Consider the following 54,842-nt stretch of genomic DNA (forward strand, 5'->3'; position numbering starts at 1 on the left):
ACGATACTTGCGAATGACCATTCGCCATATTTCGCCGGGATCGTAGTGTGCGGTTCCCCGCAACCAACGATACTTGCGATACGAACGCATCAAGAACGCCACTGTCCGGATGGACCGTGGCGTTTTTCTTGTGCGCCGCAAACGACAGGATCGCCGCTAGGTCGCCGCGCAGGATGATCGTCAGTTCGCCGTCGGTCGGCTGGAGCGTGATCTGCGAGACCAGTGTGCGCAGGCGCTCGGCAGCCTCGGTCTTCGTCTCTTCGGCCTGAAGGCTCTCATAAAGAGACGTGATCCGCTGCTGGTAGATCTCCGCCATGTTCGGATGGAGAAGGGGAGGCGGCTCCTCGGTATTGGCGACTTTCTGTTCCAGTTCCTCCTTGCGGGCTTCGAGCGTCGTCATTTTTTTCATGACCCGCTTGGATGCCTCAATGTCATCTGAGGCAAGGATAAGATTCAGAAGCTTATCCAGTTCTCTGTCGATGCGGGGAATTTCATTCCGCATTGCTGCGAGATCGGCACCCAGTTCCATGCGCAGTCGGTTCACCTCGCGGGTGAACTCGTTGCAGAACTCCTTGAACAGGTCCGGTTCCATCAGATGCGTGCGCAGCCCGCTCAGCACTGATGCTTCGAGGGCGTCGCGACGGATGTTGAGCCGATTGTCGCAGGTGCCCTTGTTGCGTGCTGTCGAGCAGCCGAGCAGATCTTTTGAGATCATGCTGTAACCACCACCACAGCAGCCGCAGCGGATCAGCCCGGCAAAGAGATGGCGGGGACGCCGTTGCGCGCTGAGGGCCTCGTTTCCCCGTGCCGGCTGGCTGAACGTCGTTTCGGCCTGGCGGGCCTTTACGGCATCCCACAGATCCTGTTCGACGATCCGTAATTCCGGCACCTCCTGGATCACCCATTCGGATTCAGGATTGAGGCGTGAGACGCGCTTGCCGCTATCCGGATCCTTCAGATAACGCAGCCGGTTCCAGACCAGGCGCCCGACATACATCTCGTTGTTGAGGATACCGGTGCCGCGTTCCCGATTGCCGTGAATGGTGGACGGTCCCCAATCACGTCCCTGCGGACCCGGAACGCCGTCCCGGTTCAATTCCATGGCGATCGTGCGGGACGACTTTCCCCGTGTGTAATCGGTGAAGATCCGTCTGACTGTGCGGGCCTCCTCCTCGTTGATGGTCCGGTCGCCCCGGATGCGCTCGCCTTTCGCATCGAACTGGCGCACGACATCATAGCCATAGGAATTGCCGCCGCCGGACTTGCCGTCCTCAATACGCCCGCGCAGCCCCCGCCGAACCTTCTCGGCCAGATCCTTGAGGAACAGGGCATTCATGGTGCCCTTGAGGCCGATATGCAGGTGGGTAACGTCGCCCTCGGAGAGGGTGATGATCCGCACGCCAGCGAACGTCATCCGTTTGAACAGGCCGGCGATATCTTCCTGGTCGCGCGACAGCCGGTCCATGGCTTCGGCCACGATGATCGTGAAGCGGCCGCGCGTAGCGTCCTGGATCAGTTCCTGAATACCTGGGCGGAGCAGGGAAGCACCGGAGATGGCACGGTCGGTGTAGCTGTCGATGATCGTCCAGCCCTGTTTCTCCGCATGAAGCCGGCAGAGGCGCAACTGATCCTCGATCGACGCATCGCGCTGGTTGTCGGATGAGTAGCGGGCGTAGAGCGCGACTTTCACAATCCCATCTCCTTAATCCTGGAGATCGCGTCGCCTCGCGGCCTCCACTTCAGCGTTGACGAAATCCCGTGCGGCCTGACGGGCCAGAAGCCGGACCAGACTGACCAGCCGAGGATCGGCTCCATTGCGCAATGGGGTCATGTTGGCGTCCGGGGCGTCGAGAACGAGCCGCACCTTGCCCACTATCGTATCGCGTTGGCGTGCCATCTTCCCGTCCTTTCTGCATGGACCATCGGTCAGCTCTGACGGCACTGTGGATGTCGGACGGGATGTCAGCGAACAGAAAAATACATGGAAACAAAGAGATGTTTCGTGCGGAGAGGGCTTGAGGATAGGCGCGAACATTCACGGCTATCGCTGTCGGCACTATCACAAATTGGTGATCATGCGACTATAATAGTCGCGATTTATCGTGGTGAGGATCGACTCGCGGGTTGGTTGATACGGACCTGCATTCCGTGAAGCCGTATCTACGCGGTTCCGTGGATACGATCTGGCGCCTGGTGGGGCCGGGAGAGAGGAAGAGGGACGTGGGGTTTTTCGTGACGGATTCAGGGGTGGGAGAGAGGCTTCCGCCCGTCCGTCACGGAGTGTTTCGCCATGGCGAGCGCCATCCAGAAAATCGCCCTCAATGCGTCCCGTGATATCCCTTTCAACAAGCTGGTGCTGTCGCAGTCTAACGTGCGGCGTGTAAAGGCTGGCCTGTCGATCGAGGAACTGGCCCGCGATATCGAACGTCGTGGGCTGCTCCAGAGCCTGAACGTCCGTCCCGTTCTTGACGGCGAAGGGGCCGAGACCGGTACCTACGAAGTGCCTGCTGGAGGGCGCCGGTTCCGCGCCCTCGAACTGCTGGTGAAGCAGAAGAAACTGGCGAAAACCGCCCCGGTGCCTTGTGTCGTGCGTGAGGCAGGATCGGCCATTCTCGCCGAGGATGATTCCCTGGCCGAAAACGTCCAGCGCGTGGCCCTGCATCCGCTGGACCAGTTTCGGGCTTTCCGTGACATGCTGGAGAAGGGCATGTCCGAGGAAGAAATCGCGGCCGCGTTCTTCGTCGTGCCCACCGTGGTCAAACAGCGTCTGCGCCTGATGACCGTGTCCGACAAACTGCGCGAGATCTACGAGCAGGATGGCATGAAGCTCGACCAGCTCATGGCCTTTTCGATCAGCGATGACCACACCCGTCAGGAACAGGTCTGGGAGATTATTGCCCAGAGCCACAATCGCGAACCCTATCTGATCCGCCGCATGCTGACGGAGAAAACCGTGCGGGCGTCAGATCGCCGGGTGCGCTTTGTCGGGCTGGACGTCTATCTTGCCGCCGGCGGTCCCGTCATGCGTGACCTGTTCGAGGCAGACGACGGCGGCTGGCTGCAGGATCCGACCCTGCTCGATCAGTTGGTGATGGAAAAGCTGCAGGAGGCGGCCGAACAGGTCCGTGCCGAAGGCTGGAAATGGGTCGAGACGGCGCTATCCTTCCCCTGGGGGCACACACGGCACTTAGCGGAGATCGACGGTGTGCCAGTGGTGCTCTTGGAAGAAGAAGCCGCCCGCCTGACCGCGCTGCACAGCGAGCAGGAAACGATCGAGGCGGAATACGCGCAGGCCGATGAATTCCCCGAAGACGTTGATATCCGCCTGGGCGAGATCGAGCAGGCCATTGAGGCGCTGGAAGAACGCCCTGTGTCCTTCGATCCGGTGGACATGCAGCGAGCCGGCGTCTTTGTCAGTCTCGATACCGACGGCACGTTGCTGGTCGAACGGGGCTTCGTTCTGCCCGAGGATATGCCGGTGGAGCCCGAGGATGGTCACGATGAGTCCGAGGGATATGATGACACGGTCGTTCATCACGGCACGGGTGACGATGTCGAAGGAATTGGGATGGAAGATACCTTCGATACCGAGCCCGAAGAAGAAGACGGACTCAAGCCGCTTTCCGACCGCCTGCTGACCGAACTGACGGCCTGGCGCACGCTGGCCCTGCGCGATGCGTTTGCCGGCAATCCGCATATCGCGCTGACGGAACTGCTCCACACGCTGATGCGCGACCTGTACTGGCAGGTCTCGGGCGCGGACTGCCTGGAAGCCTATGTTCGGGAAATCTCCCTGCCGGTGCATTCCCCCGACATGCCGGGCAGCCTGCCGGCTCATGCGCTGCGCCAGCGCAACGAGGGTTGGAAGCACGATCTGCCGGAGGATGAGGACGCGTTGTGGCGCTGGATCGACGGACTGGATGACACCAGCCGTCTGGCCCTGCTGGCGCATTGCCTGTCTTTCGGGATCAACGCGTTGCATGAATCGTCCCATGGCCCGTCTCTGGCACGCAGCGTCAGGGAACGGCTGGCGCGAGCCGACCGCCTCGCCACTGCGCTTACGCTTGATCTGGTCGAAGCGGGCTGGCAGCCGACGGTGGAGAACTATCTGGGCCGCGTCACCAAGGCGCGTATTCTCGAAGCCGTGCGCGAGGCGCGGGGAAGTGAGGCAGCCGAGCGTATTGCACATCTGAAAAAGAACGACATGGCGCAGGCGGCCGAAAGGCTGCTTGAGGGCGCCGGCTGGCTGCCCGAGGCTCTGCGGACGGCGAACGTGCCGGAGCGAACTGAAAGGGAAGAAGGGGCGGCGCGTATGACCGATAGTCATGATGCGGTCGCAGCCGAGTGAGATCTGTCGATGAATATCATGGGCGGCTTCCGGTCTCCGGGAGCCGCCTTTTGTATTGGAGCGATATCGCGCCGGAGTGGAAGCCGGCAGTCGTTAGTGATGGGTCACCGGTTGCAGGTGACGGTCCGTTTCAAGGCTGAGGGCTACTGGCCATAAAGGCGTTTTGGTATAGAAATCCGGTCTGCTGAAGCCGGAGCCTGTTCGGTGCTCGTTGAGCAGTCCTGCCCAGCACAGCGGTCGCAGGACATGGACGTAAAGACTGGCGGTCAGCTTGAAATCCCGGCGACGGATATCATCTTCCTCGCCCCCGTAGAGAACCGAACACAGCCGCTCTTCGGTGACGGCAACCTGAGCTTCGATATTAATGACGTTGAGAAAGATGTCCCAGTTGCCGAGCAGTGGCTCTTCGCTTCGGGTGTATGGACTGTGGTCGATGACAAAGAGAAGATGAGTCGTCAACAGCATCCAGAGCCGGGCTGGCTCCGATTTGAGCTTTCTCGCCAGGTCGGTCAGCCGCAGGGTTCCCTTGAAATGCCTTGCGAGCTTCGCACTGAGCAGAACCTCATGCAGGATCACCAGCGGCGGGAAATCATGTTCATTGAGGACTTTATTGACGGCATAGAGGTCTTCAACCGTATAGCCGGGCCAGTCAAATGCCTCGGCGGCCCATGCGACAAAATAGCGTTTCAGCGTCTTGCTGGGCGTGAGGCCGATCGGGCCGTGTTCCTCGATATAGCCGATCGTCAGCAGCGCGGCCTTCAGTATGAGGGCATGCGACAGGGGGAGGTCGCCGTCGTTGGGTGAATGGAATGGCCGCATCGGGTAAACAATGAACCAGACTGGTGCGAGTTGCCAATCTGGATTTGTGACGTGGAGCCCATCTCAGCTCAGTCTCCGTCGTCGTAATGTCGGCTTACGCCTCTTTTTGGACATCGGACCGCAGTCCTTTGTTTCGCTGGAGCGGACGTGCAGATTCGACGCGAAAGGATTTAACCATCGCGGTTCAATCTTCCATAATTACGGCATCGGCACGGGCTTTTAGTTCCCTCGTAATCCTTCGATCTCGGCTCTCCAAATACTCTCGGAGACGTGAGCGAACGAAGGGTAGCATCCTTAGCTCCTGAGAAGATTGGTCAAGGATTGACCCCTCACTTTCGAACCAATCGCGAACTTCTTTTGCTTCTTGTTTACCCGAAAAAACCTGCTCAAGCGCCTCGATGCGAACAACATCCATGTAAAGAATTTGATGCAACCAAGACACCTCACGCGGGCTCATCCACATCACAACACGCTCGTAAAGTTCCTTTAAACTGGTAGAGCTTCGTCCACCACTGTCGATCTCGTCGATTAATAGGGAGAGATGGTATGGGAGACCGGATGATTCGGTCCACGCCCGTTCATGCTCGCTCAATTCGTCAATTCCCAACTCGGTAAGAAGTTCTTTCACCTCAGATTTTTCCAAGGGCTTGAGAACTAGTGCCCGTTTGAGTTGGGCGTCATAATCTTTCCATAAGGGATTTGTGGCCTTAAGTCTGAACCTAGTGAGCACGATCAACGTGGTATCGATGTCGCTGCTCTTGAGCTTGTTGAGGAGCTTAGGTATTAGGAAACCACCAAGCTGCTTATGAAGTGCTTCATAGTCTTCTATTACAAAAAGCAACCTTTTGAGGTGTTTGATCTTTCCATGCCCTGGCTCAAGATTCCCCTCGTAATTACCGAGTAAAATTGCTTTGAGATCAGCAACCAAGGCGCTCGCAAGAACATCTTCTGGGTCTTGCTTAGCGGCTTCCCGTCGAGACGAAGCTGAGCCGAGCCCAAGCTTTTCCCATATACGAATAGAGCCCGTTGACAGAGCGTTGATTTGTTCGGCAGCTCGTGGGACATCATCTGCAAGGCCTTTAATAGCCTCCGCGTCTACGTACTCTCGAACTTTAGGCATAAACATACCGACACGCTGAAGAATCGTTCCACCTAACTCGACGAGATTGGCAACGCCCTCAATATGTCCCGTGTTTATGCCTCGCTCCGAAAGCTCTTTCGTGATCTCGCCTCGAATTTGGAAAACAGTCTCAATCGCTTCACGCGTCTGCGGGAAGTAGTAACCGGGCGGCTTAAGTCCGACACCGCGCCCCACTGCGGAACGCACAAGCGAACCGATCAATTGGTCAATGGCGGCTGGAGAAAAATCCCCACTTGAGCCGTCTATCCCCCGATTGACTCCAGCCAATTCGATTCGAAGGTAGCCAAGGCTGTCTAGATCGATTGATTGTATTGCCTTGGCAAAAACTCTACTCTTTCCAATGCCGCTAGGACCTTCAATGCTTTGTATTTTTAATCCTTTACTCGATGGACCCATAAGTAATTCTTTAAGAACCTGAGACTCACGCTGACGTCCAACAAACCCCTCCATGTGTAACCCTCTTCAAATCTATTCTACCGTAAACGCGTCTTCACAATGGCATGCTAACTTAAGAACGTCATCGTTTCCCGCCAAGAAAAACAGCACATGCGTTATGGTTGTATTTCTGCATCCCACTGAACTGCAGACTAACCGGGCGAAGACAGGTATTAATTGTCTTGGGCTTCACGGAGATGTCTGCTTTTGAAAGCTCTTGCTGGAAAGCAGACCGTTCGCCTTCCCCCCCATTCCCGACAAAATCATTAGAAACTGAAAATTCGGTATCAGGCCGGTCCGCCGACCCTGCCTCCCCTTAACCGATACCATCATGACACGAGACGCTCTGCCAACCAGCCATTGAGATCGGCGATCTCCGCACCGACGATCTCATGCGCCATCGGATACACATGCCAGGCAACATCATGCCCCTCGGCACGCAGCCAGTCCCGTGCGAGGCGTGCCGCTGCCAGCGGCACGACCGTGTCGCCCTCACCGTGTCCCAGAAAGACCGGCGTCGCGCGGTTCGACTCCGTCGCCTCCCTTCCCGTCTGCCCGGCCAGCGGCAGATAGCCGGACAGACCGGCGATCCCAGCCAAGGGCAACGAATAGCGTAGCCCGGTCATCAGCGACATCGCACAGCCCTGGGAAAACCCGCCGAGCACGATGCGCCGGGATGGAATGCCGCGTGCGACTTCTTGGTCGATCAGGCTGGCTAGATAGGCTTGGGCGTCACGCAACCCTGACTCATCCTCCCGCAAAAGCAAATCAGACGCGAGAAGATCATACCACGCCGGCATGCGCTCACCACGGCAGACCGAAACCGACCGGACGGGCGCGTTGGGAAAAATGAACCGGACCGCGCCGATGGAGCGCAGGTCGAGCGCCTGAGCAATGGGCACCAGATCCCGGCCACTCGCCCCCAGGCCGTGAACAAGGATGATCGACGCGACGGGATTTGGCCCTGTTTCGACCTCCAGCGCTTTCAGCGGCTTCATTCCCTGCTCCCTTCACCATTGGCGTTCGTAATGCTTGATGAAACCATGGTACGGGTATAATCGTACATTATCAAGCATGCGGAGGCTGTCATGAAACTCGAAATCTGGTCCGACTATGCCTGCCCCTACTGTTATATCGGCAAGCGGTTTCTCGAAGCCGCCCTGACCGAATTCGAACATGCCCGCGAAGTCGAGATCATCTTCCGGGCCTTCGAACTCGATCCGACATCGGGTCCGGCAGTGACCACCACAACACTCGACCGCATCATGCGGAAATACGGCAAAAGCCAGAGCGACGCCCAGGCCATGATCGACCACATCACATCCATGGGCGAGAGATGTGGTCTCGACATGCGCTATGCTTCGGTCCGCTACACCAACACCTTCGACGCACACCGGCTGACCAAATTCGCCGAACAGCACGGTCACGGCGCGGACATGACGGAGCGGCTGTTCCGGGCCTATTTCACCGACAATTTCCCCCTCGCCGACCATGACGTACTTGTCGGCCTTGCGCAGGATGTCGGTCTTGATGGCGACGCCGTGCGCGCCATGCTGACGAACACCGACTTCGCCGAAGATGTCAGGCGCGATGAAACCCATGCGTCGCAGACCGGCATTCATGGCGTGCCCTTCTTTGTCTTCGACGGTGCCTACGGTCTTTCAGGTGCGCAGCCGAAAGCACAATTGTTGGCCGCCCTGCGCCAGTCATGGAACGAGGCACGCAAAACGGCATCCGAAAACCCTACCGCCGGCATGACCTGTGACAGCACGGGATGCGTCATCCCGCCTTCCGGTTCCGGCACTCCCTGAGCAAAGCCGTCCCGCCAGTGCTTCCGTCAGGCAGGCGCCCCCTGGCGGGAGCGATCGTATTCGGCAATCGTCTCCTGCGTGAGCGGGTCGGTGGTGAGCGGACCGAGGATGGAGTCCAGCAGACCGGGAAAGCGACTGTCCAGGTCCTCGCGCCGCAACTCAAGACGGTATTCCCGACCGATATGGCGCTGCCAGACCACACCGCTGTCACGCAAGGCGCGCCAATGATGCGTCATGGTGGATTTCGGAATCTGCGGCAGCACATCACAGCAAGGATGTTCGCCCCCCACGGCGATCGTCCGCACCGCAGCCAAGCGGATAGGATTACCCAATGCCGTCAGCACGGCGTCGAGCCGGATATCCTCGCGTTTCGGATGGCGTGCGATCATGCGTGGATTGGTACGCGTATCATGGGAGCCGGTCAAGAAAACGCTGCTTCTGAGCCCCCGCCGTAAGCCTGTGTCTCAATAAGACTGGCCTTTAGTTCGTATGTACGTCTATGTTCGTATCGTTGAGACTCGTTCATGACGACCGGAGGCCGCCTTGCCACCCAATTTCCTGCCCCCTAGCCAGAGGCCAAAACGAGTCGCCGCCGCGTCACGCGCGGCTGGGCTGGCTTTCGTTGCCCTGATGCCGGGCCTCACAGGCTGTACAGTCGGCCCGACCTACAAGGCTCCCCAGCCACCGGACGCCGCAACATTCGGCGAAACCCGGCCGGAAACAGCAACCGTTGCTTCGGTCAACTCCTCGCACCAAGCCTCCGGAAAACCTGGCTCCGACTGGTGGCATCTCTTTCGCTCGCCCCGGCTGGATGACCTCGTCACCGAGGCATTCCGGAACAACTGGTCGATCCAGGCGGCCCAGGCCAACCTGCGCAAGGCGGCTGAGGGACTCCATGCCGCACAGGGCAGCCTGATGCCCCAGATCGACGCCACCGGTAGCGAGGGGCGACAGGAATACGGCGCCGCCCTGTTCGGTCCCTGGGCCTGGACCTTCCCGGCCTTCTCCGCCTACTCGGCGGGTCTCGACGTTTCCTATGACCCCGATATTTTCGGTGGCAATCACCGGCTGATCCAGATGGCCGGCGCACAAAAGGATGCCGAACGGGAGCGCCGTGATGTCACGATGCTGCTGGTGATTGGCGACACGGTTCTGACCGCCTTCGAAGCCGCCTCTACAGCAGACCAGATCGCCGTGGTCCACGGTGTGATCGACACCGACCGGGAAACGCTCCGGCTGGCGACAGTCGCCTGGCAGTCGGGCAAGAAGCCCCGACTGGATGTCGTGACCGCCGAAGCACAACTGGCGCACGACCAGTCTCTCCTGCCACCACTGGTCAATGCCCATGAGGCGGCGCGAACGACGCTGGCCGTCCTGACCGGGCATTCGCCCGCCAATTGGACCGCACCGACCTTGACCCTGGCAGATTTCAGGCTTCCGTCGGACATCCCTGTGGTGGTGCCATCCGAACTCGTTCATGCCCGCCCGGACATCATCGGCGCCGAAGCCATGATGCGCGCGGCGAATGCCGAAATCGGCGTCCGGACCGCCGACCTCTATCCCCGACTGACCCTCAGCGCGGCCGTCGCCGCCGAGGGGTTGATGGGCGGACCCGCCGGCGCGGCATGGCGTCTGATCGGTGGCGCAGCTCTGCCGCTGTTCCATGGCGGCACCCTGATGGCCCGGAAAAAGCAGGCGGAAGAGGATTACCGGATCGCTTTCGATCACTACCAGTCAGTAGTCATCAATGGCTTCCGCGAAGTCGCCGATGGCCTGAACGGCCTGATGAACGCCACGACGGAGCTGGACAACCAGCGGCAGGCCCTGACCTCGGCCGATGACGCGCTGACCCTGAGCCAGGCCGGTTATCAGGCGGGCCGGGAGACCATCCTCCAGCCGATCAACGCCCGACGGCTCGTTCTGCTCGCGCGCCAGAACACAGTGCGGGCACAGACCGAGATGTTCCGTCAGACGGTACGGATCATGGTGGCGACGGGCGGTGGACTGGCCGACGCCCATGTCACACCCGATCAGTGGCAATCTGTCCGGCTCGCGGCGCAATGACCGGCATCTAATGCACGTTCGGCCTCCAATGTCCGGACTTTCCAATCCTCTAGGTACGTATATCCGCGTATAACAATAACTTCGGGAGATATCTGTGCGACGCTTCTTCGTCCCCTGGCACCATGCCACCGCTCTCGCGGTGCTGATGTCCCTGCCCGCCGCCGGCAGGGCTGCGGACACTCCGGCAACGGCGGTATCCGTCTGGCCGGTCAGACCCGTTCCTTTCGCCGCCCATATCGAGACGATCGGTCAGGTCGAACCGTTCCAGGGGGTAACGCTCTCCCCCGAGATCGCCGGTCGGATCACCGAACTGGATTTCGATTCCGGGGCGACCGTCCGGAAAGGCCAGCTGCTCCTGGTCCTCAATGACGCGCCGGAACAGGGCGAGCTGATCCGCCAGAGCGGTGAACTGCGGGCGGCCGAGGCCGATCTCGCCCGTGCCCGCTCTCTCATCCGCACCGGCGTGGAGAGCCACGAGGATCTGGAGACAGCCACGGCGCGCTTCGAAGCCGCGAAAGGCAATGTCGCCAGAGTGCAGGCGGTCATCGACCAGAAGCATATCCGCGCGCCCTTCGACGGCGCCATTGGGATCAGACGGGTCAATCTCGGCCAGTATCTGAATCCGGGTGATGCCATCGCCACGCTGACGTCCTACGCCCGGATGCGGGTGAACTTCATCCTCGCCGAAGAGAACGCCGCCAGCGTGCAGCTCGGACACACCGTCCACCTGGCGTTCGACACGACACCGGGGCAGGATTTCACCGCCACGGTCACCACCATCGACCCGCGCATCGACGGTTCGCATACGCTCTCCATTCAGGCCCTGCTCGACGCGCCGCCGGCGGATCTCCATCCTGGCACCTACGCCCATGTCTCCATTGCCGCGAAGGTGGCGCCACACCTCGTGGTCCCGGAAACCGCCGTCACCTATACCGCCTACGGAGAGACGCTTTTCGTCGAGCAGCCATCCACCGATGGCCCCACCGTCACCGCGACGGCTGTACGCGCGGGCGACCGCCGCAACGGATGGGTGGTCATCGACGACGGGGTGAAGCCCGATGACCGCGTCGTCACCAGCGGCCAGAACCGCCTCGTCACCGGCATGAAGGTGCGCGAGATCCCGGAAGCCCTGCCTCTGGCCGGCCTGCGGGAGCTGGCACAATGAGTTTCACTGATCGCTTCCTTCGGCGGCCTGTCCTCGCGATCGTCGTGACGATCCTGATTATTCTCTTCGGGATCAATGGCCTCAATTCCATCGCAACACGTCAATATCCGACCCTCGAAACCTCCACGATCCTGATCTCGACCCGCTATCCGGGCGCGTCCTCCGATCTCATGCAGGGTTTCGTGACCCAGCCGATCAGCGAGGCCGTCGCTTCTGTTGAGGGCATTGATTATCTTTCCTCCACCACTACGCAGGGCCTCAGCGTGGTGACGGTGCGCATGATGCTGAATTATGATTCCATGCGCGCTCTGACCGACGTGATGTCCAAGGTGAACGCGGTCAAATACCGGTTGCCGGAAGGCGCGTATGACCCGGTCATCAAACGCACCTCGGGCGGCTTCACCGCCGTCGCCTATATTGGTTTTGCCAGCACGACGCGGCCTCTTTACGAAATCTCGGATTATATCCACCGGGTCGCAGCACCGATGCTCTCGGGCATAGAGGGTGTATCCGAGATCAGCTATTTCGGAGAGCAGCGCCTTTCGATGCGCCTCTGGCTCGACCCAGAGAAGCTGGCCGTCAACGACATGACTGGCGAGGATGTCGCGCAGGCAATCCGGGAGAACAATTTCCAGGCAGCACCTGGCCGGATCCGCGGCGTTTATACGATCAGCAATATCAACCTCAACACGGATCTGAAAACGGTCGAGGAATTCCGTGATATGGTGCTGCGCTCGACCGGTGGCCGGGTTATCCGGGTGCGTGACATCGGGCAGGCGGAACTGGGGCCGGACAATACGGACACCAGTTCGCAGACCAGCACGCTTCGGCCGCCGAATGGCAAGCCGACACCCCGACCTTCGATCTTTGTGGGTCTGGAGCCGTCGCCAACGGGCAACCCGCTGACGATCATCTCGCGTCTCAACGAGATCATGCCGAAACTCAAGGCGACGCTTCCGCCGGGAATTGATGTCCGCGTCCCTTACGAGACCGCGCATTTCATTCAGGCATCGATCGATGAAGTGACCGAGACCTTCATTGAGGCGCTGCTCATCGTCATCCTTGTGATTTACCTCTCGCTCGGTACCGTGCGGGCGGTGATCGTGCCGATTGCCACCATTCCCCTCTCGATGCTTGGCGCCGTCGGGCTGATGTACACCTTCGGGTTCAGCCTGAATTTGCTCACCTTGCTGGCGATGGTGCTGTCGATCGGACTCGTGGTCGATGACGCCATCGTCGTGATCGAGAACGTCCATCGCCATATCGAAGAGGGCAAATCCCCCTTCGACGCCGCGTTACTCGGGGCGCGTGAGGTGGCAGGCCCTGTTGTCGCGATGACCCTTACGCTCACAGCGGTTTACGCCCCGATCGCCTTCATGGGTGGGCTGACGGGCACGCTGTTCCGGGAATTTGCCCTCACGCTGGCCGGGTCCGTCATTATCTCCGGTGTCGTCGCACTCACTCTGTCGCCGCTCATGAGCGCCAAACTGCTGAAAGCGAAGGAGAAGGAAGGCTTCATGGAACGGATGGCGGAGCATGCCTTCGGTTTCATGACTGCGCGCTATGAAACCGTTCTCGATTTTTCGCTTCGGCATCGCTGGGTTCCGCTCGGCACGGCGGCGGTAATCTTCCTTCTTATTCCGGTCATGCTGCACGTGTCCCAGAGCGAGTTGGCACCCAATGAGGACCAGGACATCGTCTATACGGCGGTCAAGGCCCCGCAATACGCCAATCTTCATTATGTCGAGACCTACGCCCAGGCGCTTTACGAGAAGATGTCTGAAATCCCGGAAGGCCATAGCCACTGGCAGATGAACGGAATTGACGGGATCGCCAACAGCGTTGGCGGTGTCAATCTCGATGATTGGGGCAAGCGTAGGCGTAACGCCGATCAGATCCAGATGGACCTGCAACAACGTGTTGCTTCCATCCAGGGGACCAGCGTTTTCGTGTTCCAGATGGGGGCACTACCGGGTTCAACGGGCGGCCTGCCAGTTCAGATGGTCGTCCGCAGTGATGACAGCTATCGCAACGTCTTCGGCGTCATGTCACACCTGCGGGACGAAGCCTCTAAAAGCGGTCTGTTTGCCGTGGTCGATAGCGACCTCGCCTTCGATAACCCGGTTGTTCGGGTCACGGTCGATCGGACCAAAGCCAATGCGCTCGGGATCCGTATGGAGCGGATCGGCAACGCGCTGAATACGCTCATCGGGGAAAATTACGTCAATCGCTTTGGCTATTATGGCCGGTCCTATGACGTGATCCCGCAAGCCGTTCCGCTGTCCCGCCTGACCCCTGACGCCCTGAAGACCTATTATATGCGCGACCAGAACGGCCATCAGGTACCGCTGTCGGCCCTGGCCAGCGTGCGGGTCGATGTCGAACCCAACCGTCTACCCCAGTTCGGCCAGCAGAACTCGGCCACGTTTCAGGCCATTCTCGCCAAAGGCGTGACGATGGGTGACGCCGTGAGCTTCCTGAAGGCAAAGGCAGCGGAGTTCCCGCCCGGCTACAGCTATGACTGGCAGTCTGATTCACGCCAGTATGTACAGGAAGGGAGCGCTCTGATTTTTGCATTCCTCTTCGCACTGATTGCGATCTATCTCGTCCTGTCGGTTCAGTACAACAGCTTCACCGATCCAGTCATCATCCTCGTCAGTGTGCCGTTATCCGTGTTCGGCGCCCTTATTCCACTCGCCCTCGGTGTGACGACCTTAAATATCTATACCGAAATCGGACTCATTACGCTGATCGGGCTGGTCAGTAAGCATGGCATCCTCATGGTCGAGTTCGCAAACGAGATCCTTCATCGTGACAATGTAGACCGCAGGACAGCAATCGAGACAGCGGCCGCGATCCGTTTCCGACCGATTATCATGACCACAGCAGCAATGGTCGTGGGGCTTGCGCCCCTGGTCATCGCTACCGGTGCGGGCGCGAACAGCCGCTTCGGACTGGGAACGGTGATCGTCGTCGGCATGATCGTCGGTACGAGCATGACGCTGTTCGTGCTGCCTTCGGTCTATACGGTCATCAGGCCGCGCCGTGGCAAGACGGTGTGACGGGTCATGCGCCGTCCGCCATTCGATTTGTGGCAACTGCTGTGCGTGCGGGCAATCGCCGAGCACGGCAGTATCCACGGCGCGGCGCGTTTCCTGAACATCCGACAATCGGCCGTCAGCCGATCCCTGCATAACCTTGAGGAGCGGCTTGATGTCAGGCTGTTCATCCGTTCCCCGGTCGGTGCCGCACCAACTGCGTTCGGTCAGGAATTCATCCGCTGGAGCCAGACGATCCTGGACAATGTGGCAGGCATGAACACCCGCGCTCGGCGGACGGGCAAGGGCGAGAATGGCCAGATCTCTATCGGTATCCAGACCTGCGTCCTGCCCGGAAGACTCTCGACCTTCACGGCAGACTTCCGCGCCACTCACCCCGATATCGTCTTTCGCTATTCCGAGGGTACAGGCAAGAGGCTGCTGCGCCGGCTCCAGCGCGGGCAGATCGATTTCGCGGTCGTCACCCGCCGCAACCTGGCGCCCGCCTTGCGGGTCACGCCTCTGTGGAGCGACCGCATCGTGGCCGCACTCCTCCCCGTTGCCGTCGTGATTTCGGCGAGGCTGCGGCCTCGCCGTGTTGCGGAACGAGGGGCAGGGTGTCTCCGTGGTCGGATGGGGTCCCGCGCGGGAAGTAGTCATAGGAGGAAGAGGGTGGTTTCGCCTCTGGTGCCGAATAACCGGTATCAGAGGAGAGTTTTCCATGACCACAACCACCATCCTGCCCCCTGCGTTCCGTGGTGCGGCGTCCGGCGGCTTCCGGATCGATCCTTCGCGCGGGGAGCGTAGTGCCCGCGTCTCGTCCGAATGGTTCTCGCGCCCCGATGACGAGCGGTATCTGTCCCTATCTGATTTGCACGCGGCCACTCTTGGCCGTGCCGAGCGCGCCACGGCCCGCACGGTAGAAAGCCGCGCCATCCGAGTGGAGGCGAGCCGCGACAATGCCGAGCGCCTGACCCTGACCGTGCCGGGGCAGAATGACCCGATTGCTCCCACACACTGGTCCTTTGGCCAGATGTGCAGCCTGGTTGGTGCCCCCTCGTCGTACCTGCGCAATCTTCCGGCTCCGCTGGCGGCAATCAACCTGCAGCACGGGTTGCTGTCGCACCGGGCCGAACTGGTCAAGACGCTGGAAACCGAGGACGGGCGTGTGGAACTGCGCGCCGTCACGGGGCCGGATTACGGCCGCATCTGGGACCATGAGCTGGTCGGGGCGGTGCGCAAGATCGCCGGCGATGGCACAGGTGATACCAACTGGAAGGTGCCGGGTGTGATCGACTGGGCGACCATGACCCATAATCCGTACGTGGACATCACGAAGGAAACCACGACGCTCTACGCGTCAGACAGGGACGTTTTTTTATTCCTCGTGGATGATACGCATCCGATCGAGGCGGGACGTCTGCCCAACGGTGATCCCGATCTCTATTTCCGGGGTTTCTACGCCTGGAATTCCGAAGTCGGCAGCAAGAGCCTCGGCATCGCCTCCTTTTACCTGCGCGGAGTGTGTCAAAACCGCATGCTCTGGGGTGTGGAAAATTTCGAACAGATCACGATCCGGCATAGCAAGTTTGCAGCATCCCGTTTCGTGCATCAGGCGACACCAGCACTACGGAATTTCGCCACGGCCAGCCCAGCCTCGTTCGTCTCCGGCATTCAGGCTTCGCGCATGGCGCTGGTGGCCAGAACCGATGAGGACCGCGAAAGTTTCCTGCGTCGTCGCGGGTTCTCGAAACCGGAAACCGCAAAGATCATCGAAACCGTGTTGCACGAGGAAGGGCGCAAGCCCGAGAGCGTGTTCGATTTCGTGCAGGGGATCACGGCACTGGCCCGCACCAGGGCCAATCAGGATACGCGGTTGGATCTGGAAGAGAAGGCCCGCAGGCTGATGGAGCGTGCTTCCTGAAAAGCCGCTTCTCTGTCTTTCCGTAAGGACGTTTTTACGAGCCCGGCCATCGCGCCGGGCTTTTTCGTTTCGGGAGTTTTTCCGATGGCCGATTTCTTCACGCATTTTTCCTGCGTGCTCGATGTGGGCACGGTGGCCAATGCTGCCAAGGCGCTCGACCTCTACAATGGATTCATGGATGAACTGGCGGCGGAAGATCCGCCCTCTGACGGTTTTGTCCTGTCGATCGTGCCTGAATATGGCGGCACGAAACTCTGGATGCACGATGAGATAACCGGCGATCCGCATCAGGTCGTGGAATTCGTGCTACGCTGCGCACGGGCATTCCGGTTACGGGGCCGATGGGGATTCCAGTGGGCCAATAGCTGTTCACGTCCCCGGATCGACGCCTTCAGTGGCGGTGCGCATCTGCTTGACCTTGGCCGGCACAAGACGATTTCATGGATGACCACCGATCGCTGGCTGGCGATCGCTTTGGAAGGAAGCAATCCCGACATAGGAGGGCAGGGCGATGACCTTGCATGACGCGGGCGATCTCGTCCGTCGTCTGGCGGAGAACGCGGAGGCGGTGTGCCGGCGGTATCTGTCTGCCGGTCGCCGCCACGGCAATTACTGGCTGGTCGGTGACGTGCGGAATGCGCCCGGCCGGTCGCTGTTCGTCCGGCTGCACGACACCGCCAACGGCAGGGCGGGAAAATGGACGGATGCACAGTCAGGCGAGCATGGCGACCTGCTGGACGTGATCCGCGAAAGCCTCGGCCTGGTGGATTTCCGCGACGTGGCCGACGAGGCGCGTGCCTTCCTCAGTCTGTCTCGCCCTGATCCGGTGCCGCCGTCACAGGACCGGCCTGCCCGTGAGCGTGGTTCCGCCAGTTCTTCCGAAGCGGCACGACGGCTCTGGGCCTTGTCCGGGCCGATCGCGGGCACACCCGTAGAAGCGTATCTCCGTAGACGCGACATCACGCTTTTGCACGGAGCCGGCGCGCTGCGCTTCCATCCGCGGTGCTTTTACCGCCCGGACGAGGACAGCCCCACCCAGACTTGGCCAGCCATGATCGCCGCTGTCACTGACCTCGACGGCACTCTGACCGGTGTGCATCGCACCTGGCTGGCGGTGGATGGGCGAGGCAAAGCGCCGGTCGATCATCCGCGTCGTGCCCTGGGGGGCCTGCTCGGCCATGCCGTGCGCTTCGGGGTGGCATCCGACGTGCTCGCCGCCGGGGAAGGCATCGAGACGGTGCTGTCGCTACGGCAGGTTCTGCCCGATCTGCCGCTGGCCGCCTGCCTGTCCTCGGCGCACCTCGCCGCCCTGACCTTTCCGCCGCTGCTGCGCCGTCTCTACGTGCTGCGCGACGATGATCCGGCCGGGGATCAGGCACTGGCGACGCTGCACGCCCGCGCGGATGACGCCGGGATCGAGTTGATCGGCCTGTCGCCCCGGCTGGGCGATTTCAACGATGATCTCCGTGCCTTGGGACGCGGTGCGCTGCGGGCGATCCTGCACCCGCAGCTCGCTCCATCGGACGTGGCACGCTTTCTGGAAGCCGCCGGCACCTGAGTGGGCCGGAAAGGGGGGCGGGCGGTTCCGTTCTTCTTTCGGCGGGTCTGTTCTGCCTCCCGTCCGGCAGGTCCGCGCCCCGGCCTTTCAGGTGGGGAGCGGGCGTCAGCCGGGCCGGGTCTTCAATGGCGTGAGCCGGCTATTTTCCGTCGCGCCCCTGTGGGGGCGCTTTACATCGCGAAGCAAAATAGCCGGCCCCCTGCCATCCTCCGCTGCGCTGCGGCCGCGCGCGAGCGCGCGGTTCCGGCCTGTCCCTGGTCTGCCGCTATCCGCCCCCGGAAAGGCCGCGAAGGGCGCGGCCGGAGACCTGGGAGGACCGCATCATGACCCGCACCGATGATTTTGAACCGCCGCACGCCGCTTCATCCACCGCCCATGTGCTGGCTGAACTTCAGATGTATGGCTACCGTCCCTTCGAGGACGAGCCTGATCCAAGGCCGCTGCCCGAAGCTCCGCGCATCGGGGGTGCTGTGGCCGACATCTTCGACGCCGTCGCCGCGACGCTGACTGACACACGGCTGGAACCGGACCTCGAAGCGCTGCTCTGGTCCACCGTGAACATCTTCCACCGCATGGTCGGCCAGGTCGAGCGTGAGCTTGACCGCAACGAGCAGGCGCAGAAACGCAGCCAGCAGGATCAGGATGGCAGCGAGATCCGCTCGGTGGAACTGGAGCGACTGATCGCCGAAGGGCTGACACTGATCGAACGCCGCAACGCCTACGAGATCTTCCGCGACGAGGCGCAGGAGCAGTTCGAGCGGCTGACCCTGAGCGCGTGGCGGCCGAAGACCGGCTCGCTGGTATCGCGGCGGACCATGACGGCCTCTATGATCGACAGCCGTGACTTTCTCAACGCCCGACGTCGCGCCGAGAGCGAATTGCTGGTCCCGCCCGGCCCCAAGGTCGTCGTGACTGGGGGGCTGGACTTCGACGACCATATCCTGATCTGGGACCGGCTGGACAAGGTCCGTGCCAAGCATCCCGACATGGTGCTGCTGCACGGTGGTTCGCCCAGGGGCGCGGAGTTCGTCGCGTCTCGCTGGGCTGATCACCGCGAGATCGTGCAGATCGCTTTCAAGCCGGACTGGACGAAGCATGCCAAGGCCGCGCCCTTCCGCCGCAACGACGCCATGCTCGATACCTTGCCGATTGGCGTCATCGTCTTTCCCGGAACCGGTATCCAGGAGAATTTGGCCGACAAGGCGAAGCGCCTCGGTATCCCGGTCCTGCGGTTCGGAGGCGGCGCGTGAGCGCCGTCTTCAGTCCGGATTACCCGTGACGGCGATCCGCGCGGAACGGGCATAGAAGGCGAGTTCGGTATCGCCGGGCGCCAGAAGGTCGAGCAGGCCCTTCATGTCCTGCATGTCCGAATAGGACTGAAACGGCCCTGGTTGCTGTTCAATGGCCAGCACTGCAATGGCGAGCGCCTTTTTGACCAGATGCAGTTCGCGTCCCGTGATGTCCGCCATGACGTTGTCTCCCTGAGCAGCCCCACGATGCACGTCCGCGTGCCGGACGCCAGTATGATTCTCGTTCCGTCGACACATCGTTTTTGCTATGGTGCGGCTTGCGCCGTGGTGGTGGTGGCAGGCGTGACCGTCAGATCATGTCATCTCTACGGGAGCCGCCATCATGGTGATCTTCGCACCTTTCCTGATCGTCGCCGGCATCGGATTTTTCTGCTGGCTCATGTTCACGCTCGCGGTCTTCGCATTGCCGTTTGCCGGCGGGCTGTATGCCGGGCTCTGGGCGTTCCATACCGGCGCCGGAGTGATCGGCGCGCTTATCGTCGGCGTCATGGCGGGGATAGCGACTTTCGTCGCCGGTCAGATCGCACTCGCCTGCGCGCCGTGGATCTGGCTGAGAGGGCTGATCGTCCTGCTTTATACCGTGCCCGCCGTCATTGCCGGTTATAGCGCCACGCACGGCCTCACCCAGATGATGATGCCCTCCGCCGTCTGGCAGCTCTTTTTCTCCGTCATTGGCGCCATCGCGGTCGGGATCACCGCTTTCGTCCGCTTTACCGGCATGGCCCCGTCCGAACCGGCCGGCGGGAGCATCGCGCAGGTCTGACGGCCCGCACGGTAGCCGATGGGGCAGGCATGGATCAGGCATTTCGTGGAGATGCGGGTCCTGTCGTCACGAGAAAGGCGGGGTGAGGCGATAAAGGCTGCCGCAACGTGCATCCGCCCCTGCTGGTCCCTCTCGCGGGGTTGCCGGCTCTGGACCATCCTCCTGTCCCGCGCAGGTTGACAGAAACAGTGGCCAACGCGGTGTGCCTGCAGGGCGGGTTCATGGGAATGGGTCACGGCCAGAACGGCCAGGTGATGATGCCTGTTTTCTTCCCTGCCGGATCATGTACGGCGCGGGGGCATCATGTCCTCCGTGATGGTCGCTCTGTCTGGCCGCGCACGCATACGGCCTCTGAAAATGGCTGATCTAGCCGAGGTCGGCTGCGCCTCGATCGTCCATGGCGCAACGGCGAGCCATAATTTTCTTCCCCTGCCGGCTGCGCCGTCATTCCTCGCGAAACAAGAAAATTCCGCCCCGCCGTCCTCCGCTGCGCTGCGGCCCCAGGGGGTGCGCCGCCGATCGCCCCCGGCTCGTCGATCGCCATCGAGGCCGCAATGGTGCGGGCTCGGTAACAGAGATCACGGAGCAGTATCATGGCGACCATCGGCACCTTCAAAAAGACCGGCAACGAATATGTCGGCGAAATCGTCACCCTCTCGGTTCAGGTCCGCAATGTCCGCATCGTTCCCGAGACCGGACGCCAGAGCGACAACGCCCCAAGCCACAGGGTGTTCGTCAACAGGGCGGAGATCGGGGCGGCCTGGTCCAAGCAGTCCAACGAGGGACGCAGCTATCTGGGCCTCAAGCTGGACGATCCGAGCTTCAACGCCCCGATCTTCGCCAATCTCTTCAATGACGAGGACGGCGAGACCTACAGCCTGATCTGGTCTCGCCCCAACGGTCGCCGCAACGGCGACTGAGGCACCCGCGGTCCCCCGCCCGGCTGATCCGGGCGGGGCCTTCGCATTACCGGAAGGGAAGCGCGGGGGGGGGGGCGTGGCTTATCGCCCTCGATCCGATCGGCCTGTCTCCGGGCATGGCCGGGGGAACAGGGCTTCCCTCAGTCTTCCCATTGTACCATGCCCGGCGTGAACCGCCTCAAGGACGCGCGGTCCCCCCAATTTTGCCCGAGCCGTCCTATCGGCCGTCCCGAACAAAATCGGCTCCCCCGCGCGCCGCTGGCGCGGTCGCCTACGGCGATCCCTGACCCGGTTCACGCGTGCATGAGGCGACGGCCTGTCTTCCACAAACGAAAGGAGCAGGACGATGACCACGCTACACGACCAGATCCAGATGCTGCGCGCCGAACTGACCAGCTTTTACCTGAGCCGGGGCGAGCGGACGCAGATCGAGCGTGAGCTGAAGCGGGCGACCGCGGAACTGGCCCGCAAGGGTGCCACGGACAGGGAGGCTCCCGCGTAAGGCGGGGGTTTTCTTGCATGGTCGCCCGCGCCATTGGAAATCCAGACGCCGATTCCTCTTTGCCATCATCCTGAAAGAACGATATTGAATCGCTCTAACGCGACTATTATAGTCGTATTTCTGGTGTGTAATCCGAGCATGTCGGATGTGATCATGGATGATCACTGGCCGACAGGTAAGGGCGGCACGGGCACTCCTGAACTGGACACAGGAGATGCTTGCTGAAAAGGCCCTCGTAGCACTGACCGCGCTCAAGCGCCTTGAATCCGAACGCGGTCTCGGCGTTCATGAGGGCACAACCGACCAGGTTCGCCGCGCGCTGGAGGCGGCGGGCATCCTGTTCATCGAGTCCGGACAAGGACGCGGCGTCATGTTTCTTAACGAGACTTCCGGCACCGAAACGCGGCAGGCTAGGGCGCGTCGCGTTCGTTCTCCGACCTGATCGGCCCCATCATGCAGAAGCCCCCGCTCGATCCGTCCGTCGCCGACAACGCCCCGGAAGCGTCCTGTCTCACCGGCTACGACGAACAGCATCTGATTACCTATCTGCGTCTGCTGGACGCCGAGGCCGACGGCGCCGACTGGCGCGAGGTCGCCCGCATCGTGCTCCATCGCGACCCGGCAGCCGATCCCGAGGGCGTCCACCGCTGCTGGCGCAGCCATCTGGCGCGGGCGCACTGGATGACCGAACATGGCTACCAGCATCTCCTGCGGGGCGGTGCTCCCCACTGACACCCTCAATCGTTGCGTTATCAGCAAGACCTGTTGCAGGACCGGGACGTAGCGGGCAACAGGACGGTCTGGCATACTCTCGCAAGCAAGTGCTTGCCCTGTTCCCACCCGTTACGCATCGGAGACGACGCCATGAGCCGCGCCAACTGGCGGTCGGCGGGCGCGTACGAGGGCCTGCGGTCGCTCGACGCCCCCGCCTTTGCCTTGCAATTTGTCAGCCGTAACCGCGACTTTATCCGCGAGCGGGCTGCCCTTCAGCGCGCCGCGCGCCGGGCCGCGCTATCCGCAACAGACGCCGAAGCCTTCGCCCGGCGCTGGGGGTTGCGATTTCGAGAGTGTCCGCACGGCCCTCAATCCGCGTACCGCCCGCTGGACTGTTGCGGTATCGCCGGCCGTGATTGCGGTTGTCCGCCTGCCGACAGCACTGGCTGACGCGGCGTATCATCCGGTCTCCCTCGCTCGGGCAGAACTGCCGCCTGATATGGCGGGAGAAGTGCTGGTCGAGCAGGGGGAGATGATCCTGCGGCTGTACGTCCTGCCGCCGGACGGGGCTCAGGTCGGCGTGCTTCTACCGCTCGACGCGCTGTTCGAGGTGCGTGTCCAGGCCGCCCTGCGGCTCTGGCGCGTGCTGATGGAGCGGCGTCCCGGTCGTGATCCGGCCTGCCTGTCATCCGATCGCATCCGCAGGCTGATCCTGGCGCTCCGGACGCTCGATGGCCTGGACGACGGGGTGTCGCAGCGCGAGATCGCCGGCGTCCTGTTCGGTCGGGAGGTTTCCGCAGGGGACTGGCTCTCGCACGATCTGCATTTCCGCATGAAACGGCTGGTGCGTTTTGCGCGGGGACTGACTGACGGAGGATATCGGCGCCTGCTACTGCACCCGTTTCGGGGACGATAGTGGATGATGAATGTCTTGTAGGGCCGGAAGAACAGAACAAGGAGGCTGATAGTATCCATGGCCTCACTGCTGGCCGCTCCGGTGCTTTGTGTCGAGGAAAACCGAAAATGGTCCGCTATTGGAGACGCGTGACGGTTCGTTGAAAAGAAGAAGTGAGGCTTCAGATACATAAGGAGAAAATAGTCCATTCCTGAACATTATACGTCAAAAGATAACGTTGACACGAGCCATCGCATGTTTGCATCGGGAATGTTTCTGCAGGGGCAGTTATTTTGTAATCGAATATCGCAACCCAGATATGGAAAACCTGCCCGGAAAAATTGGCCTGACGGCGAATTTTTCCGGACATTTATTCGAAGTTTATCAGGTGGTCAGGAGCTTTTCACTGGTCAACCGCATGACGATGCCATGCCGGAGCGCATGCAAGCCCTCGATTTCAACTTCAATGTCGCGAGCCTTGAGTTTGGATACGATCTTCTCAATCATAGCCACCGAGGTCACGTCCCAGAAATGGGCGTTGTTCAGCCTGATGACGACCCGGCGCGCATTGGTCCTGAAGTCGATCTGATCGTGAAGAAGGTCAGACGAAGCAAAGAAAACCTGTCCCTCAACCTCGTAGATATCCGTACCCTCTTCTCTGATCTTTTTGACGTGCATCAAATGCGTCACAGACCAGGCAAAGAACACACCACTGAGCAGAACACCGACGAGCACACCTAGAGCCAGATCCGAGGATGCGACAGTCACGGCAACGGTTACGACCATGACGAGGCTTGAGAGCTTTGGAAAACGCGCAAGATCACGCAGGGATGACCACGAGAATGTGCTGATTGAGACCATGCACATAATGGCGACAAGAGCAGCCATTGGAATGCGGGCGACATAAGTATGCAGCATGACCATCAGAAACAGCAGGAAAGCGCCGGCAGTAAAGGTCGACAGACGTCCTTGGCCGCCGTACCGAAGATTGCCGACTGTCTGCCCTACCATACCGCACCCGGCGATGCCGCCGAACAGTCCTACAAACACATTCGAGACACCAAGACCTACGCATTCCATTCTGGGATCACCGTGCGTGTCGGTCTCATCATCCACGACACCTGCTGTCATTAGAGATTCAAGGAGGCCCACAGATGCCATCGCAAGGGCATAGGGAAACACAATTTTCAGTGTGGCCAGATTGAATGGTACGTGGGGGATCGTAAAAGCAGGAAGGCCTGTCGGCAGCGTGCCCAGATCAGAGACAGTGTGCACCGGCATTGGATACCACATCGTGATGCCTGTCAGAACTACGATACAGATCAGGGGCGACGGTATCAGGGTTGATATCCGTGGCATGAGATAGATGATGGCAAGCCCAAGGGCAATCAGTGCATACGTGTGCCACGTCACATGAAGCATTTGTGGTAACTGTGCCGAAAAGATCAGGATCGCGAGAGCATTCACAAAGCCGGTGCGGACCTCAGCCGATACGAAGCGCATAATGACCTGAAAGCCAAGCGCACCGAAAATGATCTGTAGTCCGCCAGCCAGTAATGTCGCGACGAGAAGGTATTGAAGCCCGTAGCTATGCACGAGGGCCGCGGCTACGAGGGCCACGGAACCCGCCGCCCCTGAGATCATTCCCGGGCGGCCACCGGTGATGGAAATGGCGACGCTAATGACAAATGACGCGAAAAGGGAGACGGCGGGAGAGACGCCGGCAACGTAGGAGAAAGCAATGACCTCGGGAATGAGGGCGAAGGTGCCGACCATTCCGGCCAGCACTTCGCGCAGCGGGTTATAAGCCCACTGCGACCGATAAGTCGCAAAGTTCATGGCGTTTTTTCGAAACCTCTCTAGGTAGTAAGCACGCTCAATAAGGTTTCGTCGTATTGTGGCCCGACGCGGCAATGGTGCTTGCAGGGTAGTCAGGTCGTGAGGTCGATGCAACCCGAGAAGACAGACCAGCCAACACAACGTTGACTGCTGCAATGGCGTGATCGTCTTGTGAGGACCGACATCCCAACGTCCCAGAACGTATGGACTGTAGACCGCTGCCCCACTGTTGAACCCGGCTTTCTTTCTCTGTTGGCTGAACCGGACGGCGACACGATGCAGTAAGCGGTCCAGGCCCCATGTCCTTGGCTACTGGGTCATGGGGCCCGGCATGGGCTAAGTTCGCAATTTGCTGAGAGCAGACCATATGGCATGGGTTATGGTTCAGAAACTGGCAGACTGGCTCGTGTCATCGCAGCATGATGTCCGCTTACCGAAACCTTCAGCAGAACTTTGTATGATTGGGACGAGGGCGAAAGCCGAAATCCAGTTGGTTCGGTCGCCCGGTTCGAGGCGGCCGCGTCGCCATCTCCCGCCAGTCAAGGACCGATCTCGCCCCCCGATGAGATCGGTCCTAGTCCCGGAAGACCTCGCTCCGCCACGCTGATCCCTGCTGGCCGCATCTGTCCCGCGGCCCCAGCCAGCGACCACGGAGCCACCTCATGTCCGCCAATTACAGCGATCTGCCGCCGCGCTATCTGCGCACGCCCGATGCCTCGCGCTTCGTCGGACTATCTATTCGCACACTGGAGAAACACCGGATCTACGGCACCGGACCGCGCTACTCGAAGCTCGGTGGCCGCGTGGTCTATCGGGTGGATGAGTTGCAGGCCTGGGTCGAGAGTGGTGCCCGCGCCCATACCTCGGACACCACTGCCGGCGTCGTGCCGGCGGCCGCGCGGCAAAGTCCGCTGATTCCGCCGACATCACGCGGGAGCCGTCGCTGATGCCTCCGCCCGGCAGGGCGCGCTCCGAGCGCGAGCAACTGGAACTCTTCCACGCTATCGCGGGAGATTTCGCTCCTCGTGATGCCCAGGATCTGATGGCGTTCCCATTCTTCAGCCTCGCCAAATCCCCTCGCATGGTCCCGATCGATTACCGGACCCCGGACGTCACCATCCGGGTCGAGGCGTCCGCCGAACATGGCATGGCCACGATCTGGGATGCCGACGTGCTGATCTGGGCTGCCAGCCATCTCGTTGCCGCACGCGACGCCGGTCGGCGCACGTCGCGCCTGATGGTGGCCAGCCCGCGCGAGATCCTGACCTTCATTGGCCGGGGCGACAGTGCGCGGGATTATGAGCGGCTGGAAGCGGCGTTCGACCGGCTGCAATCCACCACGATCAAGACCTCGCTCCGGCAGACCGGGAAGGGCCAACTGCACCGCTTTTCCTGGATCAACGAATGGAAACGGCATACCGCGCGGGAGGGGCGCACCCGCGTGATCGAACTGATCCTGCCCGACTGGTTCTACCAGGCGGTTCTCGATGACGCGCTCGTGCTGACCATCGACCCGGCCTATTTTGGCCTCACAGGCGGTCTGGAGCGCTGGCTCTATCGCATCGTGCGCAAGCATGGCGGTCGCCAGCGTGCGGGCTGGGCCTTCGGCCTGCGCCATCTCTACGAAAAATCCGCCAGTCTTTCCCCCTATCGCCGCTTTGCCTTCGAGCTGCGCGAAATGGCGAAGCGGCAGCCCTTTGCCGGCTATCGGCTGTCGGTGCGCCCAGACCGCAACGGCAACGACACACTGGCCTTCGCGCCTGCCAAACTATCCACAGGCCCCTGTGGACAAGCTGTGAATTCATCCGTGCTATCAGTTGTGGATTTATCCGTGCCATCACTGCCACGGCATCCGTGCTATCATTTGCGGAAAACGCCGAATCAGGGCGTTGAATCAAATGGTTATGACGCCCTTAACTTAGAATCTAACTTAAAAGAGTCTAACTTTAAGGATGTTGGCACCCCGCCCGATCTGCGGATAACCCCCGGAGAGGGGCCATGATCGTGGCCTTCCTCAACCAGAAGGGCGGCGTCGGCAAGACGACGCTGGCGCTGCATCTCGCGGGCCAATGGGCTCGGGAAGGCCGGCGCGTGACGGTCATCGATGCCGACCCGCAGGGCTCGGCGCTGGACTGGTCGGCGCAACGGGTACGGGAGGGACTGCCACGGCTGTTCGGCGTGATCGGGCTGGCGCGCGATACGCTGCACCACGAGGCGCCGGCACTGGCTCAGGGGGTGGATCACGTCGTCATCGACGGTCCTCCGCGCGTGGCGGCGCTGCTGCGCTCCGCCCTGCTGGCCGCCGACCTGGTGCTGATCCCCGCGCAGCCTTCGCCGTTCGACGGCTGGGCCTCGGCCGAGATGTTGCGGCTGCTGGCGGAGGCACGGCTCTTCCGTCCCGGCCTTCTCGCCCGTTTCGTGCTCAACCGCTGCGCCGCGCGCACGGTCATCGCCCGCGAAACCCGGTTGGCGCTCGCTGGGCACGAGCCGGCGGCACTGGCGGCGCGGATCGGTCAGCGGGTCGCGTTCGCCGAGGCTGCGCGCACCGGCCGTCTGGTGTGCGATCTTCGCCCCCAAGGGATTGCCGCCCGCGAAATCGCCGCTCTGACGACCGAGATCGGGGGGCTGGTATCATGACCCTCCTGACTGGCGACAGCGCGCTCCTGATGCCCTGGCACGGCCCCTACGATATGATCCTGGCCGATCCCCCCTATGGCGATACGTCGCTCGCCTGGGACCGGCGCATGGTGGACTGGCCCGGCAAGGCACTCGCCGCCCTGAAACCGAGCGGCTCGCTCTGGGTCTTCGGCTCCCTGCGGAGCTTTCTCGCATCCAACGCGGCATTTCGGAATGCGGGCTGGAAATATGCTCAGGAACTGGTCTGGGAGAAGCAGAACGGTTCCAGCTTCCATGCCGATCGCTTCCGCCGCGTGCATGAACTGATCGTCCAGTTCTATCGCGACGATACGCCCTGGCGCGCCGTCTACAATGTTGTTCCCACCACGTCCGATGCGCGGGCGCGCACGGTAAGGCGGAGACACCGGCCGCCCCACATGGGCCGGATCGATGCCGGCCATTACGTGAGCGAGGATGGCGGCCCGCGCCTGATGCGCTCCGTGATTCCGGTCCGCAATGCGCATGGGCGCGCCATCCATCCCACCGAGAAGCCGGTGGCACTGCTGGAGATCCTGATCCGCACGAGCTGCCCACCAGGTGGCCTGGTGGGCGACTGGTTCGCCGGCTCGGGCGCGGCCGGTGTCGCCTGCCGGCTCGCCGGTCGGCGCTATGTCGGCTGCGAGATCGATCCAGTCATGGCGCAAAAGGCGCGCGACCGCATCGCCTCCGTGCTGCCGCTCGGCGAAGGAATTTCGCCATGACGGAACGTCGCACGCCGCCCGGCTTCGCGGCGCGTCCCGCCGATCCCGAACGCTGGGTCAGGGCGCCGGACAAGCCTTCGACCATCAACCGCTTTACCGCCCGGCTGACCATCGACGTCACGCCGGCGCTGCGCGCGCGGCTCAAGGTCGCGGCGTTCCAGCGCGGCATCACGGTCGCCGACATGCTGCGCGCGCTGCTGGCCCGCGAGTTCCCCGATACTGCTGGAGATGTGCCATGACCGACACCCTCGCTCATGTCGAACTGACCTGGATCGAGAAGCGCATCGAGCACTGGATCCGCTTCGGCTCTGTCGCCCATGAGCAGATTCTCGATCGTCGTCGGCGGATACTGAGCTTTCCGCCGGACACCGTATTCGCCTTCCTGCGCTGGGCAGCGAACGATTACGGCACGGTGGTGTCCTGCATCGACATCGTGCGCGTCACCCGTCCCGGCGAGCCGTATCAGACGGTGCCGTTCGTGCGCCCCGGCGGGGAGAGCCTGTTGCGCCAGAGCGGTTGGCCGAAGGTCCGTCTGGTGCTCGAAGCTGTCGATCGTATCGAAGCTATCGGCATCGACCCCGTCGACGTGGCGCCCGAGCATTGGCGGCATCTGCACAATCGGATGCTCTCCGGGCAGGCGGCACGCTCCTACACGCGCGACCGCCATCAGGCCTGGCTGCGCCGGAGGGCGGTGTCATGACGCGCCTTGGTTGGTTCTTCACCACGTATTTCGCAATACTCGGTGTTGGCACATCAGTGGCGATTCATCCGGCGCCCCGGCTGATCTGGAATGCCACCGCCAGTACACCGGTCGGATTGTATCGCCTGCAATCGGTAAGCACCCTGCATGTCGACGACCTGATCGCGATCCGACCACCGGCCGACATTGCCACGATGCTGGCGCACGGCGGCTATCTGCCCCTCGGTGTGCCGCTGCTCAAGCCGGTTGCCGCACTGCCGGGGCAATTGGTCTGCCGGATCGGTACTGCTGTTTCGGTCGACGGCAAGGCGCTTGGCGAGGCACTCGCCTACGATCATCGCGGTCGTCCGCTGCCGATCTGGCAAGGCTGTCGGCACGTCCTGCCCGGCCAGATTTTCGTCATGAACGCAGCAGTCCCGACCAGTCTTGACGGTCGCTATTTCGGCGTCCTGCCGGTCGATGCGGTGCTCGGCCGCGCGCAGCCTCTGTGGCTCATGGCGTCACCGATTTCTCCCAACCCCAACCAGAAACGAGGCTGACATGGCCCAGATCGGAACCTTTGTGCGCACGGCAGACGGCTTCGCCGGTCGCCTGCGCACGCTCGCCCTCGACGTCGAACTGACGATCGTGCCGGCGACATCGTCGGACGCCGAGCATGCGCCCGACTATCGTGTCCATCTCGGCGAGGCCGATGCCGGACCGGAGATCGGCGCGGGCTGGAAACGCACCGGCGAGAAGGCCGGGACCTACCTCTCGCTGGTTCTCGACGATCCCATGCTGGCGCAGCCGATCCGTGCCAACCTGTTCCAGTCCGACCGTCAGGGCCGTGCCTTTCATCTGGTCTGGACCCGTCCGGTGAAGCGCGATGACCGGCGGTAAGGCGGCGCTCCGTCTGCTCGGTGTCGTGCTTCCGGCCGTCGTTTCATTGACGGTGCCGACGCATAATGCGGTTGCCGATCCCTACGCTGACATGATCGCGGAAGCGGCTACGCGCGCGCAGATTCCGGCGTCATGGATTGCTGCCGTGCTGCACGCCGAGAGCCGAGGCGATGCGCATGCTGTGTCATCGGCGGGTGCGATGGGGCTCATGCAGGTGATGCCCGGAACCTGGGCCAGCCTGCGTACGTCGCTCGGCCTCGGCGACGATCCGTTCGACCCGCGCGACAACATTCTGGCGGGTGCGACCTATCTGCGCTGGATGCGGGACCGCTACGGCGAGGCGGGCTTTCTTGCAGCCTATAATGCCGGTCCCGCGCGCTATGACGAGCATCTCGCGACCGGCCGACCGCTGCCTGCCGAGACGCTGAATTACGTCGCGTCGGTCGGCGCGCGGCTGGCTCTTCCGCCTGCCGATGACATCGCGATTGGTGCTTCGGCTGCACCGTCCTGGCAGATTTCCTCCCTCTTTCCGGCGTCGTTCCTGCGTACGGGCGATGCGTCCCGGCCTGTCGGCAGTGCGCACGACCCGGCACGTTCATCTGGTTCCCGAATGACAGACTGGACGGCACTCGTACCGCAATCGGCAGGTCTGTTCATCGCGTCAGGGCATGGGGAAGCAGGTCGATGATCCCCGTTCCGGTCCATCGGGCGCTGGCGGGCTATGGGTGCCTTGGGGATGGGGTGCTGGGGGGAGATGGGCGACAGGCAGAAGGACGGCAAGGTAAAAGCAGCGCCCGTTCGGGGCTGCATGTGGTTGGTTTGATTGGGGAATTTGTCCTCTCACCACGCCCCGCCCGCGGCTCTTCGTACCATTTTCCTAATCTTTTCAACGATCCGGGCGCCGTCAGGCGCACATCGAAGCGGAGAGCGGGCCATGCCGACGCGCGATGACAGTCTGAACGTCCGGCCCGGACGCATCCAGCATGGCAATCAGGGCGCACGACCGAAATCCTTCGTCGGTGAGGTCATGCGTGCTGCGAAGAGGGCCGGTCATACCGGCACCCGGTTCGGAGCAAAGGGCAGGGGAGGCAGCGGCGGTTCCCGCTTCGGGCGCGGCCGACGCGCAGCACTCTCCATGCGGCTGCGCAGCAATGCTCGCCGCGTTGTGGTCAAGGCGCGTGTTGTCCGTCAGCAGGGTAGGCGGTTTCGCTCGGCTCCGCTCGCCCGGCACATTGCCTATCTCAGGCGCGAGGGCGTCACCCGTGATGGTGCCAAGGCCCATCTGTTCGATGCCGGGTCCGACGAGGCGGACAGCAAGGCCTTCGCGGAACGGTGCGAAGATGATCGGCACCATTTCCGCTTCATCGTTTCGCCCGAGGACGCGGCGCGGATGGAGGATCTGCGGGGTTTCGCGCGCGAACTGATGCAGGACATGGAGCGCGACCTCGGCACAAAACTGGACTGGGTCGGGGTGGATCACTGGAACACCGACAATCCGCACGTCCATATCGTGGTCCGCGGGGTCGCCGATGACGGCAAGGATCTGGTGATCAGCCGCGCCTATATCAGTCAGGGCCTGCGCGACCGTGCCGCTGAGCGGGTGACGCTGGAACTTGGCCCGCGCAGCGAGCAGGAAATCCGCACTGCTCTGGAGACCGAAATCGGTGCTGACCGCTGGACCAGCCTCGATCGTGCATTGCAGGACATCAGCGACGAGGGCGGCGGCATTGTCGATCTCCGCCCCGGCGCCAGTGCCGAAGACCCGCAACTGCGGCGTCTGCTGGTGGGGCGGGCGACCAAACTGGAAGGGCTTGGTCTCGCCGAACGGGTCGGGGTGGCACGCTGGACCCTCAAGCCGGGGCTGGAGGCGACCCTGCGCGATCTTTCCATCCGGGGCGACATCATCAAAACCATGCACCGCGCTATGTCCGGCCGCGGGGCGGAACCCGATGTCGCGGGTTTCGCGATCCATGGCGAGAAGCTGGCCGATCCCGTCATTGGCCGGCTGGTCGAGCGTGGGCTGGATGACGAGCTGAAGGGCTCGGGCTACGTGGTGATCGCGGGGACCGACGGGCGGACGCATCATGTCCGCTTCCCCGCTCTGGAGCTGACCGGCGACGCGAAACTCGGCGCGATCGTCGAGACCCGGACCTGGGAGGACGCCAAAGGCACGCAGCGTCTGTCGCTGGCGACGCGCTCGGACTTCGCGCTGGCCGAGCAGGTGACGGCACCCGGCGCGACCTGGCTCGACCGCCAGTTGCTCGCCAAAGACCTGGTGCTGGCCAATGCGGGCTTCGGCTCGGAGGTCCGTGACGCGATGGCGCAGCGGATCGACCATCTGGCGTCCGAGGGGTTGGCCCGGCGACAGGGCGAACGCGTGGTCTTCGCGCCCGACCTGATCGGCACCCTGCGCCAGCGCGATCTCGATCAGGCGGCGGCCAGGCTCGCCGCGCAGACCGGGCTGGAGCACCGGCCCGCGAAGGAAGGCGAGATCGTCTCGGGGGTCTATCGCCAGCGGGTGGCCCTGTCCTCGGGGCGGTTTGCCATGGTCGATGACGGGCTGGGCTTCCAGTTCGTGCCGTGGCGCCCGGCCCTGGAGCAGAAGCTCGGACGGCAGGTTTCCGGCACCATGTCGCCGGGTGGATCGGTGGACTGGAATTTCGGGCGCAAGCGCGGGCTCGGGATTTGATGTCGGGTGGCCCGCGTGCGGGTTTTCGGCTGACAAAGCGGGTGCTTCATAAGTATGATAAAATATGCTCTCTTGGGAGGAGCCGCCTTATGTCCACAATCGAACGTATGACCATCACCATGCCGTCTGAAATGGCGGCGACCCTGCGCCAATCCGTCGATGGCGGCGAATATGCCTCGACCAGTGAGGTGGTGCGCGAGGCGTTACGCGAATGGATGCGCCGGCGCGATACCGACCGCTGCGATCTCGACGCCTTGCGGGAGGCGATCAGGATGGGCGACGAAAGCGGGTCGAGCATCCCGGCCGAAACCGTTTTCGCGGAATTACGCGATGTGATCGCTCGCCGCCGCGCGCAGGGATGAAGCGGCTCGACATGATGGGAATCCGATATGGCAAATTATGCCATTATCTGCCATCATGCGAATGCAGGGAGATATGACAATGGCTTCCATGAATGTATCCGTTCCGGACCCGATGCGCGACTGGGTGCAGCGCCGTATCGACAGCGGACAATATGCCAGCGTGAGCGACTACGTGCGGGATCTGATCCGGCGCGATCAGACACAGGCTGAGGAACGGCAGGCTCTGGTCGAGGCCCTGGTTCAGGGCGAACGGAGCGGTGTGAGCAAGCGGACAATCCCCGACATCCTCGCGGCGATGAAGACGGTCCACGACGCGACGGATGCCTAGCTACACGCTTTCCGGCGAAGCGGATTCCGACGTTCAGGCCATCATCGCGCTTTCGATCCGGAACTGGGGATGGGCGCGCGCCGAACGCTATATCCTCGACCTGCATGCGACCTTCGAGACGCTGGCAACTTATCCTGACATGGGAGCCGATATCGGCGATCTGCGGACCGGCTATTTCCGCTTCGTCCATGACAGCCATGCTGTATTCTATCGGAAGACGGGCGAGGGAATTTTCGTCGTTCGTGTCCTGCACCAGCGCCAGGAGCCGAAACACTACCTCTGATCGCGCGGAGTGGGGAATCGCTGCGCCGGTTGGCTGTGTGTTGTGTAGTCTGGTGTCAGGGGTACATCCGATTTTTGTCCGGATCTATCCGGGAAGCCCACCGCTTCAACTCATGAATTGAAGTCGGTGGCACCGATACCCTTTGATCGGTGGTCATCATGAACCAGACCAAGATCCTCTGGGGATCGGTGTTTGCCGTCAGCACCGTGATCCTCGCCTTCACCTGGGCTGCGACGCAGTGGACTGCCTGGCGGCTCGGCTTCCAGCCGCAACTCGGCGCCCCGTGGTTCACGCTGCTCGGCTGGCCGGTCTATTATCTGCCGGAGTTCTTCTGGTGGTGGTTCGCCTATGACGCCTACGCGCCGAATATTTTTACCACCGGCGGGTATATCGCGGCGGCGGGCGATGTGGCCGCCGTCGTCGTCGCGATCACGATGTCCGTCTGGCGTGCCCGCGAGAAGAAGCGCGCCACCACCTACGGCTCGGCGCATTGGGCCGACCCGCGTGAGATCCGTCGCGCCGGGTTACTCGCCCCCGATGGCGTGGTGCTGGGCCGCTCGGCCGATGCCTATCTGCGTCATGACGGGCCGGAGCATGTGCTGTGCTTCGCGCCCACCCGCTCGGGCAAGGGGGTGGGACTGGTGGTGCCGACGCTGCTGACCTGGCCAGGTGCGGCGATCGTCCATGACATCAAGGGCGAGAACTGGACACTGACTGCCGGCTGGCGCGCCCGTTTCGGGCGGGTGCTGCTGTTCGATCCGACCAACCTTGCCAGTGCTGCCTACAATCCGCTGCTGGAGGTCCGGCGCGGCGAGCGCGAAGTCCGCGACGTGCAGAATATCGCCGACGTGCTGGTCGATCCCGAGGGTGCCCTGGAGAAGCGGAACCACTGGGAAAAGACCAGCCACGCCCTGCTGGTTGGGACCATCCTGCATGTCCTCTACGCCGAGGAGGACAAGACCCTGGCCGGGGTGGCCAATTTCCTCTCTGACCCGAAGCGGGCGATCGAGACCACCCTGCGCGCCATGATGACGACTCCCCATCTCGGGGCGAAAGGCGTGCATCCGGTGGTCGCCAGTTCGGCGCGGGAACTGCTCAACAAGAGCGACAATGAACGCTCCGGCGTGTTGTCCACTGCGATGTCGTTCCTTGGCCTCTATCGCGATCCGGTCGTGGCCCATGTGACGCGCCGCTGTGACTGGCGGATCCGCGACCTTGTCGCCGGTACCCATCCCGCGACCCTGTATCTGGTGGTGCCGCCCTCGGACATCAGCCGTACCAAGCCGCTGGTCCGTCTGGTGCTGAATCAGATCGGCCGCCGGCTGACCGAGGAACTGGAGGCGAAGCGCCGGCATAGGCTGCTGCTGATGCTCGATGAGTTCCCCGCGCTGGGACGGCTGGATTTCTTCGAGAGCGCCTTGGCCTTCATGGCGGGCTACGGCATCAAGAGCTTCCTGATCGGGCAGAGCCTGAACCAGATCGAGAAAGCCTATGGCCAGAACAACTCGATCCTCGACAACTGCCATGTCCGGGTCAGTTTCGCGACCAATGATGAACGAACCGCCAAACGGGTGTCGGACGCGCTCGGCACTGCGACCGAGATCCGTGACGCGAAGAATTATGCCGGGCATCGTCTGTCGCCGTGGCTCGGGCATCTGATGGTGACACGACATGAGACCGCGCGACCGCTGCTGACGCCGGGAGAGATCATGCAGCTTCCTCCTGACGAAGAACTGGTGCTGGTGTCTGGCTGCCCGCCAGTCCGGGCGCGCAAGGCGCGCTATTTCGAGGATGCCGAACTGACCGCGCGCATCCTCCCGCCGCCCCGGTTCGAACCACGCCCGTCTCCAGAGGGAACGCCGCCCATCGGACCGCAACCGTCGGGCGACTGGGCCGACGTAGTGCAGCCGGCGACACAGGATAACGGAGACGATGATCCGGCCAATGCCGGCATCCGTCGCGAACCGGAGCTGCCGGAACAGGAAGAGGTGGTGCAGGCACCGAGAAAGTCGGTCCATGAGTTCGATCCGCCAGAGGATGAGCCTGAAGATGATGCGACACGGGCGCAGACCCTGCGGCGCGGCGAGCGAATTCTCGCACGGCAGGTCTCGCTTGATCCCGGCGACAGGATGGGACTGTGACTGCCATGCGGATCAAGCACACGATCCGGCTGCCGGCTGATCTCAGCGTCAGGCTCGCTGACTACGCCGCCCGCAAGAAGGTGCCGCAGGCGCTGATCGTGGAGACGGCGTTGGCGTCGTTCCTGTCACCGGACGGGCCGGAGCGGTTAGAAGCGGCGTTAGCTCGACGACTGGACCGGATGACGCGGCAGTTGGAACGCATGGAGCGACGGGTCACGATCTCGAATGAAGCGCTCGCCGTGTTCGTGCGGTTCTGGCTGACCAGCACGCCCCCGTTGCCCGACGCGGCTCTGGCCGCGGCGCAGAGCAAGGGGCGGGAGCGCTATGACGGGTTCATTGAGGCGGTGGGACGCAGACTGGCCCGAGGGAGGAACTTGGATGAAGAAGTAAGTAGGGATTTAATATAAATAAATATATTATAAATACAGATAAATATCTGAAATTAATTAACATTTGTACGTTTCTTGAGATGCTGAATTTAATAGGTCAGTCTTATATTCACGTAATATTTTTATAATTTCGTCCGAAAGATTTTCGAACTCTCGTTGGTCTATATCGAGATATTCTCCATGAGCTATGGCATTTCGTCTTTTAACAAGGCTTTCGTCGATGAGGTTAAATTTTGTTGTGTAATTGCCGATTGGCATATTGAGCGACTTTGCTATATTAGAGAACACCTTAGATGTAAGGTTTGACTCTGTATTTATTGCTGAAGAAAGCTGAAGTCTTGCCGTATTGGAAAGTTCGGAGCGAATAAAATCAAAAACTTCTATATTCTTTTCTGCTTGGAATGATGAACTTAGTGTTGAAAGTTTTCCCTTGAGGCCAAAAACAGCAAAACAACTTTTTAACTGTTGATATGTACAGCCACGGTTATCCACGAACTGGAGATACAATTCGGAAGTGGTTTTTATAAAACCTTCCCAATGTGCATATACCAATGCAATGCCGGCTCTAATAAAAAAACGCTTTTCATGCCCATTTCTGTTTGATGCAACTTTGAATGCGGCAATTTCCTTAAGTCTCCACCCCATTTCTTTGTCCAAGGCGTCCTGTAAGTGAGCGAGTGTGCGAACATCAGCCATAACTGCAATCTCACGGCTTCAAAAAAGTTTCTGCCAAGGGCAATAAGCGTGACAAGCGCGTCGTGCCTCTGACGCCAGCACCAGAATAACGAGTGAATTTTTCATCACTCCAGAGATTTTTGGCCGCAGTCTTGATGAAATCGGATCGCTTTTCTTCTTTAAGATTTTTTATTTCTACTATGTTTTTCGATACTCCTGTTGCAATAACCTCAAAAACGGACATAAGAAATTTTCCTGAAAAGCGTTTGCCATCCCAGCGTTTAAAGGCACTCGTTCCTAAAGCTTCATCAATATATTTAAATGTATCATTGAATATAGAACCTTCTTCTTGCATCTTGTAATTTTGGTTTTGTGCCATTTTAATTACAGCATCATCTAGATATTCATGAACGTCCAGACCAGCAGTGTAAGGTACTGCTCGAAAGGCAAAGAAGCGCAGGGCTAACTCGACCCCTGCCTGTGCATCCAACGAAACAGTGGTTTGCCCAGTAGTTTTAACGAAATGTCTATTTTCCGAGTGCTCGACAAGCCATTTATAAAATTTCGGATTTAAAGAGACCGTGATACTATTCCTTACCTCCTGTGGGGTAAGAGACGAACCTCCCGTATTTAATCGTTGAAATAATTCAAATTTTGCAGAAGTATCGCTTTCTGATTTGAGTATTTCTACCCTTACGCGCGCACGTTTAATCTCGATTTGGAGTGCCTGTCCGATACCGTCTTTTGCGTTATGCTTGGAATCACTCCACTTCTTCCCATCAAGGCTTGGTAAGAAACGAGTGCCATTTAGAACAAGCGGTCCCAATTCGTCCGCTCTCTCACCTTTAAGATCACCAGTTAATTGTAAAATTGTTGATATGCGTTGCAGCCCATCGATCAACTCCCATACACCATTCTCATTCTGAAAAACAAAAATAGGGGGAATAGGAATCCCCAATATAATGGATTCTATGAAGCGAGTTTTTCTCTCGTCGTCCCAACGGAAAAGTCTCTGGAAAACTGGGTCGATTATTAATTCATTTTCTTTGTATAAATTTATTATTTCTCCAACGGACATTTCGTATCCATCGGTTACTACCTGCTTTCGTGCAGTTTTTATTTCATCTGACAAAGACATATGTAGTGATTCCGTTTGGTTGAGAATTGAATTTAGCGAGGTTTGTCGCTCGCAATATGTTTTTGTTACATCATTTTTTTTAGGATCGGACTAGCTTTAAATCGCATGGTCCTGCCAGCTTGGATCTTCAACGGTTTGCCTGTGCGGGAATTGAGCGCCCTGAGGGCCGTGAACGTCCCGAAGGACGGCAGCGTGAACCCGCCCTCCTGCTTCAGCTCGGCGACGATGGCCCCGACCAGGTCATCGGCGGTCTTGCCAGCGGCAACGCCGGTGCAGGCCAGGGAATCCTGAAGAACAGCGGCAATGAAGGCTTTGCTCATGCGGGCGCAGGTCCGTGTCGTGGTCGATTCCTGAAAAGGTAGCAGCGCCCTTTCGCCCCGTCACCGCCGAAACGGTGACACACCCCTATGCAAGTTCTTCTATCCCAGCGCCCTACGGCTCCAGAGACTTGTTGCGCTGGCGTGACCGTGCCTCTTTCTAATCGATCCCGTCGATCCATCGCCTCTCACGGGAGGCTAATCACGGGTTTCCGATGACCGTTGCGTCTTTCCGTTCTGAAGCCGTCGCCCGCGGCACGCGCATGCTGCGCACCGCCCTGGGGTCGGCGATTGCCGGGCATCTCGACGATCCGTCGATCGTCGAGGTGATGCTCAATCCCGACGGAAAGCTGTGGATCGACCGCCTCGCGGGTGGGATGGAAGACACCGGCACCCGGATCGCGCCGGCCGATGCCGAACGGATCGTCCGCCTGGTCGCCCATCACGTCGGAGCCGAGGTGCATCCCGGCAGCCCGCGTGTCTCTGCCGAACTGCCAGGAAGTGGGGAGCGGTTCGAGGGGCTGGTGCCCCCGGTGGTGGCCGCGCCCTGCTTCGCGATCCGGCGGCCGGCGGTCGCGGTGTTCTCGCTCGACGATTATGTGGCCGCCGGAATCATGACCGCCGCACAGGCCGAATTTCTGCGCCGCGCCGTCGGCGAGCGGAAAAACATCCTGGTCGCCGGCGGCACTTCCACCGGCAAGACCACGCTGGTCAACGCCCTGCTGGCCGAGATCACGCAGACCGGCGACCGGGTGGTGCTGATCGAGGACACCCGCGAACTGCAATGCGCGGCCCCTAATCTGGTCGCCTTGCGCACCAAGGACGGCGCGGCGTCGCTCTCCGACCTGGTCCGCTCCTCGCTGCGCCTGCGCCCGGACCGGATTCCGATCGGCGAGGTGCGCGGCGCCGAAGCGCTCGACCTGCTCAAGGCCTGGGGCACCGGCCATCCCGGCGGTGTCGGCACCTTGCACGCGGGCTCGGCGATCGGTGCCCTGCGCCGGCTGGAGCAACTGATCCAGGAAGCCGTCGTCACCGTGCCGCGCGCCCTGATCGCCGAGACCATCGACGTCATCGCGGTGCTGTCCGGGCGCGGCAACGCGCGCCGCCTAGCCGAACTCGCCACCGTCCAGGGCCTTACCCCGGACGGGGACTACGTCCTCGCATCTGTCGGAGATCCGTCATGACAAGCATGATCGCCCTGCGTCGCCGCTTTGCCGTGGCCGGCGCTACACTCTCGCTCGCCCTGCTGTCGGCCCCGGCTTACGCCTCGGGCTCCAGCATGCCTTGGGAAACCCCGCTCAACGAGATCCTGGAATCCGTGCAGGGGCCGGTGGCCAAGATCATCTCGGTGATCATCATCACCGTGACCGGCCTGACCCTGGCCTTCGGGGAGACCTCGGGCGGGTTCCGCCGCCTGATCCAGATCGTCTTCGGCCTGTCGATCGCCTTTGCCGCATCCAGCTTCTTCCTGTCCTTCTTCTCCTTCTCGGGCGGGGCGCTGATCTGATGGAGCCGGACGCCATCCCCGGCTTCACCGCCCCGGTGCATCGCGCCCTGATCGAGCCGATCCTGCTCGGCGGGGCGCCGCGCACGGTGGCCATCGTCAACGGCACGCTGTCGGCGGCAATCGGTCTCGGCCTGCGGTTATGGATCGCCGGCGGGATCTTCTGGCTGGTCGGCCATCTTGCCGCCGTCTGGGCGGCCAAGCGTGATCCCGCCTTCGTCGACGTGGTGCGCCGGCATCTGCGCTATCCCACCCATCTGGTCGGGTGAGGGCGCCATGATGAACCTCGCCGAATACCGTCATCGCCGCGACCGGCTGGCCGATTTCCTGCCCTGGGCGGCATTTGTCGCGAAGGGCGTGGTGCTGAACAAGGACGGTGCCTTCCAGCGTACCGCGCGCTTTCGCGGTCCCGACCTGGACTCCTCGACCGCGTCCGAACTGGTCGCGATCACGTCCCGCCTGAACAACGCGCTGCGTCGTCTCGGCTCCGGCTGGGCCATTTTCGTGGAAGCGCAGCGCCGCCCGGCACGCGGCTATCCCACCAGTCCGTTCCCCGACCCCGCGTCCGAACTGGTGGATGCAGAGCGCCGGGCACAGTTCGAGGAAGAGGGCGCCCATTACGAGAGCCATTATTTCCTGACCCTGGTCTGGCTGCCGCCAGCGGACGACGCCGCCCGCGCCGAAGCCTGGCTCTACGAGAACCGCGCCCGTGGCGGCTCCGACTGGCAGGCGGTGGTCGCGGGCTTCATCGACCAGACCGACCGGGTGCTGGCGCTGCTCGACGGCTTCATGCCCGAGGCCGACTGGCTCGATGACGGCGAAACGCTGACCTATCTCCATTCCTGCATCTCCACGCGCCTGCAGCGGGTCCGGGTGCCGGAAATCCCGATGCACCTCGATGCCATCCTGGTCGACGACGAACTCACCGGCGGGCTGGAGCCCCGATTGGGCGATGCCCATTTGCGCACGCTCACCGTCACCGGCTTTCCCACCCAGACCTGGCCGGGGCTGCTCGACGAACTGAATCGGCTGGCCTTTCCCTATCGCTGGTCGACCCGGGCCATCTGCCTCGACCGCACCGATGCCACGAAAGTACTGGGTCGGATCCGGCGGCAATGGTTCGCCAAGCGCAAATCGATCATGGCCATCCTCAAGGAGGTGATGACCAACGAGGCGTCGGTGCTGCTGGATTCCGACGCCGCCAACAAGGCCGCCGACGCCGATGCGGCGTTGCAGGAACTCGGCACCGACCAGGTCGGCCAGGCCTATGTCACCGCCACCGTCACGGTATGGGACGAGGATCCTGTCATTGCCGCCGACCGGCTGCGTCTGGTGGAAAAGACCATCCAGGGCCGCGACTTCACCTGCATGCGCGAGAGCGTCAATGCGCTCGAAGCCTGGTTCGGCAGTCTGCCGGGGCATGTCTACGCCAATGTCCGCCAGCCCTGCATCTCGACCCTGAACCTCGCGCACATGATCCCGCTCTCCGCGGTGTGGGCGGGGCCGGAGCGCGACGGGCATTTCGCCGCCCCGCCGCTGTTCTATGCTCGCACCGAGGGCTCGACCCCGTTCCGCTTCGCACTCCACGTCGGCGATGTCGGCCATACGCTGATCGCCGGGCCAACGGGGGCGGGCAAGTCCGTGCTGCTGGCCTTCATGGCGATGCAGTTCCGCCGCTATGCCGGGGCGCAGATCTTCGCCTTCGATTTCGGCGGTTCGATCCGCGCGGCTACCCTGGCGATGGGTGGCGACTGGCACGATCTCGGTGGCGCGCTGGCGGGAGGGGAGAGCGACCACGTCGCGTTGCAGCCGCTGGCGCGGATCGACGAGCTGGGCGAACGGGCCTGGGCGGCGGAATGGGTGGCGATGCTGCTGGAGCGCGAGGGCGTCACCATCGCGCCCGACCTCAAGGAACATTTGTGGTCGGCGCTGACCTCGCTGGCCTCCGCCCCGGTCGCGGAACGCACTCTTACCGGCCTGTCGGCGCTGCTTCAATCACTGGCGCTGAAGCAGGCGTTGCAGCCTTATTGTGTTGGTGGCCCGTGGGGACAGTTGCTCGACGCCGAGCATGAACGTCTCGGCGTCGCCGATATCCAGGCCTTCGAGATCGAGGGGCTGATCGGCTCCGGCGCGGCGTCCGCCGTGCTGTCCTATCTGTTCCACCGCATCGAGGACAGCTTTGATGGCAGCCCGACGCTGCTGATCATCGACGAGGGTTGGCTGGCGCTGGATGATCGCGCCTTCGCCGGACAGCTCCGGGAATGGCTGAAGACGCTGCGCAAGAAGAACGCCTCCGTCATCTTCGCCACCCAGTCGCTGGCCGATATCGATGCCAGTCCGATCGCCCCCGCGCTGATCGAAAGCTGCCCGACCCGTATATTCCTGCCCAACGACCGGGCGCTGGAGCCGCAGATCACCGCGATCTATCGCCGGTTCGGGTTGAACGACCGGCAGATCGAGATCCTTAGCCGGGCGACACCCAAGCGCGACTATTACTGTCAGTCCCGTCGCGGCAACCGGTTGTTCGATCTCGGCCTATCCGAGGTGGCGCTGGCTTTCACCGCCGCGTCGTCACCCGACGACCAGACCGCCATCGACCGGATTTTTTCCCGTCATGGCCGTGACGGGTTCGCGGCTGCCTGGCTGGCGCACAAAGGCGTCGAGTGGGCGGTCGAGATGCTCAATCCGGGAGAGGGGTCATGAGAAACATGCTGATAAAAAAATCAGCTTTCATGTTCGGCGCTGGCTTTGTGCTCCCGCTTGTCCTGAGCGCGCCGGCCCGCGCGCAATGGGCGGTCTATGACGGTGCCAATCATGTGCAGAGCGTCCTGATTGCGGCGCGGGAATTGCAGCAGGTCAACCAGCAGGCGCAGAGCCTGCTCAATGAGGCGACCATGCTGGAGAACCAGGCCCGCAATCTGACCAGTCTGCCGTTCTCCGTGCTGGCACCGCTGGAGCAGTCGATCGCGCAGACCGAGCAGATCGTCGGCCAGGCGCAGGGGCTCTCTTATAACCTGACCAGCATCGATCAGGCGTTTTCGCAGACCTATCCGCAGGCGCTGGGTAGCCCGAGTTCGGCGGCGCAGATGACCGCCGACGCCCAGACGCGATGGCAGAACGCGCGGGGCGCCTATCAGGACGGGCTGCGCGTGCAGACCGGGGCGGTGCAGAATCTCGATGCCACGCGCAGCCAGATCGACAGTCTGGTGACGTCGAGCCAGGCGGCGACGGGCGCCCTACAGGCCGCGCAATCGGGCAACCAGCTTACCGCGCTGCAGACGCGCCAGCTTGCCGACCTTACCGCAGTCGTCATGGCGATGGGCCGCGCCCAGGCGCTGGAAGGCGCGCGTCAGGAAGAGAGCGAGGAGCAGGGCAGGGCGCAACTGGCGAATTTCCTCAATTACGGGGCCGGTTATACGCCTGGCACCGCGCAGATGTTCCACTGATGCGCGGGTTACGTCTCTCCCCGCCGATCGTCTTCCGGCTCGTTGCCGTCGGACTGGTCGTTCTGATCCTGGTCGCCGCCAGCCTTCATCTCCGGCACGTTCCCCGTGACGTCGGCGTGCTGGATCTCGGGCCGCCGGGATCGCGTGACCGGTTGGCCGCCGGTCTGGCGCGTTGTCAGGCGCTCGGCATGAAGGCCGACGGCGATCCGGCCTGCGAAGCGACCTGGGCCGAGAACCGCAAGCGCTTTTTCGCGCCCGACGCGGCACGGTGACGCCATGCAGCAGGGCACCGGCGTCATCGACAATTTCCTTGCCATCTTCACCCAATATATCGATTCCGGCTTCGGTCTGGTGCAGGGCGACGTTCACTGGCTCGCCGGTGTGCTGATCACCATCGACATCACTCTGGCGGGGCTGTTCTGGGCGCTGGCGCCGGACGAGGACGTGCTGGCGCGGCTGATCCGCAAGACCCTGTTCATCGGAATGTTCGCCTTCATCATCGGCGACTTCAACGGGCTGGCGAAAATCATCTATGAGTCCTTCGCCGGGCTGGGCATCGAGGCGGGCGGCGGTCATCTCACCCAGGCGCAGCTTCTCCAGCCGGGGCGGCTGGCGCAGGTCGGCATCGATGCCGGCAAGCCGATCCTGACCTCGATCTCCTCGCTGGTCGGTTTCGTCGCCATCTTCAACAACGCGATCCAGATCGCGGTATTGCTGATTGCCTGGCTGATCGTGGTCATCAGCTTCTTTGTCATGGCGATCCAGCTTTTCGTGGCGCTGATCGAGTTCAAGCTGACCACACTCGCCGGGTTCGTGCTGGTGCCGTTCGGCCTGTTCGGCCGCACCGCCTTCCTCGCCGAGAAGGTGCTGGGCAACGTGGTGTCGTCCGGGATCAAGGTGCTGATGCTGGCCGTCATCGTCGGCATCGGCTCGACGGTGTTCGGCCAGTTCACCAGCGGTTTCAACAACCCGCCCACCATCAATGATGCGCTGACCCTGATTCTGGCTTCTTTGACGCTGCTCGGCCTGACCGTGTTCGGCCCGGCATTGGCCAACGGGCTGATCGCCGGTGGTCCGCAACTGGGTGCCGGGTCCGCTGTCGCTACAGCCGCCGGGGTCGTCGGTGCCGGCGTCGCTGCCGCGTCAGGGGTTGGGCTCGCTGCGGGTGCTGCGGCGGCCGCTGTGCGTGGTGGCGCCTTTGTCGCCGGAGGTGCCACCGCCGCCTATCGGGCGGGCGGCGCGGCAGGTGTGGCCAAAACCGGACTCTCCGCTGCCGCCAGCCCGCTGCGCCGCGCGGCGGCCGGTGTTCGCACCAGCTATCAGGCCGGCGGGGCGGCCGCGACCGGCGGCGCTGGTGGTGCGACCGCTTCGGGTGCTGGCGGTGGAGGGAGTGCGGCCGGCAAGCCGCCGGCCTGGGCCAGCCGGATGCAGCGCAACAACCGGATCAGGGGCGGGGCTGACGCCGCCGCGCAGGCGATCAAGGGCGGCGACCGGCCCAGTGGCGGCCACGACGTCGATCTCTCGGAAGGAGAATAGCCATGTTCCGCCGCCCTACCGTGCGTTTCGGCCGGACACCGGAGCCCGAGACGCCCTATCACAAGGCCGGACAGGTCTGGGACGACCGCATCGGCTCGGCCCGCGTCCAGGCCCGGAACTGGCGGCTGGCCTTCTTCGGCTGTCTCGCTTTAAGCGGTGGGCTTTCCGCCGGGCTGGTCTGGCAGTCGGCGCGCGGCACCATCACCCCCTGGGTGGTGCAGATCGACCATCTTGGTCAGGCGCAGGCCGTCGGTCCGGCGACCGCCGCCTATCGGCCGACCGATCCGCAGATCGCCTGGTATCTGGCGCGCTTCATTTCCGAGGTGCGCGGCATTCCCGCCGATCCGGTGGTGCTGCGGCAGAACTGGCTCGACGCCTATAACTATGTCACCGACCGCGGGGCGCTGGCCCTGAACGATTATGCCCGCACCAATGATCCCTTCAGCCGGCTCGGCAGGATGCAGGTGGCGGTCGAGATCGCCAGCGTCATCCGCGCTTCCGACGACAGCTTCCGGGTGGAATGGATCGAGCGCCGCTATGTCGATGGCGCGCTGGCCGCTACCGAGCGCTGGAGCGCGATCCTCACGATCGCAGTCCACACCCCGACCGATGCCGAACGGCTGCGCAAGAACCCGCTCGGCATCTACATCCACGCCCTCAACTGGTCCAGGGAACTCGGCTGATGCGCACCTTCACCACCATCGCGCCGTTCATGATCCTGCTGGCGCCGCTGGCGGCCTGCTCCTCATGGACGCCGCCTGCCATCAAATACGACGATACGCCCCGGCAGGCGGTCCTCACCCCGGAGCCGCCCAAGCCGGTGCGGGTGGTGGCATTGCCCGAGCCCTTGCCGCTGCCGGGACAGCTCAAGCCGATCCCAACCCGGCATGCGGCACCGGACCCGACGGATCCGCACCAGCGGGTCGAGCGCGCCAACAGCGCGGCGCGGATCCAGCCGACGCGGGCCGGTTATCTCAATGCGATCCAGGTCTATCCCTTCTCCGAGGGCGCGCTCTATCAGCTCTATGCCGCACCCGGCGAGATCACCGACATCGCGTTGCAGCCGGGCGAGAAGCTGGTCGGTTCCGGTCCGGTCGCCGCCGGCGATACCGTGCGCTGGATTATCGGCGACACCGAGAGCGGGGCAGGGGTGTCGAAACGGATTCATATCCTGCTCAAGCCGACCCGTCCGGACCTGACGACCAACCTGGTCATCAATACCGACCGGCGGACCTATCATCTGGAACTGCGCTCCGACGAGCGGACCTATATGGCCTCGGTGTCGTGGGACTATCCGCAGGACCAGATCGTTGCCCTGCGCGGCCAGGATCGCGACGCGGACCTCACGACGCCAGTCGCAACCGGTGTCGATCTCGACGCGCTGAATTTCCGCTACCGGATCGAGGGCGACGAGGCGCCGTGGCGGCCGTTGCGCGCCTTCGATGACGGGCGGCAGGTTTTTATCGAGTTTCCGACCGGTATCGCTCAGGGGGAAATGCCGCCGCTCTGGGTGATTGGCCCGCAGGGCGATGGTCAGTTGGTGAACTACCGGGTGCGCGGCAACCGGATGATCGTTGATCGCCTGTTTGCCGCCGCCGAGTTGCGGCTGGGTGCGAAGCACCAGCAGGTCGTGCGCATCGTCCGTGCCGACGGGGCGCGGCGATCGTGAGCGGGAGCACCGGAACGGGGGAGGCGGATAAACCGATGCCTCCCGTCAGGCCGCCGGGCGAGATGCGGCTGCGCACACCCCGGCCTCCCGTCACGCGGCTGTCGCGCAGGGTGATCCTCGGCCTGTCGGTCGTCGCCGTCGCCGGCATCGGCGGTGCGCTCTATCTGGCGTTGAAGCCGACGCCTCCGAAGAGTCATGCCGAACTCTATAATACTGGCAGCCGCACCACGCCCGACGGGTTGGCCAATCTGCCGGGCGACTATACCCATCCGCCGCGCCTTGGGCCGCCGTTACCTGGCGATCTTGGCCGGCCGCTGCTCAAGGCGGGGGTGCGGGCGCCCGGCATGGCGACACCGGCGGCGCCCGCCGATCCCGAGAAGCAGCGTATCGCCCAGGAACAGGAAGCGGCGCGGGTCAGCCATCTGTTCACCCAGACGCAGATGGGCCGGGATGTCGCAACGCCAGCGGCGTCTGGAGCTACCGCAGTTCCGCCCGGCAGCGTTGCCACCGATCGCAGGCAGGCGTTTCTCGATGGGCCGGTCGACCTGCGCACCGTCAGCACCGCGCGTCTGAAGCCAGCTCCCAGCCCTTATGTGCTTCAGGCGGGATCGATCATTCCCGGTGCGCTGATCACCGGCATCCGCTCTGACCTGCCGGGCGAAGTCACGGCGCAGGTCACGGAGAATGTCTATGACAGTCCGACCGGGCATATCCTGCTGATCCCGCAGGGCGCGACACTGATCGGTCGCTATGACTCCCAGATCGCTTATGGCCAGAAGCGGGTGCTGCTGGTCTGGACCCGGCTGATGCGGGGGGCCGGGGACTCGATCGTGCTGGAGAATGAGCCGGCGGCCGATGCGGCGGGCTTCGCTGGATTGCAGGATCAGACCGACAATCATTGGGGCGAGGTATTCAAGGCCGCCCTGGTGTCGACCGTGCTCAGTGTCGGCTCGGAAGCCGACATCAGTGGCGGCAACGGCATCGCCCAGGCGTTGCGCACCGGCGGCTCGCAGGGTTTCAACCAGATCGGCGAGCAGATCGTGGGACGGTCGCTGAATATCCAGCCGACCAACATCATCCGGCCGGGCTTTCCGGTGCGGGTGATGGTGCATCGCGATTTGGTTCTCTCTCCATACGGAAAGGAGGCATCGAAATGACGAAGCTTAGGCTGGGCCGCATCGAGGACGATAAGCCGGTGCGCGTTACGGTGGAACTGCCCAGCGCCGTGCATCGTGATCTGGTTGAATATGGACAACTATTAGCACGGGAAAACGGGCAGGGCGAGGTTGCTCCTATTAAGCTTATTCCACAGATGCTTGCACGCTTTATGCAAGCGGACCGGGCGTTCCAGAGATTGCGGAGAGAGACGCCAATGAAGATAAACGTGCCTGGGCCAGGCTCCGCATGAGACTTACAAACCGGCCAAGGAGAGCGTCTTCGGCTTCCAGACGCCATGCCAGATGTATATCGAAGCTATCGTTAAGACCAGCAATCGGTCGAAAAACAAGGCCTAAAGGTGAAAGATCCCGGCAAGCGGTATTAGTCAGACCGATACCGCTGCCAGAGCGAACCTGCGATAAAAGGGTAACTATGCCACCCGTATGGATTATAATATTATTGTGATGGTTGAGAGGTTCTATTCTGAAATACCAACCATATTCTTCGTATGGGTCTACTGGGACAAGAATTTTCTCTTGTAAAATATTCGTTATTGGTAAGGTCGAAAAATTACTCAAAGGATGCCCCTTGGGTAGAGTGGCAAGTAGCTTGTCATGATAAAGAACGAGCGAGGCAACGCGATCAGTCAGTGCGCAATCGGGAATGATTGCGGCGTCCACGTGCCCCTTGCCCAGCGAAGCGACGATGCTTTCTCCCTCGGGCACGTAGAGTCTAATTGGTGCTCGGGAATAATAGTCATTCCATATTCGAAACCATATTTCCAGAACTGGATGGAGGGGAGGATGAGCAACTCCAATGCGGATTTCGCCGTCAGGTAAATCCGTTTCTCCCGCTATAATATTCAATAAATACCTGGCTTCGCCAATAATGCGGCGAGTATGTCTTAGAACTTGTAATCCAGGGTGGGTAGGACGTATGCCTGTCACGCTCCGTTCGAAAAGCGTAATTCCCAGAGTGTCCTCGACCCTCGTCAATCGCCGGCTCAGCGTGGCTGCAGATACGTTAAGTGCGATGGCCGCGCGACCCAGGCTATGGGCTGTGTCGAGAACCAGCAAGGTATGGAGGTCACGTAGACTTAATGAGTGGAGACGTCTCATCGGCATTGCATTCTCCCATCCTCTAATCCGCTCCTGTTATCCATAGGTAAGCCTGCCTGTGCGGTGCTATTCTTTTTTATCGGGATCACCTGCATCAGGATCAGATGAGTCGAAGACAGGAAATGGCTTCGACACTCGCGTCATGCAGTGTGTTCCCTATGTGCAATCCTTGTTCGAAGGGCTGGCCTGCTCTTTGCTGCAATTAATTAGTATGTCTAATGATTGCATGTAGATTTAAGTATCTAATCAATGAGCGGCAATGTTGCTATTTTCACAACCTGTAGAAGGAGTGAAAATAGCATGTCGCTACACGCGCTTTCGATCATTACTTTAGCTACATTGAGTATGTTCGTTGCGCCTTTCATCTCCAATGCGCAGGCGTCACCGGATCCGATCGTTATCAGCGATCAGGGGAGTTTCGCTGTCGGCGGGAGGGTCCAGACCGTGCCCGGTTCCTTCGTCAATAACGAGCCGACCGCAGCGGGGCAGAGTTTTCACGGCGATCACCTTTACGCCTTTTATCAGGTGCCAGAACATCCCAGGCCTTTGCCGATCATCATGCTTCACGGCGCCTATGTGTCGGGGCGAAGTTGGGAGACCACCTATGATGGGCGCGAAGGCTTTCAGACGATTTTTCTGCGTCGGCGCTTCCCGGTTTACATCGTCGATCAGCCGCGGCGGGGCCGTGCCGGTAACAGCAGTGTCGGGATGACACTTGAGCCGATACCGAATGATCAGCTCTTTTTCGACCAGTTTCGTATAGGCCAGTGGCCGAAATTCTTTGACCACGTGCAGTTTGATCGCCGACCTGAGACGCTGAACCAGTTCTTTCGTGCGCTTACGCCAAATACTGGTCCCTATGATGCCACGGTTATCGCGGATGCTATGGCGGCGCTGTTTGACAAGGTCGGTCCCGCTATTCTGTTTTCTCACTCGCAGGGGGGAGAACCGGGATGGCTGACTGCCATCAGGAGTTCAAACGTCAAGGCCGTTGTTGCATTTGAACCAGGCAGTGGTTTCGTTTTTCCGCAAGGCGAGAAGCCGGCTGATATGCCGAGTGCCGCAGGTACGCTCAGGGCACAGGAAATTGCGACCACGGATTTTGCGAAACTCACACGCATTCCGATCATCATTTATTACGGCGACAATATTCCCACCAGACCGACCGCTGATCGCGGAAAGGATAACTGGCGGGTGCGTCTGGCGATGGCGAAACTGTGGGTTGCGACAATCAACCGACATGGCGGAGACGCACGGCTTGTTCACCTTCCTGAGATTGGCATCCGGGGCAACACCCATTTCCTGATGTCGGATCTCAATAATCTTGAAATTGCTGATCAGGTTTCAAAATTCCTCGCTGAAAAAAAGCTCGACTAGCAAGGCGGCGCAAAAATGACAGATCCCTTTTCCCCTCGTGGCAGGCGCGAGTTCCTTGGGACATCAGCACTTGTCCTTACCGCAGTCTCGACAGGAGTGCCTTTCATGAGCACAGCATCCGCCGAACCCACAGCCAGACCTCTGGACTACAGGAAAAACCCGTTCACGCTCGTCTATGACGGCGCGCTGACGAAGAACAAGCCCGGCAAGGTCAATATTCATCCGGTCAGATACAAGCTTCACGGGGTCGATATCGCTGCGAACGTCTACACACCCGCCGGCTACGATCCGACAAAAAAATATCCTGCGATCGTGGTGGCACATCCGAATGGCGGTGTGAAAGAACAGACTGCGGGTCTTTATGCCCAGCACCTTGCTGAAGAAGGCTATGTCACGATCGCAATGGATGCTGCCTATCAGGGTGCAAGCGGTGGCGAACCGCGCAGCGTGGATATACCTTCCAACCGTATTGAAGACATCCATGGCGCGGCAGACTTCATTTCCAGTTTTCCGGGTGTTGATGCGACACGTCTGGGGTTGTTCGGTATTTGCGGAGGGGGAGGCTACTCACTCGCCGCCGCGAAAACGGACAAGCGATTCAAGGCAGTTGCGACGTTGAGCATGTTCAATTCAGGTCGGGTACGTCGTAATGGCTTTCGGGATAGTCAGATCGATACCATCCAGAAACGTCTGGCTGACGCCTCGGCTGCGCGCGCGCAGGAAGCAGCGGGTGGAAAGGTCATTTATGCGGGTGACGCCGATCTGACGGATGCGCAGATCAATGCCCTTCCGTTTGATCTCTATCGACAGGGCTATCACTATTACTGGCGGACCAATGCGCATCCGGGCTCGACCTTCAAATATACGATGAGCAGTCTGCTGGACCTGATGCGCTGGGATGCAACTGATCAGATCGACCTGATTGATATTCCGTTGCTGATGATGGCAGGGAGCAAGGCTGACACCCTGTACATGACCGAGGATGCCTTTCCAAAAGCAACTGGTACCAAGGACAAGGAACTGTTCAGGATCGAGGGTGCGAGACATATCGAAACCTATTGGGTTCCGAAATATGTACGTCTTGCGATGGGCAAGCTGACGCCTTTCTTTGCAAGATCTGTCTGACGGGGGAGACATCCGTAGCGAGGCTTCAAAGATGAAACACATGATCCGGATATGGCGTGTGGTTGTGTCCATCCTGATGGTCGGGGGGGTATCCACGATGGCAAGCGCAGAAACAACCGATGGCATCGGTGACAAGCGGCCCTCCCGCGCGCAGCAGTTGATGGGGGATGTGGATCCCAAGCTCGCGGAACTGACCGACAAGGTGCTGCTCGGTGACGTGTGGGAACGGCCGGGGCTTGCCAAGCGTGATCGTAGCCTCATTACGGTTGCGGCGCTTATCGCGCTCAACCGGCCCGATCAGCTTCGCTCTCATATGCGGCTTGCGCGTCAGAATGGCGTGACTGAAGCCGAACTGGTGGAAACGATCACGCAACTCGCTTTCTACACAGGCTGGCCCAATGCGATCATCGCTGTCGGTATCGCACGTGAAGTCTTTCATTCGAAATGAGGTGGCGGACGAACGCGACCATCGTCGCCGTCGGATTGGCACTTCTGTCGGGAGAGGCAATGGCGGATATGACAAAGACAGAACAGCAGGACGTTTCGGTGTTGCGTGCCGGAACAGGTCCTTCAGCACAGGGCGCGTCCGACAATTTTACCGGCAATGTGCGTGTGACCGGTCGGTTCAGGGGCAATGCGCCTGCGCGCGTTGGTGGAGCAACCGTGACCTTCGAGCCAGGGGCGCGTACTGCCTGGCACACCCATCCGTTCGGTCAGACCCTGATCGTAACGCAGGGACATGGTTTCGTTCAGGAGTGGCGCCATTCCGCGCACGCTATTGGTCCTGGTGACGTCGTCTGGATTCCACCGGGGGTCAAGCATTGGCATGGTGCCGGACCGGGTGAAACAATGACGCATGTTGCCGTTGCCGAGAGTGAAAACGGCAAGTCGGTGACATGGCTGGAGAAGGTAAGTGATGACCAATATACTGCGGGAATACGTGAGGAAGAATAATAATATATAATTTTGTAGATTATATTATTTCCAAATATGGAAATCAATATGGTCTCTCAATAAACAAAGCATCTGACGTGGAGGGTTTTATGACACATTCGAACCGAACCTGGCTTATTACGGGATGTTCCACCGGGCTGGGCCGCGCGCTCGCACAGGTGCTCATCGCACGGGGGGAGCGGGTGTTCGCGTCAGCGCGCAAACCCGAATCATTGGCAGACCTTGTGGCGGACCATGACAACGCCACGGCTTTGAAGCTGGATGTGACATCAGAAGCGGATATTGCTGCTGCTGTGGAAACAGTAGAGCAGGCAGGTGGTGTGAATGTTCTCGTAAACAACGCCGGTTACGGATATCTGACGGCGTTTGAGGAAGGTGTTGAAGCCGAATACCGTGCAGAATTCGAGACCAATATGTTTGGTCTCATTGCTTTGACAAAAGCGGTTTTGCCAAAAATGCGTGAACGCATGTCAGGGCACATCATTAATATAGCATCTGTTGGAGGATTTATTGGTAATCCCGGGTCAGCGTACTATGCCGCAACGAAATTTGGTGTGGTCGGCCTGTCGGAATCCATTTCCAGGGAAGTCGGTCCCCTGGGGATCAAGGTGACAGCGGTAGAACCTGGTCCTTTCCGGACTGACTGGGCCGGACGTTCGCTCAAGTCCGCTCCAAACCCTATTCCTGCCTACGATAAGACAGTTCATGAGCGTCTGAGACAGGTGCGCGAAACCAGTGGAACACAGGTCGGTGATCCGGTTCGTGCGGCGGAGGCCATTATCATGGCTGTAGACAGTAAAGAGCCACCGCTCAATCTTGTTCTTGGGGCGCCAGGGCTGAAGATGGTCCGTGAGAAAATTGCCTCGCTCACGGCCGAACTGGATAAATGGCAGGAAGTAAGCCTGAGCGCCGATTTTCCTGATGATGCGTAACGGCGATCAAAAACGGACACGACCCAGAAGTCCCACCATTCATTAATAAGATGCTCTAATATGAGCATGTATATTATAGCGGCTAATCATCGGCAGGCTCCCTGATGTAAGGTCAGTTTCGTCTTGAGAACCTGTTTCGGTGTTTGTCTCGGGTAGCCAGATACGCGGGCCCTTCTTTCCCGCCAGATCGGGCAAGAGAAATCATCGTTGTGGCTTTTTCCTTTTCCGGTGTTCCCGGACACGAGCACAGGCCATACCATTATGTCAGCGTCATCTTCCACGCATCCCGTGAACAAGGCAGCCATCCTGACCATCATTCTGGTCAGCTACGTCATGATTGTCCTTGATATCTCGGTTGTTCTGACGGGTTTACCTAAAATTCAGCAAGATCTCGGTTTTTCAGATGTCAATCTGGCCTGGGTCCAGAGTGCTTATACCCTGACATTTGGAGGGTTCCTCCTGCTCGGTGCGAGAGCGGGTGATATTTTCGGGCGGCGGCAAATGTTCGTGGTGGGACTAAGTATTTTCACGCTTGCTTCTCTCGCGATCGGAGCATCTTTTTCCGCATCATGGATGCTGGTGTGGCGGGCAATTCAGGGAACAGGTGCCGCTGTCCTGGCGCCGTCTACATTGTCTTTGCTGCAAACGAATTTTGCAGAGGGGCATGAACGTACGCGTGCAGTATCCTATTACAGTGCTGCGGCAGGACTTTCGGCGACGGTCGGCCTGATATTAGGCGGTCTTCTTGCACAATACCTCTCCTGGCGGGTTGGCTTTTACATCAATCTGCCCATCGGGCTGGGTATGGTTGTCGCTACCCGTTTTTACATTCAGGAGACACCGAGGCACTCGGGCAAGTTCGATCTGATGGGGGCTCTGACGTCCACCGTGGGAATGAGTGCTCTGGTCTATGGTTTCATCCGCTCGGCGCATGCGGGATGGCATGATGAACAGACGATCATGTCCCTCAGTCTGGCCGTGGTGCTCCTGATGCTGTTTGTCATCATTGAACGGGCCGCCCGGCAACCAATCCTTCCCCTGTGGCTGTTTTCCAGCGCAGAACGCTCAGGCGCTTATGCAGCGCGCATACTTTACCTTGGCGCGATGGTCGGCTTCTTCTTTTTCACCACGCTCTATCTTCAGGATGTGGCGCTCTATGGTCCGGCTTTGACAGGCCTGGCGTTCGTGCCAGCGACAATTCTCCATTTCCCGTTTGCCATTGCCGTGCCGCGCCTTGTTAGGCGTTTCAGCCCGAACAGTCTTCTCGTGGTGGGCAGTTTGAGCGGGATTGCCGGTATGGCCTGGTTGAGCCAGCTTTCCATGAATTCCGGTTATCTGCTGTCTATTGCGCTGCCAATGGTGCTGATCGGGAGCAGTCAGGGCCTTACCCTCAGCCCGCTGACGTCGGCTGGCGTTGCCGGTGTGGATCATAACAGCGCAGGAGCGGCCTCAGGTGCCGTCAACGTGGCGCATCAGATTGGTAGTTCGGTCGGACTGGC

At 61.1% G+C, this 54,842-nt stretch carries 60 protein-coding genes and 1 pseudogene (1 of these 61 running past the window's edge); 49 read left to right on the plus strand and 12 right to left on the minus strand.

What is annotated here, in order from left to right:
• Both ACMAUO_RS18055 and ACMAUO_RS18060 read right to left on the minus strand, forming a co-directional pair.
• Positions 1-1,690 (minus strand): recombinase family protein (locus ACMAUO_RS18055; RefSeq protein WP_420358323.1); only part of this gene is annotated, 1,690 nt, incomplete at its 3' end.
• A 12-nt stretch (positions 1,691-1,702) separates the two neighbouring features.
• Positions 1,703-1,897 carry a hypothetical protein gene (locus ACMAUO_RS18060; protein WP_420358324.1) on the minus strand — a complete coding sequence of 65 codons (195 nt, stop codon included), beginning with the start codon at positions 1,895-1,897 and terminating at the stop codon, positions 1,703-1,705.
• Positions 1,898-2,290: 393 nt separating this feature from the next.
• Here ACMAUO_RS18060 and ACMAUO_RS18065 point away from each other — a divergent pair, with 393 nt between their 5' ends.
• Positions 2,291-4,348, plus strand: coding sequence for a ParB/RepB/Spo0J family partition protein (locus ACMAUO_RS18065; RefSeq protein ID WP_420358325.1), 2,058 nt, complete (start codon positions 2,291-2,293; stop codon positions 4,346-4,348).
• A 93-nt stretch (positions 4,349-4,441) separates the two neighbouring features.
• Here the strand turns inward: ACMAUO_RS18065 and ACMAUO_RS18070 are convergent, their stop codons facing one another.
• From ACMAUO_RS18070 to ACMAUO_RS18080, 3 genes are all read right to left on the minus strand, one after another.
• Positions 4,442-5,167: a hypothetical protein gene (locus ACMAUO_RS18070; RefSeq protein ID WP_420358326.1), complete on the minus strand. Its 726-nt coding sequence runs from the start codon at positions 5,165-5,167 to the stop codon at positions 4,442-4,444.
• A 184-nt stretch (positions 5,168-5,351) separates the two neighbouring features.
• Positions 5,352-6,758, minus strand: coding sequence for a hypothetical protein (locus tag ACMAUO_RS18075; RefSeq protein WP_420358327.1), 1,407 nt, complete (start codon positions 6,756-6,758; stop codon positions 5,352-5,354).
• A gap of 314 nt (positions 6,759-7,072) precedes the next feature.
• A complete protein-coding gene (locus ACMAUO_RS18080; protein WP_420358328.1) occupies positions 7,073-7,741 on the minus strand; it encodes an alpha/beta hydrolase in 669 nt (222 codons plus the stop codon).
• A gap of 90 nt (positions 7,742-7,831) precedes the next feature.
• Between ACMAUO_RS18080 and ACMAUO_RS18085 the strand changes: the two genes are divergently transcribed.
• On the plus strand, positions 7,832-8,554 hold the full coding sequence (locus tag ACMAUO_RS18085) for a DsbA family oxidoreductase (RefSeq protein ID WP_420358329.1): 723 nt from the start codon (positions 7,832-7,834) through the stop codon (positions 8,552-8,554).
• A 26-nt stretch (positions 8,555-8,580) separates the two neighbouring features.
• On the opposite strand, the gene ACMAUO_RS18090 is transcribed toward ACMAUO_RS18085, so the two are convergent.
• Positions 8,581-8,979 (minus strand): ArsR/SmtB family transcription factor, encoded by a 399-nt coding sequence (locus ACMAUO_RS18090; RefSeq protein WP_420358330.1) that lies wholly within the window; start codon positions 8,977-8,979, stop codon positions 8,581-8,583.
• A gap of 205 nt (positions 8,980-9,184) precedes the next feature.
• On the opposite strand from ACMAUO_RS18090, the gene ACMAUO_RS18095 reads away from it, so the two are divergent.
• The 8 genes from ACMAUO_RS18095 to ACMAUO_RS18130 all read left to right on the plus strand — a co-directional run bounded on the left by ACMAUO_RS18095 (position 9,185) and on the right by ACMAUO_RS18130 (position 19,553).
• Positions 9,185-10,618, plus strand: coding sequence for an efflux transporter outer membrane subunit (locus ACMAUO_RS18095; RefSeq protein ID WP_420358331.1), 1,434 nt, complete (start codon positions 9,185-9,187; stop codon positions 10,616-10,618).
• Between the two features lie 94 nt (positions 10,619-10,712).
• Entirely contained in the window at positions 10,713-11,783 is a 1,071-nt protein-coding gene (locus ACMAUO_RS18100) for an efflux RND transporter periplasmic adaptor subunit (protein ID WP_420358332.1), read from the plus strand.
• On the plus strand, positions 11,780-14,845 hold the full coding sequence (locus tag ACMAUO_RS18105) for an efflux RND transporter permease subunit (RefSeq protein WP_420358333.1): 3,066 nt from the start codon (positions 11,780-11,782) through the stop codon (positions 14,843-14,845). Before ACMAUO_RS18100 ends, ACMAUO_RS18105 begins: the two co-directional genes overlap by 4 nt.
• A 6-nt stretch (positions 14,846-14,851) precedes the next feature.
• Positions 14,852-15,628, plus strand: coding sequence for a LysR family transcriptional regulator (locus ACMAUO_RS18110; protein WP_420358334.1), 777 nt, complete (start codon positions 14,852-14,854; stop codon positions 15,626-15,628).
• The gene (locus tag ACMAUO_RS18115) at positions 15,543-16,745 is read left to right on the plus strand and encodes a DUF932 domain-containing protein (protein ID WP_420358335.1); all 1,203 of its coding nucleotides are present in this window, start codon (positions 15,543-15,545) and stop codon (positions 16,743-16,745) included. Before ACMAUO_RS18110 ends, ACMAUO_RS18115 begins: the two co-directional genes overlap by 86 nt.
• An 84-nt stretch (positions 16,746-16,829) precedes the next feature.
• Positions 16,830-17,270, plus strand: coding sequence for a hypothetical protein (locus ACMAUO_RS18120; protein ID WP_420358336.1), 441 nt, complete (start codon positions 16,830-16,832; stop codon positions 17,268-17,270).
• Positions 17,257-18,303, plus strand: a complete 1,047-nt coding sequence (locus ACMAUO_RS18125; protein ID WP_420358337.1) for a DUF7146 domain-containing protein — start codon at positions 17,257-17,259, stop codon at positions 18,301-18,303. The genes ACMAUO_RS18120 and ACMAUO_RS18125 overlap by 14 nt, the downstream gene beginning before the upstream one ends.
• 323 nt (positions 18,304-18,626) lie before the next feature.
• Positions 18,627-19,553 carry a DUF2493 domain-containing protein gene (locus tag ACMAUO_RS18130; protein ID WP_048858928.1) on the plus strand — a complete coding sequence of 309 codons (927 nt, stop codon included), beginning with the start codon at positions 18,627-18,629 and terminating at the stop codon, positions 19,551-19,553.
• Positions 19,554-19,562: 9 nt separating this feature from the next.
• Here the strand turns inward: ACMAUO_RS18130 and ACMAUO_RS18135 are convergent, their stop codons facing one another.
• On the minus strand, positions 19,563-19,772 hold the full coding sequence (locus tag ACMAUO_RS18135; protein WP_003618751.1) for a hypothetical protein: 210 nt from the start codon (positions 19,770-19,772) through the stop codon (positions 19,563-19,565).
• Positions 19,773-19,935: 163 nt separating this feature from the next.
• Between ACMAUO_RS18135 and ACMAUO_RS18140 the strand changes: the two genes are divergently transcribed.
• The 7 genes and pseudogenes from ACMAUO_RS18140 (at position 19,936) to ACMAUO_RS18170 (ending at position 23,428) form a co-directional block, all read left to right on the plus strand.
• Positions 19,936-20,376 carry a hypothetical protein gene (locus ACMAUO_RS18140; protein ID WP_420358338.1) on the plus strand — a complete coding sequence of 147 codons (441 nt, stop codon included), beginning with the start codon at positions 19,936-19,938 and terminating at the stop codon, positions 20,374-20,376.
• Between the two features lie 593 nt (positions 20,377-20,969).
• Entirely contained in the window at positions 20,970-21,296 is a 327-nt protein-coding gene (locus ACMAUO_RS18145) for a DUF736 domain-containing protein (protein ID WP_019087058.1), read from the plus strand.
• A 346-nt stretch (positions 21,297-21,642) separates the two neighbouring features.
• Positions 21,643-21,798 (plus strand): hypothetical protein, encoded by a 156-nt coding sequence (locus tag ACMAUO_RS18150; protein ID WP_019087059.1) that lies wholly within the window; start codon positions 21,643-21,645, stop codon positions 21,796-21,798.
• A gap of 214 nt (positions 21,799-22,012) precedes the next feature.
• A complete protein-coding gene (locus ACMAUO_RS18155) occupies positions 22,013-22,240 on the plus strand; it encodes an XRE family transcriptional regulator (RefSeq protein WP_473965185.1) in 228 nt (75 codons plus the stop codon).
• An 11-nt stretch (positions 22,241-22,251) separates the two neighbouring features.
• Complete coding sequence (locus ACMAUO_RS18160; RefSeq protein WP_420358339.1) at positions 22,252-22,530, plus strand: DNA -binding domain-containing protein; 279 nt, start codon at positions 22,252-22,254, stop codon at positions 22,528-22,530.
• Between the two features lie 132 nt (positions 22,531-22,662).
• Positions 22,663-22,803: pseudogene (locus tag ACMAUO_RS18165) on the plus strand (transcriptional regulator domain-containing protein); the annotation flags it as partial.
• Entirely contained in the window at positions 22,742-23,428 is a 687-nt protein-coding gene (locus ACMAUO_RS18170; RefSeq protein WP_420358340.1) for a DUF2285 domain-containing protein, read from the plus strand. The pseudogene ACMAUO_RS18165 and the gene ACMAUO_RS18170, both read left to right, overlap by 62 nt.
• A gap of 363 nt (positions 23,429-23,791) precedes the next feature.
• Here ACMAUO_RS18170 and ACMAUO_RS18175 read toward each other — a convergent pair whose 3' ends face one another.
• Positions 23,792-25,246, minus strand: a complete 1,455-nt coding sequence (locus ACMAUO_RS18175; RefSeq protein ID WP_420358341.1) for a SulP family inorganic anion transporter — start codon at positions 25,244-25,246, stop codon at positions 23,792-23,794.
• A gap of 662 nt (positions 25,247-25,908) precedes the next feature.
• Between ACMAUO_RS18175 and ACMAUO_RS18180 the strand changes: the two genes are divergently transcribed.
• From ACMAUO_RS18180 to ACMAUO_RS18250, 15 genes are all read left to right on the plus strand, one after another.
• The gene (locus ACMAUO_RS18180) at positions 25,909-26,193 is read left to right on the plus strand and encodes a helix-turn-helix transcriptional regulator (RefSeq protein WP_003618758.1); all 285 of its coding nucleotides are present in this window, start codon (positions 25,909-25,911) and stop codon (positions 26,191-26,193) included.
• The gene (locus ACMAUO_RS18185; RefSeq protein WP_420358342.1) at positions 26,193-27,248 is read left to right on the plus strand and encodes a replication initiator protein A; all 1,056 of its coding nucleotides are present in this window, start codon (positions 26,193-26,195) and stop codon (positions 27,246-27,248) included. The genes ACMAUO_RS18180 and ACMAUO_RS18185 overlap by 1 nt, the downstream gene beginning before the upstream one ends.
• Positions 27,245-27,883 (plus strand): ParA family partition ATPase, encoded by a 639-nt coding sequence (gene parA, locus ACMAUO_RS18190; RefSeq protein WP_339419649.1) that lies wholly within the window; start codon positions 27,245-27,247, stop codon positions 27,881-27,883. The genes ACMAUO_RS18185 and parA overlap by 4 nt, the downstream gene beginning before the upstream one ends.
• Positions 27,880-28,623, plus strand: coding sequence for a DNA-methyltransferase (locus ACMAUO_RS18195; RefSeq protein ID WP_420358343.1), 744 nt, complete (start codon positions 27,880-27,882; stop codon positions 28,621-28,623). Before parA ends, ACMAUO_RS18195 begins: the two co-directional genes overlap by 4 nt.
• Positions 28,620-28,862 (plus strand): ribbon-helix-helix protein, encoded by a 243-nt coding sequence (locus ACMAUO_RS18200; protein WP_003618765.1) that lies wholly within the window; start codon positions 28,620-28,622, stop codon positions 28,860-28,862. Before ACMAUO_RS18195 ends, ACMAUO_RS18200 begins: the two co-directional genes overlap by 4 nt.
• Entirely contained in the window at positions 28,859-29,323 is a 465-nt protein-coding gene (locus ACMAUO_RS18205) for a DUF2840 domain-containing protein (protein WP_048858930.1), read from the plus strand. The genes ACMAUO_RS18200 and ACMAUO_RS18205 overlap by 4 nt, the downstream gene beginning before the upstream one ends.
• Positions 29,320-29,862, plus strand: coding sequence for a S26 family signal peptidase (locus ACMAUO_RS18210; protein ID WP_339419651.1), 543 nt, complete (start codon positions 29,320-29,322; stop codon positions 29,860-29,862). Before ACMAUO_RS18205 ends, ACMAUO_RS18210 begins: the two co-directional genes overlap by 4 nt.
• Before the next feature lies 1 nt (position 29,863).
• Positions 29,864-30,202 carry a DUF736 domain-containing protein gene (locus ACMAUO_RS18215; protein WP_339419653.1) on the plus strand — a complete coding sequence of 113 codons (339 nt, stop codon included), beginning with the start codon at positions 29,864-29,866 and terminating at the stop codon, positions 30,200-30,202.
• Positions 30,189-30,890 (plus strand): lytic transglycosylase domain-containing protein, encoded by a 702-nt coding sequence (locus ACMAUO_RS18220; RefSeq protein ID WP_339419655.1) that lies wholly within the window; start codon positions 30,189-30,191, stop codon positions 30,888-30,890. The genes ACMAUO_RS18215 and ACMAUO_RS18220 overlap by 14 nt, the downstream gene beginning before the upstream one ends.
• A gap of 246 nt (positions 30,891-31,136) precedes the next feature.
• Entirely contained in the window at positions 31,137-32,891 is a 1,755-nt protein-coding gene (locus tag ACMAUO_RS18225) for a relaxase/mobilization nuclease domain-containing protein (RefSeq protein WP_420358344.1), read from the plus strand.
• 89 nt (positions 32,892-32,980) lie between these two features.
• The gene (locus ACMAUO_RS18230; RefSeq protein ID WP_420358345.1) at positions 32,981-33,253 is read left to right on the plus strand and encodes a type II toxin-antitoxin system ParD family antitoxin; all 273 of its coding nucleotides are present in this window, start codon (positions 32,981-32,983) and stop codon (positions 33,251-33,253) included.
• A gap of 79 nt (positions 33,254-33,332) precedes the next feature.
• Positions 33,333-33,581 carry a type II toxin-antitoxin system ParD family antitoxin gene (locus tag ACMAUO_RS18235; RefSeq protein WP_420358346.1) on the plus strand — a complete coding sequence of 83 codons (249 nt, stop codon included), beginning with the start codon at positions 33,333-33,335 and terminating at the stop codon, positions 33,579-33,581.
• A complete protein-coding gene (locus ACMAUO_RS18240; RefSeq protein WP_339419663.1) occupies positions 33,574-33,864 on the plus strand; it encodes a type II toxin-antitoxin system RelE/ParE family toxin in 291 nt (96 codons plus the stop codon). The genes ACMAUO_RS18235 and ACMAUO_RS18240 overlap by 8 nt, the downstream gene beginning before the upstream one ends.
• Positions 33,865-34,022: 158 nt before the next feature.
• On the plus strand, positions 34,023-36,005 hold the full coding sequence (locus ACMAUO_RS18245) for a conjugal transfer protein TraG (protein ID WP_420358347.1): 1,983 nt from the start codon (positions 34,023-34,025) through the stop codon (positions 36,003-36,005).
• Between the two features lie 5 nt (positions 36,006-36,010).
• The gene (locus tag ACMAUO_RS18250; protein WP_339419665.1) at positions 36,011-36,412 is read left to right on the plus strand and encodes a CopG family transcriptional regulator; all 402 of its coding nucleotides are present in this window, start codon (positions 36,011-36,013) and stop codon (positions 36,410-36,412) included.
• Between the two features lie 39 nt (positions 36,413-36,451).
• Here the strand turns inward: ACMAUO_RS18250 and ACMAUO_RS18255 are convergent, their stop codons facing one another.
• The 3 genes from ACMAUO_RS18255 to ACMAUO_RS18265 all read right to left on the minus strand — a co-directional run bounded on the left by ACMAUO_RS18255 (position 36,452) and on the right by ACMAUO_RS18265 (position 38,527).
• On the minus strand, positions 36,452-37,090 hold the full coding sequence (locus ACMAUO_RS18255; protein ID WP_339419666.1) for an MAE_28990/MAE_18760 family HEPN-like nuclease: 639 nt from the start codon (positions 37,088-37,090) through the stop codon (positions 36,452-36,454).
• Between the two features lie 10 nt (positions 37,091-37,100).
• Positions 37,101-38,207: a GmrSD restriction endonuclease domain-containing protein gene (locus ACMAUO_RS18260; protein WP_420358348.1), complete on the minus strand. Its 1,107-nt coding sequence runs from the start codon at positions 38,205-38,207 to the stop codon at positions 37,101-37,103.
• Positions 38,208-38,272: 65 nt separating this feature from the next.
• Complete coding sequence (locus tag ACMAUO_RS18265) at positions 38,273-38,527, minus strand: HU family DNA-binding protein (protein ID WP_339419668.1); 255 nt, start codon at positions 38,525-38,527, stop codon at positions 38,273-38,275.
• A gap of 212 nt (positions 38,528-38,739) precedes the next feature.
• Here ACMAUO_RS18265 and trbB point away from each other — a divergent pair, with 212 nt between their 5' ends.
• Genes trbB through ACMAUO_RS18320 form a run of 11 tightly spaced genes read left to right on the plus strand, consistent with a single transcriptional unit; the run spans position 38,740 to position 48,087 of the window.
• Entirely contained in the window at positions 38,740-39,708 is a 969-nt protein-coding gene (trbB, locus tag ACMAUO_RS18270; RefSeq protein WP_339419669.1) for a P-type conjugative transfer ATPase TrbB, read from the plus strand.
• Positions 39,705-40,031, plus strand: coding sequence for a TrbC/VirB2 family type IV secretion system protein (locus tag ACMAUO_RS18275; RefSeq protein WP_025829632.1), 327 nt, complete (start codon positions 39,705-39,707; stop codon positions 40,029-40,031). Before trbB ends, ACMAUO_RS18275 begins: the two co-directional genes overlap by 4 nt.
• Positions 40,031-40,297, plus strand: coding sequence for a VirB3 family type IV secretion system protein (locus tag ACMAUO_RS18280; protein ID WP_114726164.1), 267 nt, complete (start codon positions 40,031-40,033; stop codon positions 40,295-40,297). Before ACMAUO_RS18275 ends, ACMAUO_RS18280 begins: the two co-directional genes overlap by 1 nt.
• A gap of 7 nt (positions 40,298-40,304) precedes the next feature.
• Positions 40,305-42,731 (plus strand): conjugal transfer protein TrbE, encoded by a 2,427-nt coding sequence (gene trbE / locus ACMAUO_RS18285; RefSeq protein ID WP_420358349.1) that lies wholly within the window; start codon positions 40,305-40,307, stop codon positions 42,729-42,731.
• Positions 42,728-43,474, plus strand: coding sequence for a P-type conjugative transfer protein TrbJ (gene trbJ / locus ACMAUO_RS18290; protein ID WP_173571231.1), 747 nt, complete (start codon positions 42,728-42,730; stop codon positions 43,472-43,474). The genes trbE and trbJ overlap by 4 nt, the downstream gene beginning before the upstream one ends.
• The gene (trbK-alt, locus tag ACMAUO_RS18295; RefSeq protein ID WP_420358350.1) at positions 43,474-43,746 is read left to right on the plus strand and encodes a putative entry exclusion protein TrbK-alt; all 273 of its coding nucleotides are present in this window, start codon (positions 43,474-43,476) and stop codon (positions 43,744-43,746) included. The genes trbJ and trbK-alt overlap by 1 nt, the downstream gene beginning before the upstream one ends.
• A 4-nt stretch (positions 43,747-43,750) precedes the next feature.
• The gene (gene trbL, locus ACMAUO_RS18300; RefSeq protein WP_420358351.1) at positions 43,751-45,010 is read left to right on the plus strand and encodes a P-type conjugative transfer protein TrbL; all 1,260 of its coding nucleotides are present in this window, start codon (positions 43,751-43,753) and stop codon (positions 45,008-45,010) included.
• A gap of 2 nt (positions 45,011-45,012) precedes the next feature.
• A complete protein-coding gene (trbF, locus tag ACMAUO_RS18305; protein WP_420358352.1) occupies positions 45,013-45,693 on the plus strand; it encodes a conjugal transfer protein TrbF in 681 nt (226 codons plus the stop codon).
• Complete coding sequence (gene trbG, locus ACMAUO_RS18310) at positions 45,693-46,679, plus strand: P-type conjugative transfer protein TrbG (protein ID WP_420358353.1); 987 nt, start codon at positions 45,693-45,695, stop codon at positions 46,677-46,679. Before trbF ends, trbG begins: the two co-directional genes overlap by 1 nt.
• A 35-nt stretch (positions 46,680-46,714) precedes the next feature.
• Positions 46,715-47,836 (plus strand): TraB/TrbI/VirB10 family type IV secretion system protein, encoded by a 1,122-nt coding sequence (locus tag ACMAUO_RS18315; RefSeq protein ID WP_420358354.1) that lies wholly within the window; start codon positions 46,715-46,717, stop codon positions 47,834-47,836.
• Positions 47,833-48,087 (plus strand): DUF2274 domain-containing protein, encoded by a 255-nt coding sequence (locus ACMAUO_RS18320; RefSeq protein ID WP_420358355.1) that lies wholly within the window; start codon positions 47,833-47,835, stop codon positions 48,085-48,087. Before ACMAUO_RS18315 ends, ACMAUO_RS18320 begins: the two co-directional genes overlap by 4 nt.
• Here ACMAUO_RS18320 and ACMAUO_RS18325 read toward each other — a convergent pair.
• Positions 48,005-48,961 (minus strand): LysR family transcriptional regulator, encoded by a 957-nt coding sequence (locus ACMAUO_RS18325; protein ID WP_420358356.1) that lies wholly within the window; start codon positions 48,959-48,961, stop codon positions 48,005-48,007. The genes ACMAUO_RS18320 and ACMAUO_RS18325 overlap by 83 nt on opposite strands.
• 294 nt (positions 48,962-49,255) lie before the next feature.
• Between ACMAUO_RS18325 and ACMAUO_RS18330 the strand changes: the two genes are divergently transcribed.
• The 6 genes from ACMAUO_RS18330 to ACMAUO_RS18355 all read left to right on the plus strand — a co-directional run.
• Complete coding sequence (locus ACMAUO_RS18330) at positions 49,256-50,332, plus strand: alpha/beta hydrolase (RefSeq protein WP_420358357.1); 1,077 nt, start codon at positions 49,256-49,258, stop codon at positions 50,330-50,332.
• Between the two features lie 105 nt (positions 50,333-50,437).
• Entirely contained in the window at positions 50,438-51,457 is a 1,020-nt protein-coding gene (locus ACMAUO_RS18335; protein WP_420358358.1) for an alpha/beta hydrolase, read from the plus strand.
• A gap of 31 nt (positions 51,458-51,488) precedes the next feature.
• The gene (locus ACMAUO_RS18340) at positions 51,489-51,905 is read left to right on the plus strand and encodes a carboxymuconolactone decarboxylase family protein (RefSeq protein ID WP_420358359.1); all 417 of its coding nucleotides are present in this window, start codon (positions 51,489-51,491) and stop codon (positions 51,903-51,905) included.
• Between the two features lie 59 nt (positions 51,906-51,964).
• On the plus strand, positions 51,965-52,411 hold the full coding sequence (locus ACMAUO_RS18345; protein WP_410368832.1) for a (R)-mandelonitrile lyase: 447 nt from the start codon (positions 51,965-51,967) through the stop codon (positions 52,409-52,411).
• Between the two features lie 89 nt (positions 52,412-52,500).
• Positions 52,501-53,343 (plus strand): oxidoreductase, encoded by an 843-nt coding sequence (locus ACMAUO_RS18350; RefSeq protein WP_410368833.1) that lies wholly within the window; start codon positions 52,501-52,503, stop codon positions 53,341-53,343.
• Positions 53,344-53,604: 261 nt separating this feature from the next.
• Positions 53,605-54,842, plus strand: partial view of an MFS transporter gene (locus ACMAUO_RS18355; RefSeq protein WP_410368834.1) — the 5' portion only. 235 nt of this gene lie beyond the right edge of the window; 1,238 of the gene's 1,473 nt are visible here — the first part of the coding sequence; its start codon is at positions 53,605-53,607; its stop codon lies off the right edge, out of view.

Source organism: Gluconacetobacter brunescens (genome assembly GCF_048695475.1).
In the GTDB taxonomy this organism is placed as follows: Bacteria; Pseudomonadota; Alphaproteobacteria; order Acetobacterales; family Acetobacteraceae; genus Gluconacetobacter.

Bases quoted from the DNA above. Each gene is read 5' to 3' on its own strand.
- trbG (WP_420358353.1), top strand. From the start codon at position 45,693: ATGCGCACCTTCACCACCATCGCGCCGTTCATGATCCTGCTGGCGCCG.
- ACMAUO_RS18340 (WP_420358359.1), top strand. From the start codon at position 51,489: ATGAAACACATGATCCGGATATGGCGTGTGGTTGTGTCCATCCTGATG.
- ACMAUO_RS18345 (WP_410368832.1), top strand. From the start codon at position 51,965: ATGGCGGATATGACAAAGACAGAACAGCAGGACGTTTCGGTGTTGCGT.
- ACMAUO_RS18265 (WP_339419668.1), bottom strand. From the start codon at position 38,527: ATGAGCAAAGCCTTCATTGCCGCTGTTCTTCAGGATTCCCTGGCCTGC.
- ACMAUO_RS18260 (WP_420358348.1), bottom strand. From the start codon at position 38,207: ATGTCTTTGTCAGATGAAATAAAAACTGCACGAAAGCAGGTAGTAACC.
- ACMAUO_RS18215 (WP_339419653.1), top strand. From the start codon at position 29,864: ATGGCCCAGATCGGAACCTTTGTGCGCACGGCAGACGGCTTCGCCGGT.
- ACMAUO_RS18180 (WP_003618758.1), top strand. From the start codon at position 25,909: ATGTCCGCCAATTACAGCGATCTGCCGCCGCGCTATCTGCGCACGCCC.
- ACMAUO_RS18200 (WP_003618765.1), top strand. From the start codon at position 28,620: ATGACGGAACGTCGCACGCCGCCCGGCTTCGCGGCGCGTCCCGCCGAT.
- ACMAUO_RS18070 (WP_420358326.1), bottom strand. From the start codon at position 5,167: ATGCGGCCATTCCATTCACCCAACGACGGCGACCTCCCCCTGTCGCAT.
- ACMAUO_RS18335 (WP_420358358.1), top strand. From the start codon at position 50,438: ATGAGCACAGCATCCGCCGAACCCACAGCCAGACCTCTGGACTACAGG.
- ACMAUO_RS18095 (WP_420358331.1), top strand. From the start codon at position 9,185: ATGCCGGGCCTCACAGGCTGTACAGTCGGCCCGACCTACAAGGCTCCC.
- ACMAUO_RS18225 (WP_420358344.1), top strand. From the start codon at position 31,137: ATGCCGACGCGCGATGACAGTCTGAACGTCCGGCCCGGACGCATCCAG.
- ACMAUO_RS18330 (WP_420358357.1), top strand. From the start codon at position 49,256: ATGTCGCTACACGCGCTTTCGATCATTACTTTAGCTACATTGAGTATG.
- ACMAUO_RS18145 (WP_019087058.1), top strand. From the start codon at position 20,970: ATGGCGACCATCGGCACCTTCAAAAAGACCGGCAACGAATATGTCGGC.
- trbK-alt (WP_420358350.1), top strand. From the start codon at position 43,474: ATGCGCGGGTTACGTCTCTCCCCGCCGATCGTCTTCCGGCTCGTTGCC.
- trbJ (WP_173571231.1), top strand. From the start codon at position 42,728: ATGAGAAACATGCTGATAAAAAAATCAGCTTTCATGTTCGGCGCTGGC.
- trbF (WP_420358352.1), top strand. From the start codon at position 45,013: ATGTTCCGCCGCCCTACCGTGCGTTTCGGCCGGACACCGGAGCCCGAG.
- ACMAUO_RS18245 (WP_420358347.1), top strand. From the start codon at position 34,023: ATGAACCAGACCAAGATCCTCTGGGGATCGGTGTTTGCCGTCAGCACC.
- ACMAUO_RS18210 (WP_339419651.1), top strand. From the start codon at position 29,320: ATGACGCGCCTTGGTTGGTTCTTCACCACGTATTTCGCAATACTCGGT.
- ACMAUO_RS18220 (WP_339419655.1), top strand. From the start codon at position 30,189: ATGACCGGCGGTAAGGCGGCGCTCCGTCTGCTCGGTGTCGTGCTTCCG.
- ACMAUO_RS18205 (WP_048858930.1), top strand. From the start codon at position 28,859: ATGACCGACACCCTCGCTCATGTCGAACTGACCTGGATCGAGAAGCGC.
- ACMAUO_RS18065 (WP_420358325.1), top strand. From the start codon at position 2,291: ATGGCGAGCGCCATCCAGAAAATCGCCCTCAATGCGTCCCGTGATATC.
- ACMAUO_RS18320 (WP_420358355.1), top strand. From the start codon at position 47,833: ATGACGAAGCTTAGGCTGGGCCGCATCGAGGACGATAAGCCGGTGCGC.
- ACMAUO_RS18150 (WP_019087059.1), top strand. From the start codon at position 21,643: ATGACCACGCTACACGACCAGATCCAGATGCTGCGCGCCGAACTGACC.
- ACMAUO_RS18275 (WP_025829632.1), top strand. From the start codon at position 39,705: ATGACAAGCATGATCGCCCTGCGTCGCCGCTTTGCCGTGGCCGGCGCT.
- trbB (WP_339419669.1), top strand. From the start codon at position 38,740: ATGACCGTTGCGTCTTTCCGTTCTGAAGCCGTCGCCCGCGGCACGCGC.
- ACMAUO_RS18125 (WP_420358337.1), top strand. From the start codon at position 17,257: ATGACCTTGCATGACGCGGGCGATCTCGTCCGTCGTCTGGCGGAGAAC.
- ACMAUO_RS18280 (WP_114726164.1), top strand. From the start codon at position 40,031: ATGGAGCCGGACGCCATCCCCGGCTTCACCGCCCCGGTGCATCGCGCC.
- parA (WP_339419649.1), top strand. From the start codon at position 27,245: ATGATCGTGGCCTTCCTCAACCAGAAGGGCGGCGTCGGCAAGACGACG.
- ACMAUO_RS18230 (WP_420358345.1), top strand. From the start codon at position 32,981: ATGTCCACAATCGAACGTATGACCATCACCATGCCGTCTGAAATGGCG.
- ACMAUO_RS18130 (WP_048858928.1), top strand. From the start codon at position 18,627: ATGACCCGCACCGATGATTTTGAACCGCCGCACGCCGCTTCATCCACC.
- ACMAUO_RS18325 (WP_420358356.1), bottom strand. From the start codon at position 48,961: ATGCCGATGAGACGTCTCCACTCATTAAGTCTACGTGACCTCCATACC.
- ACMAUO_RS18240 (WP_339419663.1), top strand. From the start codon at position 33,574: ATGCCTAGCTACACGCTTTCCGGCGAAGCGGATTCCGACGTTCAGGCC.
- ACMAUO_RS18255 (WP_339419666.1), bottom strand. From the start codon at position 37,090: ATGGCTGATGTTCGCACACTCGCTCACTTACAGGACGCCTTGGACAAA.
- ACMAUO_RS18185 (WP_420358342.1), top strand. From the start codon at position 26,193: ATGCCTCCGCCCGGCAGGGCGCGCTCCGAGCGCGAGCAACTGGAACTC.
- ACMAUO_RS18140 (WP_420358338.1), top strand. From the start codon at position 19,936: ATGGTGATCTTCGCACCTTTCCTGATCGTCGCCGGCATCGGATTTTTC.
- ACMAUO_RS18235 (WP_420358346.1), top strand. From the start codon at position 33,333: ATGGCTTCCATGAATGTATCCGTTCCGGACCCGATGCGCGACTGGGTG.
- ACMAUO_RS18115 (WP_420358335.1), top strand. From the start codon at position 15,543: ATGACCACAACCACCATCCTGCCCCCTGCGTTCCGTGGTGCGGCGTCC.
- ACMAUO_RS18155 (WP_473965185.1), top strand. From the start codon at position 22,013: ATGCTTGCTGAAAAGGCCCTCGTAGCACTGACCGCGCTCAAGCGCCTT.
- ACMAUO_RS18350 (WP_410368833.1), top strand. From the start codon at position 52,501: ATGACACATTCGAACCGAACCTGGCTTATTACGGGATGTTCCACCGGG.
- ACMAUO_RS18195 (WP_420358343.1), top strand. From the start codon at position 27,880: ATGACCCTCCTGACTGGCGACAGCGCGCTCCTGATGCCCTGGCACGGC.
- ACMAUO_RS18175 (WP_420358341.1), bottom strand. From the start codon at position 25,246: ATGAACTTTGCGACTTATCGGTCGCAGTGGGCTTATAACCCGCTGCGC.
- ACMAUO_RS18160 (WP_420358339.1), top strand. From the start codon at position 22,252: ATGCAGAAGCCCCCGCTCGATCCGTCCGTCGCCGACAACGCCCCGGAA.
- ACMAUO_RS18120 (WP_420358336.1), top strand. From the start codon at position 16,830: ATGGCCGATTTCTTCACGCATTTTTCCTGCGTGCTCGATGTGGGCACG.
- trbL (WP_420358351.1), top strand. From the start codon at position 43,751: ATGCAGCAGGGCACCGGCGTCATCGACAATTTCCTTGCCATCTTCACC.
- ACMAUO_RS18315 (WP_420358354.1), top strand. From the start codon at position 46,715: ATGCCTCCCGTCAGGCCGCCGGGCGAGATGCGGCTGCGCACACCCCGG.
- ACMAUO_RS18250 (WP_339419665.1), top strand. From the start codon at position 36,011: ATGCGGATCAAGCACACGATCCGGCTGCCGGCTGATCTCAGCGTCAGG.
- ACMAUO_RS18075 (WP_420358327.1), bottom strand. From the start codon at position 6,758: ATGGAGGGGTTTGTTGGACGTCAGCGTGAGTCTCAGGTTCTTAAAGAA.
- ACMAUO_RS18085 (WP_420358329.1), top strand. From the start codon at position 7,832: ATGAAACTCGAAATCTGGTCCGACTATGCCTGCCCCTACTGTTATATC.
- ACMAUO_RS18110 (WP_420358334.1), top strand. From the start codon at position 14,852: ATGCGCCGTCCGCCATTCGATTTGTGGCAACTGCTGTGCGTGCGGGCA.
- ACMAUO_RS18105 (WP_420358333.1), top strand. From the start codon at position 11,780: ATGAGTTTCACTGATCGCTTCCTTCGGCGGCCTGTCCTCGCGATCGTC.
- ACMAUO_RS18135 (WP_003618751.1), bottom strand. From the start codon at position 19,772: ATGGCGGACATCACGGGACGCGAACTGCATCTGGTCAAAAAGGCGCTC.
- ACMAUO_RS18080 (WP_420358328.1), bottom strand. From the start codon at position 7,741: ATGAAGCCGCTGAAAGCGCTGGAGGTCGAAACAGGGCCAAATCCCGTC.
- ACMAUO_RS18060 (WP_420358324.1), bottom strand. From the start codon at position 1,897: ATGGCACGCCAACGCGATACGATAGTGGGCAAGGTGCGGCTCGTTCTC.
- trbE (WP_420358349.1), top strand. From the start codon at position 40,305: ATGATGAACCTCGCCGAATACCGTCATCGCCGCGACCGGCTGGCCGAT.